Source organism: Sporosarcina koreensis, assembly GCF_001531445.1.
Lineage (GTDB): Bacteria > Bacillota > Bacilli > Bacillales_A > Planococcaceae > Sporosarcina > Sporosarcina koreensis_C.
This window is the reverse complement of record NZ_LQYA01000007.1, coordinates 32730-90400: the sequence shown is the minus strand read 5'-3', so window position 1 is coordinate 90400 and position 57671 is coordinate 32730. Positions and strand designations below refer to the sequence as shown.

Below are 57671 nucleotides of genomic sequence, written 5' to 3'. Positions count from 1 at the left end.
ATCGTTCTCCACTCTTCCGGCGACAACGGTTCATTATTAAAATCAATGTTCATATAACCATTCACCTGTAAATCAACTAACCCCGGTGTAATATAGGACAGCGAACTATCATACTCAATAGCTACAATTTCTTTTATTAGCCCATCGGCAACGGTTATCTCTACCGAACGATTACCGCCACCCAATAGGTTTCCTTGAATTACCCTCATTGGAAGTCTCCATAGGCACCCTTATCCATTACTAAGTAAGCATTGCCATGGGTCCGTAAAATTGTAGCTGGGCAATCTGTTGATATTGGGTCATTTAATACTTTCTTGATTGCCGAACGCTTGGTGGCTCCCGGGACGGTACATACCATCATGTCTCCTCTCAGTAGAGTAGGAATCGTAAGTGTGAGTGCATGTGTCGGCACTTTCTCCAAAGTTTCGAAGCAACCGTCATTAACTTGCTGTTGTCGGCTGAATTGGTCCAGTTCCACTTTCTTTATTGGAAAGGGATCGTCAAAGTCCGCTACTGGTGGATCATTGAATGCGATATGTCCATTCTCTCCAACACCCAAACAGACAAGATCAATCGGATTTTCAGCTAATAATAATCCATACTCTTCTATCATCGCTTCGGGATCTTTTGTCCCGTCGATGAAATGAAACATTTTCATAGACACTTTAGCGAACAAATGTGATTCAATGTAATTTTTGAACCACTGATCGGAATCCTCCGGAAGGCCGATGTATTCGTCCATATGGAAGCCTACGACTCGAGACCAATCTATTTCTTCTACAGCAGTCAAATGTTTCATAAACTCATTTTGAGAAGGGGCAGAAGCAAATATGATCCGCACCTCTTCCTTTTCCTTCAATACATCTAGGATTTTCTTTGCTGCGACGGATGCGGAATAAGCACCCATTCCCTCTCTGTTATTAAATACTTTATACTCTAGTTGATCTGTTCTTCCTTCAAATATCGCTTTCATTGTGCACCTCTTCCATAATCTTTTTCAGTTGTATCTTGATCAACACTTCGCTTCCAGCCCTAAGTTTTCCCTTCAAATTAAAATAGTTGATAAACTGTTCAGCCTCATAACCACCATTCCGTAATTGGCAATCATTCGCGACATAACCGATCATCCCGTTGCTATAGCCGACGGGCAATACAAACTGACCGTATTGCTTGGCGAATAATCCGTAGGACTGTACCATTTCAGCGTTACAAAACAAAAAGACTAATTGATCATTAAGCATGAACTTTTGGAGTTTTAAACTCCGCCATTCATCGAGCATTTCAGAAGCAGGATGTCCATCATGGGACTCGTCAAAATACAATGGCAACGAATCCATCGAACTCGTCAACGTAAAATTTGTGAATCTTTGTGAGGGATTAGCCATGATTCGAATGACATCCTCCGCCAATCGTTCGCCCAGTTCTTCCATATGGAGTGCGGTTCCCCTGAAGAAATCGCCATTTGCCACGAGATTTGGCCGGATATCTCCTGTGAAACCTTGTAAGAAAGCAACAGGCACTCCATTGAAACGGTTACTTACTTTTCGGCAACATGCCCCTATGAACTCGCTCGAAATTTCATTTATGTCGGTACTTGTAGGATGGCATGCGAAGTGAATCAAACCTCCCTTCATCGATTCATCCATACCGATAAAAGCGATGAATGTAAGCTCAGAATCGTTAGGTATATCTTCATTTGGCTTCATCAAGATTTGACCTTCGTGCTTCTTCCTTCGATAAATACCTATGTCAGAGTAACCCTTGTATACTTTGACCGTTACTAGCTCGCCGATTTTCATTAGCAATTCATGCGTATTTCTCAGGATTGTGTTATATAAATACTTTATATACCCTTCATCCAAAATCCCGAGCTCCTTACTAAACTTGTTCGAGGTTTGGGGTCCTGAATGATTGTGAGTCGCATGGAAACAAATATTATTTGCATCGATACCAATATCCTTGCTTATCTTGACACTCATATCTTCAACAAATTGATCATCCCACCAAATCAAGTCCGCAACGAACAATAGAAACTGATTTTTATCATCCGTAAAATAAAACATTTTCAAAAGAATGGGAGCATATACAGTTTCCGTATAGGTATCTCGATGTGCGAAACCGGCCAAGCTGATTGGTGTAGAAGGGGTAATATCGATTTCCTTAACGGTCAACCGCATTACTGTACTCCTTCAACCAAGTCGATGATCTTAATGAAGTTACGCATAATATGAAATGGATCTTTTACAGGCAATGCAACCGTCTTTCGAACCGGTTCGCCCGCACGGCTGCGTATTTGAATCCATTCAAGCCCATCCGGGGAAGGGAAAATTTCAAAACAATATTTTTCTATTTTCTCATACCATCGTTCTAACTCTTCATCGTCAGATTGGATACTGTAAAGTAATACAGTATAAAGAGCTTCAGAATGCGGCCACCATAGCTTTGTATCCCATGTATCCAAGATTAATTGCTCAAAACGGTCATCAATACATCTTCCTTTTGGAATCCCCCCCGTTTCATCGACGAAACGAAACAATCCACCGAATTGCTGATCCCAGCCAATTTCCACTGTATCTTTTATCAACCGTATAAATTCATGTGAAAGTGCCTTTTTTTCCTCATTCGGAAAATGCTGTAGAGCTTCGTTTAAAAACCAAAGACACTCCAATGTGTGACCCGGATTGATATGCCGATAGAGCAACGTGTCCTCATCTTCGGAATGATTCGGCATCATTTCAACAATCCTTTTTTCTTTAATGTGCTTCTGGGTGATTTGCAGAAACAGCAATTTAACATGCTCCCTGATCTGTTCGCTTTCAGGATCGTTGAATTGCACCGATGAGCTATAGAGCTCATCGGTGACATTAATCAATATCATTGGAATAGAGTGGGATTGAAATCCTTTAGGAATAGGATAAGGTTCTGATTGAAATGTATCTTCCTCTATTCTTCTCTTAATCTGCTTATATACACTTTTTGCATGTTCATAGATTGCACTATCCTTTGTAAACTGCGCATATGCATTACAGCCAAGGACATAAAAACAATCTGCGAAAATACTATTGTCCATCTCGTCTTCCAAATGCGTTCCATCTTTCGCTACTGCATTGACGATGTGACCGTTTGTCATTACAGCATTTTTCCGTAAAAAGGTATAAGTCTTTTCTGCGGCATCTTCCCATTTGCCGTTCAATACATACCGTTCTTTTTTCTCTAATAGCTTACTTGCAATCCATAAAAATCTTCCTTGAGACCATATATATTTGTCTTGACTTACAATCTCATCGGCATCATTTTGGATACAAGAGAAAACACCACCGTACTGGAAATCTATTTTCGTTTCCCAATAAGGGATGAAGCTCGTGTTTAATTGTGTAGTGTAAAATTGCTTTATCTCCTCGTACCCCATGGTGTAAACATCTCCTTACGCTTTTTGTTCGTCAGTGCTTACTGCAGCAATCAAAGCCTCTACTTCAGGCGCAACTGGAGTTTTTCGATTTAAAAGCCCCATGCCGATGTAAACGATTCCAGAAACAAGCACAGGAAGACCGACGGATAATGACAAAGGCACTGTCACAAAGTATTTAGTAATAACAATTGTAGCTAAACCAGCAAGTATAGAGGAAATCGCCGCTTTGGAATCAGAATGCTTGAATTGTGGAAATAGCCCCAACAACATCGGAATGGAAATCGGACCGATTAATGCACCAAACCAGGAGATGATCAACCCCAACACGCCTCCAAAACTTTCAGCTTGAATTCCGATAATTAATGTAACGAATGTAAAAGTGAACGTCGTTATGCGAGCAATTCTAAGTGATTCTTTTTGTGACATCCCCTTATATTTAGCAGACATCACTGGCAGAATATCACGGGTAATAACTGCTGATATCGTATTTGCATCTGAGGACGTCATCGACATAGTTGCCGCAAACAATCCTGCTAGCACCAAACCGACTAAGCCTGCCGGCAACAATTCTTGAGCCATTAATCCGTAAGATTGTGTCGGGTCACTTAAACCTGGCATGATGATAGGCGCTGCCCACATAGGGAAGAACAAAAACAATGGCCAGATGAGATACAGAGCACCCGATAAAATACCACTCTTCTTTGCATCCTTACCCGAAGGTGAAGAAATATAGCGCGTAGCCAAATTCCAAGTACCTCCGTTATAGCTCAAAAACACAACAAAGAAGTAGAAGAATACATACCAGACCGTATAAGGATCTCTGAATAGATCGGAATTTTCCTTTGGCAGTTGCTCCCAAATGCCCGTTAGCGAGCTCGGCCCGCCTAATAGATTCATAACTACGAAAAACATGACAAGCCCCGCCACAATCTGGACGATAAACTGTGCGAAGTCTGTCCACACATCCGCCCATAGCCCACCAATCGTAATGTAGATTAAAGAAACAACCCCTGAAGCGATAATCCCATAAATAATTGGCATTCCCGTAAAGATGTTAAGTAAAATGCCAATGGCGGCCCACTTCGCTCCTACGTCAAACAATTTCAATAGCACTCCACACCAAGCCATTAACTGCTGAGTCGGCACATTATAACGAGTTGACAAGTATTCAGTAGGAGACTCGATATTATAATTGATCCGTAGCCTGGCCCATCTAGGCGCCAAAGTAAATGCGCCTACAATTACTGCAATGGTGATTGTAACTGCCCACCAAATATAGATGCTAAAACCATGCGTGTAGGCCAGTCCTGCATATGCTACAAATACTGCCCCACTGTAACCTGAAACGTGATGTGAAATCCCCGACAACCACCAAGGAAGCTTCCCCCCAGCCACAAAAAAGTCTTCTGAACCACTGACTTTTTTGTAAGACCATAAACCAATCGCTACCATGACAACAAAGAATAAAGCAACTGCACCCCAATCAAGAAACGCCATTTTCCCTTTCCTCCTTTTAATCATAGTCTATGACTAAATAAAAAGTATCATACATTTCAAATAATGTAAAGATTATTTCAAATCTAACTCTACAGTATTATACGAGATTACTTCAGATGGTATGACTGTATGGTTGGTTGTTAGATAATGAGCTTAGTTAGAGTGTTATTCGCAACAAAAAACCAACCAGAGATAATCTGATTGGCTCCTTTCTATTATGATTTTATAGTTGCTCGACAACCCTTTTATTTACAAACCAAGGTTTTCTCTCATTAATTTCCCAATTCCTGAGATTGTGTTGTCTTCACTACGCAACAAAGCTTTTGCTATTCTTTCTTGCTCTTGTGTTGATTTATCCTGATTGAGCTTAAAGGCACCTTCAATTTTTGTGACGTGTATTCCAAACCCAACTAGTTCCTTCACTAATTTACTTTTATGCTCCATCGGGATTTGGTTATATGCATGTTCAAAGCTTGGCTCGTAATTCACAATGGTCTTTTTCAATAAATCAAACGTTGAACTATCCTCCGTCACGATATACGGAGTTCCATACACATGAACAGAAGCGTAGTTCCAAGTAGGGACGCTTTTGTTGCTATCATAAAATTTTGGGGATATATAGCTATGAGGCCCCTGAAATATAATAAGAACTTCTTCAGTTTCGTTAAAGCTTTTCCATTGTTCATTGGCTCTCGCCATATGGCTTGTAATCTCTACCATGTCACCTTTTTGTTCTATAAGAAATGGCAAGTGAGTCGCAATGGGCTTTTGATCAACACTACTGATTATCGTAGCAAAATCAAATTCCTTCATAAACGCCACCAATCTATTTAAATCCATTTCCTTGTAGTATTCTGGAATATAAATAGGTATCACTACTTTCCTATCTCATTAGCTTTTCATTACTGATGAATAAAAAATTTCTCGTAGCTCCATAACCGTTTTATCCAACGCAATTTGACTTTGATCCACTTCACCCGAATAGTTAAAAAAGCTATGAACCATTCCTGGGTAGCATTTTTTTCTTACCGGAACACCAGAAGAAGCCAACCGATCGGCATACTCTTCTCCTTCATCTCGAAGGGGATCAAATTCTGCTGTGATGACTAGTGCCGGAGGAAGGCCTTCCAAGTTTTCAGCAAGCAGCGGTGAAGCGAATATGTTTGTCATTTGGCTCTTATCTGAGAAATAATGATCACCAAACCATTTCATTTCACTGACGGTTAAATTATATTTTTCGCCACACTCAATCATTGACTTTGTTTCCATCCCAAATTGTACACATGGATAAATAAGTAATTGGAATTTTAAAGCTGGGGTTTTATTCTCCCTAGCCATTATCGATACAACCGCTGCTAAATTACCCCCTGCACTTTCCCCGCCTACAGCAATTCGTGACGGGTCACCCATAAAAGTATAAGCATTCTCCTCGACCCACTGTGTTGCAAAGTATGCATCTTCAACAGCTGCAGGGAACTTATGCTCAGGTGCTAATCTATAATCGACAGATACAACGATACATTCAGCACCATTCGCTAGGTAATTGCAAATATTATGTGTCGTATTTAAATCGCCAAGAACAAAACCGCCACCATGAAAGAAGACTAGTACAGGAAATGGCCCATTGCCCTCAGGTGTATATATTCGAATCGGTATCTTGCCGTTAGGACTATCTAGCACTACATCTGTAACTGACGCAACTTCTTTCACTATTTCCTTAAAGTTAGTTCGAGATTCCGAAAACATTCTTCTCGCTTCAGCAACAGACGTTGTTTCCGTTGAATCATTTCCTGAATTAGCTTGCCTGCTCAAAACCTCTTCTACCTGTGGATCCACCATGTTTCTACCTCCTTCAAGTCAATGTATATTCCTGCCGAATTAAGATGAAAGGCCTGACGCATTTTCACATGCATCAAGGCCTTCATTGACATTCCAACAGAGAGTCGCTTTCCTTTAACAATTTCCGATAGCGAAATCTTATTTAGTGACTTTATTTTTTTGAAAATGATCTGCCAAGATCAGGCCGCATTCCAATTGGATTGCTACAAGCTTTTGAATAGGCACGACTTGATAATTAATCTCTTTTTCCAGCCTATCGCTAAGTTCTTTCAAATGTGCCAAGGCAGTTTCATAAGTTCTTTCCAATTCTGCCTTTTTCTCTGCATCTACTTCAGGATTCGCTTTCAGCTTTGTTAATTCCGATTCGCTCAATCGTACCAGCATCCCGTAAGACAACATCTTATAAAACTTAGATACGAGCAAGTTGTCGAACTCCTCGGCGACAGTCGCTTTTCTAGCAAATGTAGGGTCTGCAAGCACCATTTCTCTTGTGGCAGCATTTCCTTCTTTATTGTCAGTGAATGCTTCCAATGCTAAACGGAAAGGGTTATCCTTGCTTGTACATTCTTTTATGTCTTCCAATGTTTGTAGAATGAATGCATCGGATTCCTCTGAGAACGCCAGGCTTTTAAGAACAGCCTCTTGCCTGCTGATAGCAGATTCTGATAAATCTTTTATTCTTTCATCATAGAAATAGGGCAGCTCTGTCAGTAAAGTGAAACTGTCATACTTCTCCATGGCATAATCCGCACTGCATGTCCCTACATTGATATGTTCCTGCGGGTTTTCCACGCCGTATTTTTCGAGGTAATCATAGTTTTGACGAATCCCTAAACTTTGATAAATCGCCGGAGAATACGCCTCGCAAAAAGGCGCTTCAGGCTCCCCTAAACTAAGGGGGACACCGTGTTTTATTGCTGTTTGGCGCAATTCATCATAGACCTCGCTTGTTTCATGGGTGATATACCAATAAGCACCGCCGAACCCCGCGTTATGCAATGAGTAAATGAATTCAGGTTTAATTCTGTCGATCAATTCCATCATCGCCGTTGTTTCCGGTATGGAATCATTGAAATTCAGTTTTTTGTATTCAATCGGAAACGTCCAATCTACTTGCTGATGTCCGGCAGGTCTGAAAAAGTTTCTTGCGTAATTGTATAAAGTAAATGGACCTTTGAACCAGCCTTCATTCAACTTTGTTCCATCTGCATCCCACGCCTTGATGATATACCACGTATAATCAAGCTCATTTCTCAATGTTTCATTCGAGGCCAGCTCCCGAGAAAAGTATTCCAGCATCATGGCGCCAATTGGTTCATTGGGATGCGGGAGGCCAAACATAAGTGCATTTTTTGACCCTTCCCCGATTTTCAAGCAATACAACGGATGGTTCTCTCGTGTACGGCCGATTTCAAATAAATCTACAGCGTTAGGATACTCCTCAGCTAGTTTACGGCTGCTTGCATCCATTTCGTCCACAGTCAAAAACTCCGTGTAATTGGGGATATTTTGTACAACCTCTTCAAAGATTTTATTCATAGTTTCCTCCCGTTAATCTGTATTTTTATCGTCAGTCCACTTTTATTTACGTTCTGTAAACGTATACTCTGCCCATCCCCATTTACCAGCTCCATCAATTGGCAAGTTGACGAACGAGCTATTATTCGCATCGTATCCTGCAAATGTAACGATCGGGATGAATGGCAAGTCTTCAGCTAAGATCGCCTGAGCTTCTTTATAGTATTGAGCTCTTAATTCTTGGTCACCCGTGGAAGCCGCTTTTTTCGTCAATTCATCAAATTTAGAATTGCTATATGCTCCATAGTTGCTGCCTACTCCAGTGCCATATCTTTTTGCCAAAGCAGCAGGGTCTGGCCCCATAAATCCGCCTTGCAATTCCAGTACAAAGTTTTTATCCACAGTTATCTTTTGGTTCCATGCATTAAATTCGCTCACTTTAATATCTATGCCGATTCCCGCCTTTGCCAATGTCGCTTTCATAAGATTAGCCATGTCGGGATAACCGCTGCCTTCGAATACTTCCAATGGAATTCCTGAAACGTAAAATCCGTTTGCATCCTTTTCATAACCTGCATCTATAAGGATTTGCTCCGCCTTTTCAATATTGAATTCAGGTGAGGTATCTTCCGTATTCGCCGCCCAGTCAATCAAAGAAGGGTACATGCTATATTCAGGCTTCTGAATGCCGCTATACACTTTTTTCGATATTTCTTCCTTATCGATAGCTGTTGCAATTGCTTGTCTGACGTTGACATCCGCCACTTCTTCTTTTGTCAGGTTGAAAATAATTCTTGCAGGTGATGGGTATTCATTAAGCTCCAGTCGAACATTATCTCTGCTCTTTAATTGCTCTACGCTGGATGAAGGGACATTTTCAAACACATCGATTTCTCCATTGATCAATGCTTGAATAGCTGTTTGCTCATCTGGAATAATGGAGAACACTAATTTATCAATCTTCGGTTTCCCTTCATGATAATCTTCGTTCGGCACCAAAGTTACGTTCACACCTTGCTTAAACTCTCCAAACTTGAATGGCCCCGACCCAATCGGTTCCTTCGATGCAGCATTATCTTCCCATGACACATCCGTGTTAAAAACATGTTCAGGCAGGATAAACGTTGCATACCAACCGAGATCCGCTATGAATGACACATCCGGGGACTTCATATGAAAGACAACCGTATGATCATCCGGCGTTTCAATCGAATCAACAATTTCTAATCTAGAGCTGAAGTAATACGTTTTGTTCGCTTGGATCGTTTCGAATGTATATTTTACATCTTCACTCGTGACCGGCTCACCGTCATGCCATTTGGCGTTTTCATTTAAATAGAAGGTAATTGCCAATCCATCCTCACTAACCTCCCAATCCTTCGCAAGATCCGGGATAACTTGTTTAGAAGCGTCTAGCTTCACAAGCCGGTTAAACAAGTTCTGCACAATCGCATATGCATTATCATCAGCTGTTGTATCCGGGTTAAAGGACATCGGATCACCTGTTGCCCTTACAATAAGAACATTCTCACCATCCCCTCCTGAGCTTGAGGCACCGGAATCCGAACAGCCCGCAACAAAAATAGCTACCAATAGACTGAAAAAAATCGAAGCAAACATTCTCTTTTTCATACTACCAACACCCCTATTTTGAATTTTTAGTCAATAAAAACTAGAATTAGATTAAATCTCTGAACAGCTGACGAAATGCCCCGATTCGAACTCGACTGTTTCCGGATACTGTTTAAAACAATTTTCCGTCGCTTTAAAGCACCGCGGTGCAAAATAGCAACCAGGCCCCGGATTCACAGGGGTTGGTGGCTCCCCCTCCACTTTAATGATTTCTCTTTCTTCATCGGGATCGATTGAAGCCGTATTCGAAATCAATGCTTGCGTATAAGGATGTTGAGGACGATTAATAATCGTTTCACAATCTCCATATTCAATCACTTTTCCTAAGTACATGACAGCAATTTTATCTGAAATATATCTTGTGAGAGCTATGTCATGGCTAATGAAAACGACAGTTGCATCATTTTCCCGGCTTAATGTTAATAGCATATTAATGATTTCCGCCCTTACCGAAACATCCAACATCGAAACAGGTTCATCCGCTATTATAAATTGAGGATTAAATAGCATGGAACGTAAGATGGAAATCCTCTGCAATTGCCCTCCAGATAGTTCATGAGGATATCTTTTCATAATTTCCTCTGCTGGTTTCAGCCCTCCCGACTCCAATAGGTCAATGCACTTTTTCCTCCTTTCCTCATCGTTTTTTTCAATCCCATGCAGTTTAAGCGGTCTCATTAATATTTTTTCAATCGTGTCCCGTGGAGTGAATGTATCAAAGGGATTTTGAAATACAATCTGGACGGTTCTTCTGAACTTCCTTTGATCCTCTTTGATTAGGTTTTGTGTTGAAATATCGTTGATAAACACATCGCCTTGCGTGGGATTTTCCAATCTCGCTAACGCTCTTCCCAAAGTCGATTTGCCGCAGCCACTTTCGCCGATTACGCCTAAAATCTCTCCCTTGGCCAATTCAAGTGATACGTTATCCACTGCCTTCACCCATTGCTGTTCTTTTTTGAACACTTGCGACAATGTTTTATTTTTTTGTGGATACCACATGGAAATATTATTGATTTTCACAAACGACTTTTTCGCTTCCACCTATCTGTTCACCTCCACTAGATCTTCTCTGCTCTCCAGCTGTTCATCTCTATCAAGATGTGAATATAGATGACACCAAACACGATTTTCAGCCGACAACTGCACTTCGGAAGGCTTACTTTTTTCACATTGCTCCATAGCGAACTTGCATCTTGGTGCGAAAATGCATCCCTCGTATTTTTGGGAGAGATCAGGCAAATGACCTGGTATGCCAGTCAGCGTTTCCTTTTCTCCGCTTAAAGATGGGATAGATGCTAGTAAGCCCTTTGTATAGGGGTGTTTCGGATCTTTTAAAATATCCTTGACATACCCGACCTCCATCAGCTCCCCGGCATATAAAACTGCGATTTTATTGCAAGTCGTTGCAACGACAGAAATATCATGGGTTATCATAATTCGCGTAACATCCAATGTTTGTTCCATCTTCACGATTTCCGCAAGAATTTGCCCTTGTGTAACGACATCCAGCGCAGTAGTTGCTTCATCCATTATTAAGAGCTTCGGGTCATGTATCAAACTGATTGCGATGGCAACCCTTTGCAGCATTCCACCTGATAATTCATGCGGGTACATCTTAATGACCCTATCTGAGAGATTGACTAATTTCAGTAAAGCTTTGATCCGGTCAAGTATTTCATCCTTCCGTGCATTTGGTTTATGCACCCTATAAATATCTTCTATTTGTTCTCCAATCCGGTGAACTGGACTTAGCGCATTCATCGATTTTTGAAAAACAACGGATAATTCCTTCCACCGGATTTCTTTTAATTCTTTTTCACTCGCCTGGACTAAATCCATATTGGCAAAATTCGAGCTTCCGTTAATGTCAGTATTCTTTTCAGGCAATAGCCGCAATAACGCCATCGCTAAAGTCGATTTTCCGGAACCAGATTCCCCAACGATTCCTAGCGAATCACCTTTGTTAATGACTAAATTTATGTCTTTCACTGCATACACTTTTTTGCTTTTATTTTTATACGTGACATTGAAATCTTTAAGTTCCAGAACTTTGTCCAATTTAAGCACCCTTTCTGGATTTATGCTTAGGATCTAACACATGATTCAGCCCATCCCCCAACAAGTAGAAGACCGTTACCGTGAAGACAATTGCGACTCCCGCAAATGTTGAAATCCACCAAGCCGAAGTCAAATACTGTTTCCCCATAAAAATCATTTGACCCCAGCTAATGACATTCGGATCGCCTAAACCTAAAAAGCTTAAGCTCGCTTCCGTCAAAATGGCATTGGACATACCAATTGTCGTATTTGCCAAAACAGGAAAGATGCCGTTCGGAATAATGTATTTGAATAGAATCTGTAAATTCGTCTCTCCCATGGCAACTGCACTTTTTACATATGTCCGTTCCCGAATGGAAAGAGCTTGGGCCCTTATCAATTTCGCATTGCTCGGCCAAGTCGTTAAACCGATGACAATCATGACATTTGTGATGCTGCTGTCAAAAAGAGCAATGATTAAAAGGATGAGGAAGAATGTCGGCACCATCATGAAAGCATTGATGCATTCCGTAATGACTAAATCTATCTTCCCACCAAAATATCCGGCAATCCCACCTATCAATATACCGATAACCGCTGATATCAAGGCAGAACCGACAGCAACCATGAGAGACGTTCGCACCCCGTAAATAATCATGCTGAATATATCTTGGCCAAGGTGGTTCGTGCCTAAAATATGCTGATTCTCACCGAGTTTATTTAAAATATCAGGACCGAAAAAATAAGGATCGAACGGAACAAGCAATGAAGCAAATACAGCGACAAATACTAAAATGGTTAACCCGGTTAATCCAAACTTCAATTCCGTATCGCTTTTTATTTTCAATAAAGTCCTATTGAATTTCTTGTTTTCATTTCTTCCTACATACAAACCCTTCTTTGACGTCACCATGATTACATCCCCCCTTTAAAATCTGATTCGCGGATCCAATGTAGCGTAGATAATATCAACGACCACCATCACGAGAGCGACAGAAACTGACATGATCAAATAAATCCCCATCAAAGTCGGATAATCTCTTTGGTTAATGGCGGTCAGCATAAGATCTCCCGTCCCCGGCCACGCAAATACAATTTCAATCAAGGCAACCCCTGTGATCAAATACCCCATTGAGATACCAAAAATTGTGATGGTAGGTAAAATCGCATTTCGAAGTACATATTTATTGAAAATCTTTCTTTCACTCATACCAGTAGCTTTCAACGTTACGATGAAATCTTCGTTCAACGTTTGGACGATTGAAGATTTGGCAATGCGGAAATAAATTGGAATTTCGACAAGCACCAATGTACTTACCGGAAGAATCATATGTCGTATGACATCGAGGTAATAGTCCACACCGGTTAACGATGTTCGAGAATTAATCATCCCGTAGGAGGGCAACAAGCCTAATACGGAAGAAAAGATGATAATCAATATGAGTCCTAACCAAAAGGCCGGCATTGAGTTGAACATATACGAAATGCCGGAAAAGAACACATCCACTCTCGAACCTTCGTGCTTTGCTGCATACATGCCCATAAAAGTTCCGATCACAACAGCTAGTAAGGCTGCTGTCAAAACTAATAAGAGCGTTGGCAGAAGTCTTTCCGAAATGATGGACAAAACCTCTTTATTGTAAATAATGGACAACCCTAAATCGCCAGAGAACGCGTTTTTTAGATAAATGAAATACTGTAATATTAGCGGTTGATCAAAACCGTATTTTGCTTCCAAGGCAGCTCGTAATAGTGGATCGTCGTTGTCTTTCCCCATTATTGTAGAGATCGGGCTTCCTGGGGCTAATCGTATGATGAGAAAATTTATCGTGAAGACTACGAAAATTGTCAGCACACCCATAAGCACTCGTTTTGTAACGTACTTTTTCATCTTACCCCCACCTTTTACAATATTTTTCTTTCAATGTGAACCTGTTCATATTATAATTTGAATCATATCAAGCACAAATTTTCATGTCAATAACTATTTTTAGAATCTTTGATATAATATTTTATATCAGTCATTTCGGAGGGAAAATATGCCTAAGCAAACGTATTACAATTTGTCAGATGAAAAAAAGGAGAGGATTCGTAAAGCGACCTATGAAATATTTATCAATATGGACTATGAAGAGGTACATATTAGAGAAATAGCAAGAAAATCTGATATTTCTATCGGAAGTTTTTATCAATATTTTTATGATAAAGAGGATTTATATTTACATTTTTTTACCGAAGTAGAGATGAAGTACATGATGAAACAAAAAGAACTCGATCAAGATATTTTATTTAGTGATAGAATCATTCCGATAGAGGATGTGTGCACCGAGGAAGAAGTAGAATTTAATGAAACTTGGTACAACGTTCCGATGCTTGTTATGCAGAAATTTTACTTTGGCGAGTATAGTAAAAAGCTACATTCCTTTTTAGGTGAAGAACTAATGGAGTATAAAAATGCCAATAAGCTGAAAGAGGATTTGAATTTAGATTTTGTCTTTTATTTATTTACCACTTCAATGTTTACGATCCACAATTACTTTCGTGAGCATAATATTACTGACTTTGAAGAGAGGCAAAAAATTAAAGATCATTATTTTAGAGATATATTTTTAAATGGTATATTAAAGAAGTAATAATACGTGAAGATTCATATCAGAAACTAACTTTTAAAATAATGAAGAAGCCAACAATCAAATTAATTGTTGGCTTCTTCGGACTTCAACAGCTCGACTAAAAAGCTACATTCGAAAATGGCATTCTAAATACAATTCCACATGGAAATTGCTACTAGTAAAATTTATAGATCATAATAACACGTCTCATCAAGTATCCAAATAGTAGTAACCGACAAGTCTGATCAGACAAATGAAAGAGTTGCTAGTCGTTTTTGATTGTATGAATAGCCAAAAGAAAGTAGCTTTCGCAGATCGAAAAATAGAGGAGAATGCTGAGCTTTATAGAAACTAGTACGTAGCAGATTGGAAGAAAGGTGAGGAAAGATGATGCAGTCGGTTTTGCTGCGTTCAAAAATAACTGTGCCTACCGTGTCGAAGGAGGCGATTGAAAGAAGACCGTTAATGGATTTGCTAAAGCAACGTGAACGGTCAAAGTTGACGATTGTGCGTGCCCCAGCTGGATATGGCAAGACAACTTTGCTAAGCCAGTGGGCCAATCTATCAGAGGATTGGATTGCATGGCTGTCATTGGATGAAGCGGATAGTGATCCGATTCGATTTTGGAAGTATGTAATAAGAGCCGTGTCAGACAGTCTTCAAGGGGATATGGATAGAAAGTTATCGTCATTATTGCAGTCCCAGCCCCAGCTTCCTTTGGACATGCTCGTCGACTCCTTTTTGAATGAACTAATGGCAGTGCAAGTAACAATCCGTATTGTCCTGGATGACTATCACTTGATCAACAATGAGCGAATCCATGAAATGATGACACGATTCATCGATTACCTGCCAGGACATGTACATGTGTACATAGCGAGCCGCGCTGATTCATCTCTTCCCATATACAAATGGGCAGTCAAGGGGTGGCTTACCGAAATCAATATGGAGGAACTTCTCTTCACCATCGAAGAGACTGCACGCTACTATGAAATGAGAAAACTTGTCATCAAGGACGATGAGCAGCTTCAACGAATCCTTGCAAAAACAGAGGGCTGGGCAGCTGGTATTCAATTGGCCGGCCTTTCTATGGAAGCTTCTTCTAAGGATAATTGGAAGATGAATTCATTTACTGAAAGCCATGCATTCATCTCCGATATCTTCTTAAAAGAAATCCTCTCACGGCTTCCGCAGTCCACACAAGACTTCCTGATCACCACGTCAATTTTGCATCAGCTTGAGCCCGCAGTTTGTGACGCGCTTACCCATCGTTCGGATAGCGAGGAAATGCTGCTGGAACTTGAAAAGAACGGGCTATTTATAATTCGGCTGCATACAGCTACGTCCGTATTCCGCTATCATCATTTGTTTACCGATATCTTGCAGGCAGAGCTCAGAAAACGGTACTCTCAAGAAATGATTACTTCCATATACAAAAAAGCCGCCACGATTTTGTATGAATTAGGAGATATTCATTCCGCAATTGAACTTGCGTTGAACGGACATTCCTATGCAGACGCGGAAGCTTGGATTCATATACATATTGTGGAACTTTTCTTCTCGGGCCAAACATCAACTTTCATCCGATGGATACGGACGTTGCAGCGGGCTGATTGTCCCCTACATCCCGAAACACTCGTGATGTATGCATTTACATTGGCGTTATCAGGAAAATGGGAATCTGCAAGTCAAGTGATTGAGAGCTTGGCAAATAGGCATGAAACCGATCAGTGGATGGACCAGCCTGTGTATAAAATCGTTTCGCGCGGCTGGGTGACGGTGAAAGTGTATGTGCTGTTTGCGGGCGGCGGAAATCTTGAAGAAGCGATTGAGCTGATGCGCGAGAAACTGAAAGGCGGACTTGTCAACTCCAAATGGGATGGAATTCCCGTACAATATAATCGCGTCGAGCCCAAGCTTCTCCGGACAAGCATCGGCTCCTTGGGGAAGCTGTGGCCCGATGAAAAGGTGCTTCCTTTTTATGAGCTGTTCCGGACATCCGCCTATAAAGATCAAAACATGACGGGTTTCAGCTACGGACTGCGAGCAGAAACACTCTATGAAAAAAACCAGATAGATGACGCATTGCCTGAGTTGGAAGAAGCGCTTCGATACGGTCATCGCTTCCAAAATCCGGGTTTATTCGTCCCGATGTATATAATGAAAAGCCGTATCTATGTAACAAGAAGACAGTTTGTCCAAGCGCATGCCCTGCTTGATTATACAATCGATATGGTGAAGGATTGGCATTGGTCTACTAATGTATATGCTGTCAAAGCGCAGTATCTTTTATTGGAAGGAAGTGCAAGAGAAGCCGAGCAGGCACTCTACAAGATGACGAATGAAAGTGTCCAGTCTGGAAATCCGTTATGGCTGCTTGTGCATACGCGGATCTTGATAGCAAAAGGATTACTGGAAGATGCGATAAGGATTGTAATCCAAGTAAAAGAGAAAGCACTCTCGGAAGGTCAAATTTCAACAATTGTGGAAGCTGCAGTACTTGAGGCGATCTGTCAAATGAAACTGCTAAATGCGGATACTGCACTACCGGCACTGCACGAAGCGTTAGAGCATGGATCCCTATACGGCTATGTACGCACGTTTCTTGATGAACCCGAAGTACCTTCATTACTAAGGAAATATGTAAAAAAACGTAAAAGGGAGCATCGGGATGTATGGGATACGGTCCCCCTAGCTTACGTAGAGCATTTGTTAGAGAGTGTTCCAGAGGAAGAGGAGCAGGATCCCGCCCTAAAGATGCTAACACTAAGCGAACGGAAAGTCCTTATACTACTATCTAGCGGTGCTTCTAATATTGAAATTGCCAGCGAGTTGGGGCTGACAGAAGGTACCGTGCGTGTATATTTAACAAATATCTATCAAAAACTTGGTGTAAATTCACGAACACAGGCCGTTCTATTCGCGAGAGAACGGGAGTTATGAGCAAATGCAATCAGATCATCCTCAATAACTATTAACATTCCTCAATATAGTATATAACCACATCTCCCTTTACAGTAAGGGTAGGTGTGGTTTTCTGAACCTACTACCACAAGAATTAGAGTCTATCGACAAAAGGAGGAAGCTAAATTGAGCAATAAAAAGAATTTCATGTTTTTCGCAACTTCGGCTTTACTTTTGCCATACGTTGCAGCAGCTCCGGCAGAGGGAGCGGGGTTTTCAGATACGATTGATGATTCACAAGAGGAGGCCATCCATGCACTTTTACAAACAGGCATTATCAAAGACTATTCCGATGGTACCTTCAGACCGGACCAACCATTAACACGAGCAGATGTAATCATGATAATGGGAAAATGGCTTGAAACACTCGATTTCCAAATACCCCATGACTACAAATCAAAGCCAAGATTTTCAGACCTGACATTTTCGTCCCATGACGAGCTGTTACAATATGCCGCCATGCTGAAAGATTACGGAATCATTATAGGTTCACCAGATGGCAATTTGAATCCTCAAGAAAGGATGACCCGAGAAAATACGGCAATTGTTTTAGGACGAGCCTACCATGCTATACACAACATAGATTTCACCTCCTACATCCGCGACCAAGATTTTAAGAGTACCGTAGCTGATCACGGTCAAGCAAAGGCAGAGGCCCGCCCTTTCATTGATATCCTTGACTACTTCAACATTATCGACCCATCCGCGCCCTACTTCCAACCCAAAGAAGTAATAACACAGGGACAGCTTGCATCATTTCTCGCGAAAAGTGCAGCCGTGACAATTCAAGATAAAGAAATATTGATAGACAAAATCCTGTTTGCGGGTAACAGCTATTTTGCGTATGCAGATGGCAGGGCAATAAGCGCCTCGTTCCGTGCCCCTGCCGGAATGGCGATTTCACAAGATGGTTCATTGTTAATTGTAGACAGCGAAAATCATTTAATTAGGAAAGTCCAAAATGAGGAAGTGACTACTTTTGCAGGCATGACATTGGAAATCGATGATTCTGGTTTGCCACTTGGGGGTCTTTACGATGGTGACAAAGAAAGGTCATTTTTTCAAAGTCCTACTGGAATTGCAGTTGACGCCGAAGGGAATGTATTCATTGCAGACACGCTCAATCATGCAATCCGAAAAATTGGCATCGACGGGCAAGTAAGTACGATTGCAGGTAATGGTTTAGTTGGAAATGAAGATGGCACAGGCGAAGACGCACGGTTCCATTCCCCGCAATCAATCGTAATAGACAAAAACGGAACACTATTCGTTGCGGACACATTGAATCACGTCATCCGCAAAATCACAGTGGATGGCAATGTAACTACACTGAATACCCCATCCGATCGGATCGTGCAAATAACTCCAGGTGTTGTTGAATGGGCGGGCGACTTTCAGGATGGTTTGCTGGAAGATGCAAAATTCAACGAACCATCAGGGCTGGCCATCGACTCAAAAGGAAACTTATTTGTAAGTGACTCTGGCAATCAATTGATCCGGTATATCGACTTCGCAGAAAATACAGTTTCCACAATCGCCGGAAAGTATGCAGCACCAAAACCGGGGCTCCTTTATACAACTGGAAATCTTATGGACGGACCTGCTGACAATGCAGCATTCAACTTTCCGAAAGGATTATCCTATTCTGAAACACATGGGTTATTAATTGCAGACAGTGTCAATAAATCGGTCCGTTCTTTCAAGGATGGAAAAGTTAGGACAATTTCAAACGGGTTTAAAAATCCAGTCAGTATAACTACAGATTCTAACGGAAATGTATTTATAGCGGATAACGAAGACAATCGCATCTATCAACTTACATTTGAAAGAGGGACAGAAAAATGAAAACAAACTGTTTCACAAAATGGTTTGCTAGCTTATTAGCAGTCATCCTTTTACTGTCGGGAGTAGGACAACCTGTCAAAGCTGCAACTAATCGGTCTGCAACAATTGGCGATGTGAGGGGCACCGTTTGGATAACAAAAGCAGGCGGACATTTGTCGGTGCGGGCTTATCCAGAGATGACATTGCAGGAAGGCGACCTTGTGGCGACTGATGCTTTTGCCAGCATCAGCCTACGGATAGAGGATACGCAAGACGAATTGACCATCGCTGAGAATGCAAGACTCGTCCTGGCCGATCTGCGCAAAGAGTCCGGAAATGCGGTCACGAGACTTACTGTTTGGTCAGGCCTCGTGCTGGCCAGTGCCAATCCGGACAGAAAAACGGGGGATATTTTCGAAGTCAATACGCCTGGACAGCATATTGCTGCGAAAGGGACGAATTTTTTCGTCCAAGTTGACCCTGCCAACTCAAACACATCTATTTTTGTCGCATCGGGCATTGTGAATGCGTCAAATAATGAAGGAACAAATAATTTGCCCGTTCCGATCTTACCAGCGCAACAACTTCATATGCAACCTGGCATTCCAAATCTAGATGACTATATAGAACCGGCCAATTTAAACGGATCGGATGCCATCCGAAACTCACATATTATGGAACAGTTGCTTAAGAATAAAGAGAAGATCGATCGGGAAAATGAGCGACTCGTCGAAGAATTGAAACAAAATATGGAAAGCAATGTACCCTCTCCCGATTCAGCAGCTACGGCCGACGAGTTGCGTGAAATGGAAAAAAGGTTGAAAGGTTTGCTTTCGCTCATTGCAAGTAAAGCGGTGGAATCAGGTAGCCCCATTCCCGAAGAATTGCTTAGGCTGAATGAAATTGTTGAGGAATGGCAATTAAGCACGGCTGAGATAGAAATGCGTAATCGCTTGGAACAATTGCGCAAGCAGCAAGCGGAAGAAATGCAAAAAAAGAGAGAGGAACAGCAAAATAGAGAACAGCAGCTTCTGCAAAGATTGCAGGAGAAACGAGAACTACAAATTGAACAGCAGAGAAAAGCGGCAGAAGAAGCCAAGCGTCGTGCAGAGGAAGCATTTAGTGCTCAAATCAGCGAGAGTGAACGTAACGCATTCACTGAAGCTTTACGGAAACAAGAGGCGGAAAGACAACGACAGGACGAAGCAGCAAAAAGAGCGGAAGGGCAATCTAAACCAACCCCTGTCCCAACACCTGAGCCTGATTCGAGTCCAGTCACAAGGCCGGAACCAACTCCGACACCAGACCCGGAGCCAGGTCCAAAGCCAGATCCGGAACCAGAACCGGAGCCAAATCCGGAGCCACCTAGCCAGACCATTGACGAAAAACTAGCCGCCGCATTCGATAGCATACCGCCAGACTACTGGTACTTCTACACAATGGATAGCCAGGAGGCACTTTATGAAGCGATGGAGATGCCAGAAGAAACAGATGCAGAGAAAATCGAGAAAACAGCTGCCATCTTAATGGCTATCCAGAATCTCGAAAAACTACCTTTAGTTAACATCACAGTCGAAGTATCAGGCACAACGGTCATTTTATCATGGGAAAACCCTGAAGAATATGATGATATCCGTGTTTTTGCAAATTACGAACCAGTTTGGCAAACATCCGAAGACATTGATTTCGAAAACACAAGCGCAACCTTAACGACACTGCAAGCGAATACGGAGTATGAACTATTTGTCGAATTCAGAAGAAAGGGTGACGACAATCCAGCTGCAATCAGCAATCTAATCAACATTACAATACCGGAGTCTGAATCCTTATCCGACATAATCCCAACAACTACAGACAGCTTACTATTTCAATAAATCATTTCTCCACTACTACCATTCAAAACAGCTGTCTCAATGAAGACAATAAAACAGGAGATCGGGTTTATTTTCCGTATCTCCTGTTTTTTATGTTATTTAGTTTCCTGATACTTGTTCAAAAATTCTTTTGCTTTTGCTGGATCAGCCACAAGTTCATTACCTGTTTTGACGATTGGGCTTAAAGTTGAGAACGCTTTGGTTTTATTTCCTTTGTAAAAGCTGATGAAGTCGTCTTGATTAATTGTGTATAGAATTGCTTTTCGGAGATCTTCACTTTCTGAGACTTCTCGGTTCTTCGTATTGAAGAGCAAATAGCTGACTGCATTACTCTCAATGCTTTGTAATGACAGTTTACTATCGCTTTCTACCACATCGTATTTAGTTTCGGGTACAGCGTAAAATAAATGGATTTCATTATTTCTAAGTGCTGCAAGTGTGCTGTCCGGGTCTTTTATAAAACGCATTGTCACATTTGAAATCTTCGGCTCGTGTTTCGTTCCTGTCATATACCCCGGGTTCTTTTGGAACTCCGCTTCGTAGTCATTTTTAGAAATCAAAATGTAAGGGCCGCTCGTGTATAACGTATTATTGTACTGGCTGCCTTCTGTTACAGTATTTTGATCGCCATAAGGAATGTCTTTATTGACATCAAATGATGCGACATCGAATGTATTGATGCTTTCCACTTGCTTCTTTGAAACGATACCCGCAGATTGGTGCGCCAAATAATTTAACACTTGTGGGAACGGCTCTGTTGTTGTTATTTTTACGACTTGGTACATTCCTTCTTCACTATTTGCTTTCGTTTTATCATCCACGAGAGAATTGATTGTATTGCCAAGCCCTTTTTCCAGTGCCGCTTTAACCGTTTCGTCACTTCCGGATTGCTTGATCGTTTCAAGTGAACCTAAATCTGTAATGACTTCAATATCTTTAATATGTTCATGAAGAGTGTATGTGCGGTGATCAGGTACAGAGTCTTTGTCTTTAGCGCGATTTAACGTAAAGATAACGTCATCTGCCCCTACCCGTTCGCCAGAGTCGACAGCTTTTTTACTGTCTACTTTGGCAAAATTGATATCATCCCTCAGCAAGAAGTAATACTCTGAATTACCTTCTGCGATACTATGGTTAAGCGATAGGGAGCCTTCAGAGGTGATTTGATCATCATCTGTCAGATTCACTAAACGTACATGCATATTTGTATTAATGATATTAATCGATCCGTCATTCCCTTTAATGGGATCAAGTGACGTTAATGTAGACATCGATTGTGACAAAACCAAAGGATCCGTTGCATTTTTGGATGCATCATTGAATTCGATTTCTTCCCATGGAAGGGAACGCGATTTAGAGAGTCGAACTGAATCTAAATTCAAGATATCCTTGTTCACTGCTTGTGTTTTATACGAAGTATAAAGCGGAACAATATATGCTTTGTCAAATACTAGACGTTCCTCAAATTTCTTATAAGTAGCTTGGTATTCATCAGGCGTCTCAGTACCTGCTTGGTCAATAAGACTGTCGATTTCGGAATCGGACATGATGCTGTAATCTCCGCCTGTTTTAAAGAGTGAACGAACTGCATAATCAGGGTTCCCTGTAACAGTCGTCCATCCCGACAATGCGATATCATAGTTGCCAGCATCTTGTTGTGCTTTGAAACTACCATAATCCGGTTGCAAATTAAGTTTCACATCAAATCCGTTTTTCACTAGTTGGTCACGGACAATGTTTAAATCGGACTCTCCACTACTCATCCCAAGAAGTTCCACTTGCACTTTGGATAGATCTTTTTTCCCGTCGTTCCCGGGCTTCGCACCTTCTTCAACATCTGATTTTGTTTTGACACATCCCGACATAACAAGAACAACTACTAATACAATCGGCACCAAAAACCTTTTCAACATAAAATCCCTCCTAAAATTGATTCGTTTAATCCAGCTTTGGATCCATTGCATCACGAAGCCCGTCACCTAAGAAGTTGAAGGACAACACGAGTGCTATAATGGCAAGCCCGGGATAAATCGCTAAATAAGAATGCGTTTCAAGATACGTACTTCCTAACTTCAATATATTCCCCCATTCTGGAATATGGGGTTCTACACCAAGTCCAAGATAGCTTAAACTGCTTGTGGCTATGACCGCGCCGCCAATTGTTAACGTAGCCTTTACGATCATCGGGGCTAGGGAATTCGGTATAACCTGCCTGAAGATAATTGAAAGGTCGCTTGAACCGAGCGCACGGGCAGATTCAACAAACTGGTAATTTGAAACCATAAGGACGTTCGCCCTCATCGTTCTGGCGTAGGTTGGAATGGAACCAACACTTAATGCGATGATCAAGTTCGTAATATTCGCTCCAAAAGCAGCGATGATGGCAATCGCTAACAATATTCCTGGTACCGCATATAGCACATCGAGTAAACGCATGACGATATTATCTGTGCGATGGCCATAATAACCTGCAATTGCACCAAGTGCTCCACCAACAACTGCTGGAATGATCGTCGAAATGAAACCGACGACTAAGGATATTCTTGCTCCAAAAATAATTCTGGTGAATAAATCCCTTCCGAAATCATCTGTTCCAAGCGGATAGCTGATGCTTGGCGGTTGAAGAAGCGCACTATAGTTGTTTTCGACCGCCATACTGTAATCGAAAGTGAAGTTGCTGCAAACTGATATGGAGAACATAAATATGATAAAGAACAACCCTAATGTCGCCGTAGTATTTCTTGTTATTTTCCCCCACATCGTATCCCATTTATCGATCCTCGATAAATCATTACTTCTTCCCTTCATTAGCAAGCCGTATCCTAGTATGAGCGCAAACAGGTTTCCGGTTGCCGCTGTTAGAATGAGCGGAATCGCAATCCATGTCATCCAACGCTTAGTGCTTTGATTCGTTACGTGCTTGGCGACTAATAACGTTGCCGCTAGCTGGAACACTAAAATAGCTACTAATAGGGTCATGGCTAGTAAAAATGTATTCGAAACATACGGTTTAAACAAATTCAAAGAGGATATTGCAATAATAAAAAATTGGGTCATCACCATATAGACCGCAAACATATACTCCGGAGTCTTTTTCTCTTTAATTACATTGAATGCAAACGAAACAACAAAGACATTCCCTGTGAAGACGCCTAATAGTTGTATGAAACCTAGTTTTCTAGTCGTTTTTCTTATGGTTCCGCTCGTTAGAATATCTTTTCGTATGGCTACTGTAAGCCCGATCTGAATCAAAGTGAAAAGGCTGTATGCCAGAAATGCACTAAATGCGAATGGCTTAATGGTCTTTGTTGAAAAATCGAAGCAGTTGAGCAAAAAAACAATCGTAAGTGCTAGAGACGTTATCCAAGCAAAACTGGATTGTGTATATTCAGGCGACAGCTTCAATATTTTCTTATGATCAGACTTCATTTGTGACTTCGGCTTTAAAGCCTGCTTATTCTCCATTTCTATTTGTGTCATCATTGCACCTACTTTAGTATTGTTTAATCTTCGAACGAATTCTCGGATCAAGGTATGCATACAAAATGTCAATAATTACATTGATTAGTGAAATGGTGATAGCCACGTAGACAACCCCGCCCAAAATACTTGGAATATCAGGAATAAACTGCTTATCTACAATATAGCTGCCGATACCACTAATATTGAAAACCTTCTCTGTTACAGCAGCACCACCGAGCATCCCACCGAATAGCAGGCCGATGACAGTAATGACAGGAATCATTGCATTACCAACGGCATGCTTCCACAGCACTTGCCGTTTATTTAAACCTTTCGCTTTTGCCGTGATGATATAGTCTTCATTAATAATCTCCAGCATGGATGAGCGAGTCATTCTACTGACGGATGCTGTTAATGCTGTTCCGAGGACTATAATCGGCATGATCACGGATAACCAATTTTGTGGATTGTAAGTAGCAGGCAACCACTGTAATTTAATCGAAAAGTTCAAAATGAATATTAACCCTTGCCAAAAGTTGGGGATCGACAAACCGAGTAAGGCAATAAACATAAATGTATAATCAAAAAAAGAATTTGGTTTTGTGGACGAAATAATTCCGATAGGTACTGCGATCAGTACAGCCATGACTAACGATAACAATGAGATGATCAACGTAATCGGGAACTTTTTCGCAATGCTCGTAATGACATCTTCATTGCCTGCGTAGGATGCACCCAAATCAAACGTGACAATCCCTTTGATCGCCTCCCATAATTGCGCAAGGTAAGGTAAATCAAGGCCATGTAATCGGTTGAAAGCTGAAATTTGTTCTGGCGTCGCCGTTTCACCAATTATATTGGCGGCAGGTTCAAATGGTGATATATACAAAATAGAAAACACAAGGATTACAACACCAATGACGACGAAAACACTGATTACCAGTCGTTCGAATACATACTTAACAAATGGATTACTATACATGAAGATAAATAGATACATCAGCAAGCCTGGAAGTAATGTCAAGAAAAAGAAAAGCGGTTGTGAAAGTAACGAACGGAAGAAATTCGAGTAACTCGATTTCGTTTTCCCTTCTTTTAGCAACCTTTTATCCGTCTTCTCCCGTGCTATTTTTAGAAATCGTTCTTCCGCTAAATTTTCCACCTGTTTTTCCAGTTCTGATTCGTTGACATGCTGTCCAAAAAATTCACATTTTCGAATCAACTGGTTCCTAAATTCAAGCCGTAATTTCTCTTTAAAACCTTCATCCGCAAGAGACCTTTTACTATCCTCAAGTAAAGAAGAGTATGTATTGTCCCTCTTTCTCCATACATAAAACATAAACAGGAATAAGTGAACCGGAAGTCCTAAAATCATTATTATACAATTATAGGAATTTCTTTGATGCATCTTGTCGTAAGAATTCTGCATTATGCATAACAACCGATTACCATCTCTGGTAGATGCTTTTACCTCCATGTCTCTCCCTCTTTCTCATTGATTAATAATACACATAATAGTATAATCTGAAGTTAGTGACAAGTTATATTTTTAAAAACACTATTAAGATTAAAATAAATGGCGGTGGAATCGAATTGGAAATAATATTAACAGTGAAGGATCTGCACGTCTCTTTTCAGACCAGAGATGAGGAATTCGACGCAGTTCGAGGCGTTAGTTTTGAAGTTAAAAAGGGTGAAACATTAGGAATCGTAGGAGAGTCGGGAAGCGGTAAAAGTGTCACGGCTCGAAGTATAATGCGGATATTACCCTCACCGCCTTCACATATGAAAAACGGGGACATTAATTTTCTTGGTGAAAATTTGGGTGCTAAAACAGAGAAGGAAATGGAAAGCATACGCGGCCGCGATATAAGTATGATCTTCCAAGACCCGATGACCTCACTGAACCCAACAATAAGAATAGGAAAACAAATTGCTGAAAGTTTAATTAAACATCAGAAACTGTCAAAGAAAGAAGCTAAAGTGCAAGTGCTCGAAATCTTGAAACTTGTGGGAATCCGGGATGTGGAGACTCGATATAATCAATTCCCTCATGAGTTTTCAGGTGGCATGCTGCAACGCGTCATGATTGCAATTGCACTTGCTTGCCGTCCGACTTTGTTAATCGCGGATGAACCTACAACAGCATTGGACGTAACAATACAAGCACAAATTTTAAATTTGATGAAGGATATGCAAAAGCGTTTCGGCACATCCATTATTCTGATCACCCATGATTTGGGTGTAGTCGCTGGAATGTGCGACCGTGTTGTTGTCATGAAGAGCGGAGAAATTGTTGAGACTGGAACAACTGAGGAGATTTTCGAGAGTCCGAAGCACCCGTATACACTGAAACTACTAAATTCACTTCCAAAATTACATGAGAAGAAGAAGCCTAAACGCACGCCATTGATCATGACAGATACCAGCAATACGCCTCTTATTGAAGTAAAGTCACTTAAACAACATTTTGATTTAGGAAAGGGAAAGTTGTTGAAGGCCGTTGACAATATTAGTTTCCATATTCAACCTGGCGAGACACTTGGCCTTGTGGGAGAGTCAGGGTCTGGAAAGTCAACGACAGGTAGAGCGATCTTACGATTGAATGAACCGACGGATGGCGATGTACTCTACCAAGGGATGGCGATCAATCGTTTGTCTAAAAGTGAAATGAAAACAATGAGACGCCATATGCAACTCATTTTCCAAGATCCTTATTCATCACTGAATCCGCGGTTTAAAGTGTTGGATATTATCGGTCAGGCCCTCGATATACACGGGCTGAGCGGCAGTAAAGCACAACGTAGGAAAAGAGTTGAAGAGCTTTTAGATATGGTAGGACTCTTGCCATCGCATGCAATGCGATATCCTCACGAATTCTCGGGTGGTCAGCGGCAACGGATAGGTATTGCACGCGCACTCGCAGTGGAACCTAAGTTCATTGTGTGTGATGAGCCTTTATCTGCGCTTGACGTTTCCATCCAGTCGCAAGTTGTAGACTTGTTAGAAGATCTTCAACACCGATTGGGCTTGACTTATTTGTTTATCGCCCATGATTTGTCCATGGTAAAGCATATTAGTGACCGAGTGGCGGTTATGTATGCCGGCAAAATAGTTGAACTGGCGGAAAGCGAAGAGCTTTATTCAAATCCACAGCACCCATATACTAAGTCGCTGTTAGCTGCAATCCCGATTCCTGATCCAAAGGTTGAGGCAAAGAAAAAGCGAGTCATGATGGATGAGCAACATGAAACAGATAAATACCGATTACAACAATCGGAGTTTGTGGAGATTTCAAAAGGACATTGGGTAGCAATGCCCGTCAACTAATAAGCAATTACATAGACTTGGGAGGATGCGGGATGGGGACTACTAATAAAGTTACATTAATGGAAGCGTATATGATTGAAACACTACGCAGCAATGGCATATCAAATGAGGAGCTGCTAACTCAGCTCGAGCAAGGGGACAGCAGCTCTTGGGTACGCATCAATCCGAATTATAGTTATGGTGATTTGATTTCACTTTATCAGCAAGATAAAAATGCATTTACATCCATTCTAACGGAAGGATATCAAGTGAAGTTCATTACCATAAGAGGGCTTCAAGGGCTTTTGGAATTGAAATTCAAAAAAACCGCCGGGAAAGATTACTCGTTGACAGATGAGGGCATGAAACAGTTGAAAGTGAGTGAGAGTGAGTTAGAAACGCTGAAGCAGTTCCTCTCACAAAACTGGACAATTACGGAATTACCGCTAGAAACAGAAGATGAAACAAAAAAAATTACCATACTGAACGGCAGATGATTTGAGCTGCTGATATGAATAGAACCAGGAATAGCCTCTTGTATACGTCAGTCGCATGACACAAGTATACAAGAGGCTTTTTGTGCTCATTATCGCGCGTGGAATGTTCATGAAACAAACAGAATTTATGAATATTAACATTCCTCAGTATTCAACATTCAAAGACGTCCCTATACTAAATGTAAGGATTGCGAATACTTAGATGGAATGTATTGAAAAGTTTCACATTTCTCTGGGATTGGGGCGTAAGGCGGCGACTCCAGCGGGACCAGCACGAGCAGAAGACCCCGGAACGAAGCGTAGCGAAGTGAGGAGGCTGAAGCCGTGCCCTCGGAAAGCGTCCGCCTGAAGTGGAATCCCTTTTCAATGCAATATCAACCTATAAGAAAAATACGTACATAGGAGACGATGAACTATATCCTTTATGTGGGCACCTTGGATATAGGGAGTCAGTGGTGCAACCGCCCCTGTTTCATCGTGGCATTTTTAATGTTCCTATGTTTTAAGGGAGGGGGCTTTTATCGATGAAAATTGTATTGGCTAATGATCAACTGCTCATTCGCAAAGGGCTCGTCCTGACCCTGTCATTGCCAAGCGGGTTCGACGTGGTTGGAGAAGCAAAAAATAAGCAAGAATCGCTTCAGTTACTTAGAAAAGAACAACCCGATTTGCTGATTATCGATTTCAAGTTAGGGCACGAAAGCGGATTGGAAGTAATCGCTGAAGCGAAGCGGCTCAATGTTGCCTGCAAATTTGCAATCTTGACCGATTTACAGGACCTTCTCCTGTTTAATCATGCAAGGAAAATGGGTGTCGATGGCTTCATTTCGTTACAAGCAGATCCCGACGAACTTATTTACGCCCTTCATCTGATTCAGCGGGGAAGGAAGTATTATGATCCCGATATGATTGATTTGCTGATCCAGTCACAGAGGGAGCCGCTAGTAGACAACCATCCACTCGAACAATTGACCGTGAAGGAAAAGGAAGTATTGGAAAAGTTAGGGATGGGATTCTCCAATAAACAAATTGCCAGCAGCCTGTTCATTACGGAGCACACAGTAAAGAAACATGTCAGCCAAATCTTGGCCAAGCTTTGTCTTGGCGACCGCACACGGGCCGCACTTTATGCAAACGAGACTGGATTAGTGCAATACCAGTTTGATCTGCCTGTTTGATAGCGTGATAGGTAGATGACAACAGAGAGCCGATCCACGGGCTCTTTTTTCCGTTTTTTGAGACAGACCTTCAAGAATAGCATGTAGACAACAAATTGATGGAAGTGTAAAGTAAGGAATAGCAGGTAATTATAGCCTACTATTATATAATTATACAAGGAGGGAAAAAATGACGACGGTTCTTCTTGCTGCAAAAACAACGTTACCACAACCCCTTTCGGATAGCGTTAACAGGACGAGATTGCATAACAAATTTCATAATGGCATATTCAAAAAAGTGACCATTCTACGGGCTCCTGCAGGCTATGGGAAAACAACGCTGCTTAGTCAATGGCTAAAAACCTTGCAACACGATCAGATCGCCTATCTAGCCATCGACCCTTCTGACAACGATTCATCCCGCTTTTGGGCATATGTTTTTCACGCTGTTTCGAAAGCGTGCCAATTGGATATCGATCAGGCATTAGCCCCACTTTTGCATGCCTCCGACAATGCGGGGAATGACTTTCTGATTGAATCCTTTATTCATGAAATGATGGGTACAGACAAGCTATTACATATCGTGTTTGACGATTACCACCTTATTGAAAACGCAGTTATTCACCAAATGATGACGAAATTGATCGAACAGTCACCGGAGCATGTACATCTTTATATATCCACTCGGACAGAGTTACACTTGCCCATCGCGAAATGGCATGCTAAGCAATGGGTATATGAACTTGATGCCTCACAACTACGATTTACACGCCAAGAGCTGCAGCAGTTTTACTCCATGAAAAACTTACCTTTGCCAGATCAAGCCCAGTTAGGTCTTATGTTAAAAAAGACGGAAGGTTGGATTGCCGGACTCCAGTTGGCATGTCTGACGCCCAACCACGGATTTCCGGAGGATTGGGCCGACACTTCGCGTTCAACTATATTCGACTTTTTACTGCAGGAAATCATGGTCCCGCTCCCAACATCCACCCAAGAATTCCTCTTACGTACATCTTTGATTCGTGAATTGGAGCCCTCCCTCTGCAATGAACTTACAAACAGGACAGACAGCTATCAGTTGCTTGAATCATTAGTAGAAAAAGGATTATTCATCATCCGTCTCCAATCAAATACCCCTGTCTTCCGCTATCATCATTTATTTGCGGAAGCTTTACGATCAGAAATCAAAAGGCGCTTAATGGCTGATGAAGTTTCTATTTTAATAGAAGAAACTGCATTCGTGCTGTATAAACGAGGGGATATCACCGCAGCAATCGAACTCTCCTTGCAATACAGTCTTTATGACGTAGCGGTGTCTTGGATTTCCGAGCATCTAGTTTCGTTCTTTACTTCAGGACGAATCTCAACCTTCTTGAGATGGTTGCATCAATTGCGCGCTCACCACGACGCGGTCCCTTATGAATTTCTTGTCATTGGCGTCATTGCGTCGATGTCATCATTAGATACCGATACTGCAAATTCACTAATGCAGGAACTCGAAACCCGGGAAATCACTGATCAGTGGATGCAGAAGGAAGAACATGCAGCATTGGTGTTCCTTTACGAGCATGCGAAAGCAATGGCGATCGTCTCCGCCGGCGGAGACTTGCAAACAGCAAAAGCTATCGTTGAAAAACAGCTCAACAATGGAGATATACCATCTCGATGGGATAAGGTTCATATGCGTTTCAATATTTTCGAATATAAATTATTGAGGACAAGCATTGGCTCAAAAGGCAAAATGCCATCTATGGAAGATGGCATCGCAATCGCAGAAATTTTTCGCAAGCCGTTTTATCAAACAAGAGGGATTGCGGCCTATTCCTATGGAACTTCCGCTGAATCCTTATATGAGCGCAATCTATTGGATTACGCAAAAGGAGAGCTTGCCGTTGCGATGCAACAGGGACACGAACTCCAAGACCCCGGCATATTCATCCCGATGTATGTATTGCAGTCGAAAATCTATGTAGCCGAAAAAAAAATCACATCCGCGCTCGCCTTACTTACGCAGGCGAAAGAATTGGTCACCGAAAAGCATTGGCTTACAACATTGAGCATCATGCAAGCCGCTTGTCATATAGCAGATGGCGACATTGTAAATGCAGAAAAAGAATTACAAGCAGAAAAGTCTAGCCACCCTTTCTGGATGCTCGTCCGTGCTCGGCTTCTGCTGACGAAACAACAACCCGACAGCGCCTTAGGCATTTTGATTCAAACAAAAACGAAAGCCTTGCAAGAGATGCAAATCGCAACAATTATCGAAGCAACCGTTTTAGAAGCAATTTGCCATGAAAGACTAGGCGATACGGAAATGGCGCTCAATACATTACAGGAAGCATTGAAAGCAGCCGCCCCCTATTACTATATTCGTACATTTTTAGATGAGGAGGAAATCTATCCGTTACTGAATAAAATCCGCCAACTGCATAAAAAGGATGAAAGATTACGAAGCTCCATTTCCACGCATTATCTAGATCACTTTCAAATCATTGAAAGCACACTCGAAGAAAACCAAGTACATCACTTGCTCACACCAAGGGAAAAAGAAGTCTACAACCTATTAGCAGACGGCATCACCAATCGGGAAATTGCAGAACAGCTTTTCTTATCGGAAGGAACAGTACGCGTCTATCTGACCTCCATTTACAGTAAAATAGGGGTGGATTCACGCTCTAAGGCGATTCTTCTAAAATATAAATGATGGTGGCGGGGATGGTTCCTTGCCGCTTGATCCAAGAACCCGTAAAGAATGCCAATGATTAAGATGATTAAGACGACTGATATGAATAGCGCCCTATAGAAAAGTGTAATTCCCATAATGACACTATAATCGAGGACAAGAATCGATAAAGTAAATTGCTCCCCAGGCCCTGGCACGGAGAATATTCTACCAATTGCTGTTGTTTGTCGATAATGGCAGGCAGTATGAAATGAATTTTCGATCAGGAAAATAATTGAAATAAAAGAAAGCGTCAAGCCACATTCACCCATTTACGGATTGAATGTGATTTTGGCGCTTTGTTTGTTTATTCAAAAGCCTCCTACACACTTTCAAAGTTTATTTTCGACCTTATAATTCAAATAAGCGGAAAATTCTAATTGACTTACTACAACCATGGTAGTAATATTAATCCAGGTGATAAAAATGAATATTGACAAAACAAACTCAACTCTAAAAAGATATGGATTTACGGAATATGAAGCTAAAATCTATGTTGCTTTATTACAATCTAATCCATTAAACGGAAATGAAATCGCTATTAAATCGGGCGTTCCTAGTCCGAAAGTGTACGAAAATCTAAATCGAATGTGTGAAAAAGAAGTAGTCTTTCCGGTTTTAGACGGCAATTATACAACTAAAAAATTATATTCTCCCCTTCCTTATAAGGAGCTATTACGAAAGATAGAATTGGACTTCCAAAACGATACCGCTTTTATGGAAAGCCAATTTAAAGTGATCTCCAATCAGATGAAACCAGATTGGTCGGAACTTTATCATTTGGATGGATATGTATCTTCCATTGATTCTTTAAGGAATATGATCCAATCTACAGAACAAACAATTTACCTTAGTTGCTGGAACAGTGAATTGGAGCTTTTATGGGATGACTTACTTGAAGCGTTTAAGAAGGGGGTTCGAGTAATCTCCATTCTATTCGATGGCACTGAAAAGAAGATTCCATGGTTACATTTCACCCATCACCAAGGTGAATTCTCCGACCGCAGGCATACGGGAGAACTTTCATGTGTATTAGATGAAAAAAGTGTCTTTATACTTCATTCTGCTGAAGGAAATGCACATGCCATTATATCCAGTCATACAGCGTTAACGCGTACTACGCTCAACTATATTCGACACGATATTTATATCAATCAAGTTGTGAACCACTTCCATGATGAATTAGCAGCTAAATATGGTGAAAATTTTGGAGGGCTTTTAGATATTTTTTGAGAAGGTATCACCGATTTATCGTTAATTATAAAAAAGGGGGAGAAAGGAGGATCGTTGGCCGTTTTTATATTAGTCCAATTTCGAAAGGGGTTTTGAGAGTGGGAGCTCAAATTATCGATTTAAGTGTACCGATGGACAGTAATGCGAAAGAACCTTTTCCACCAACAATTGAATATGAGACACATGAAAAGGGAGCTGAACAAGCTGCAGCTATTTTAGGTTTGGAGAAAGAGAACTTCCCTGACAGCAAAGCATGGGCTGTCGAAACCGTAACTTTAACGACCCATACTGGTACCCATGTAGATGCGCCTTGGCATTATGCCGATATGACAGCAGGTAAGAAATCCAGGACGATTGATGAACTGCCAGTTGAATGGTTTTACGGAAATGGCGTAGTCTTTGATTTCAGTGATAAAGCGGCGGGATATGAACTGCAGGTCGAAGACTTCAAAGAAAAGCTAGTTGAAATGAATTATGAACTACAACCTTTCGACATCGTACTCGTTCGCACTGATGCCGATAAGAAGTATTACGATGATGAATATGCATTTTGCCATGCCGGAGTGTCAGCGAATGCAACTAGATGGCTTATTGATAAAGGTATTAAAGTCATGGGCATCGATGCATGGGGTTGGGACATTCCGCTTCCTCTCCAAGCACAGCATTTTCGAGAAAATCCACGGGAAGACATTTTATGGGCTGCCCATTATGTCGGCAAAGAGGCGGAGTATTGCCAAATTGAGAAACTTGCAAACTTAGATCAGTTACCTAGAAAACACGGATTCAAAGTTGCTGCATTTCCTATCAAGGTCAAAGACGGAAGTGCCGGCTGGGCAAGACCAGTCGCCATTTTCGAATAAAGGGGAGGATGACCATGGGCTTCAATGGTGTTTTCTTAATCTTTTTCGCAGCATTTGTAGTAGTTCTTTTATTAGGGGGATGGGTAACTAGAAAATGGGTTACCGGTTCAAATGACTATTTTATCGCTGGTCGAGAAATTGGATTGCTTGTGAATATTTTCGGGGTCGCCGCAATCGGTTTTGCCGGAACTATTATTACACTAGGACCAGGTCTCGCAATTTTAACTGGTTTCTGGGGCTCTTTCGGCTTCGGCGTCATATACGGAATAGGCGGCCTTGCGCTCTATGGACTTTTTTTCGCTCCATATATTCGCCGATCCGGAGCACATACTTTATCCGAATGGCTAGAAATGCGTTTCGACAAGAGAACTAGAACGCTAGTGACGATTGCGACAATACTGGGCTTGCTGGGCATTATGGCAAATAACGTTATGTCCATGGCAATTGTAACAACAAGCTTTACAGGATGGTCGCTGATCGGCACATTGTCTGTCATTTTTGCGATGTTCCTTCTATTTACGTATATCGGCGGATTTTGGGCAGTTACACTGACAGATTTCATTCAAATGTGTATTGGCCTAATCGCTTTACCCGTTATGCTCATTACGATTATCTCCAAGTTTGGCGGGTTTGATTTCATAGGAAGTAATTGGCCTGGGAATGGAAGCTACTGGACGAGTGGAATAGCAGGTGGACAGTTGCCGTTACTCTCTTTTCAATATCCAAGTGGTTTGACTTTCATCATCTTATTCGCCTGTTTCCTTGTGTGGGGCAACAATTACTACTGGCTACGCGTTTCATCGACTCGAAGTGAGCGGACTGCTAAGCTTTCATTCGTTTTTGGCGCACTGCTCCTAGTATTCGTTCCTATCTTGATTTTAGCGTTAACAGGCTTGTATGCAGGATCTGCCATGGGAGATCAGTTCCTTCCATACGGAACCGTTGACCCAATGGCGGCATTTGGAGTTGTTTTGAAGGCGCTGCCAATCGTCGTCGCCGCTTTTGCTCTACTTGGTGCATTGGCTGCATCAATATCAACTTCAACCACAGCTCTTATTGGAGCTTCCAGTACGGCGGTACGTGATCTTTACCAACGTTACTATCGGCCGAATGCAACTTCTAAAGAATTAACGTTACCTTCAAAAGTCATCACATTAGGGCTAGGGCTGATTGTTTGGGCATTATGCTTCTACCCTGGCGGACCGCTCTATCTATTCGCCTTCTCCACGGCTTGGCTCGGTGCACCATCCATTCTCGTCTTCTTAGGCATGTGGTGGAAAGGTACAACGAAAAAGGGCGCTTTTTATGGCGCGGTTTTCGGAATCTCGGCGACAGCCCTCTTTACAATTCTTGACTTGACCAAACTGATCCCCCTAGGTCAATACACTCATGTTGGTGTTGTCGGTCTAGCAGTTACGGTTATTACGACTGTAGTTGTGAGTTTGATGAGTGAGTCGGATTATTATACAAAGAAGAATTGGAATGAAGATCTCCGTCTTCCGACTTCGTTATCAGATGATGAGAAAGAAGTATTGACACTCATTCATTACGGTTACAATACGATGGCGGAAATTAGTGACATGCTAGGTGTAGATTCTTCTATAAGCAACAAAATTATCGAAGATCTAGACAAGCAACATGTAATCCGTAGACGCAAATATTCAGGTCCAGGATTTTACACATTCTATATTCCATCAAACGTTTCTCCTCATCTCTATTTAAAGGAAATGGGAGGCAAGTTTGCCAGCGATCAACTGACAGAAGAAGATTATTTATTCCTTGAGAAGTTAGAGAGCGGTTTTGTCCTGTTGAATAAACATCTCCAGGAAAACAACTTTGACTCGTTAAAAGCATCTGCTATTCTTTCAAAGCTCATTAAGCAAGGGTTTCTAGTCGAATCCGGTTTATGGAGAAGAAAAGTAAGCCTTAGCACGTCTGGAAAAGATATTTTAAAGAAATACACCAGTTCTCCAACTGTGGCTGAAGAGCTGCATGCAGTACATTAATTCTCGAAAGGAATGACAAGTATGAAACTCGTCACGTTTAAAGCGCCGCACCAACAAGCGCAAGCTGGCTGGATTGAAGGACAAACAGTCTATTCGATAGCAGAATGCAGCGGTGGAAACCTTCCAGATACAATGTCTGCGCTTATCAAATTAAGTGTAGACAATATGCGTGAATTACAACAGTTAGCCGGCAAACAGCAAAATGGGTTTTCGATTAATGAAGTGGAACTCTTGGCACCACTGGAGGATCCTTCAAGTATTCGAGATTTTATGGCTTTCGAAGACCACTTGCTGAACGCTTCCAAAAAGAGCGGTCTTACCATTCACCCTGAATGGTATAAGATTCCGGTTTTCTATTTTACCAACCACCAATCCATTCACGGGCCAAATCAAACAATCGAGATACCTCCGAATTGCAAAATGTTCGATTACGAACTCGAAATTGCAGCAGTCATCGGCAAACAGGGAAAGAATATCAAAGCCGCTGAAGCAGATGACTATATTTTCGGATACACAATCTTTAACGATTGGTCTGCCCGAGACTTACAGATGCAGGAAATGCAAGTCGGACTTGGTCCAGCCAAAGGTAAGGATGCCGCTACTTCCATCGGACCGTATATTGTGACGAAAGATGAGTTGGAAAGCTACCGCTTACACGACCGATACGACTTAAAAATGACTGCCAAAGTAAACGGCAAATTACTTTCAACAGGCAACTTCAAAGATATCCATTACACATTCGGCGAAATGATTGAGCGCGCATCTGCAGGAGTTACATTATATCCCGGAGATGTAATCGGTTCAGGAACGGTTGGAACCGGATGTTTACTAGAGTTGGGGCAAGACATTCATCCGTGGTTACAACCTGGTGATGAAGTGGAATTGGAGATTACGGAGTTGGGGGTATTACGGAACCTCATTGGAGAATAACGTGATTACGGATAATGAATTGTAGTACCTATGACTTCTAGATGATAATGAATGCACCAGTGAAAACAGACGTTTACCATTCCAGCCTTTGTATATTGAATGAGCACCTAGTCATTCATACAAAGGTTTTTTTATGCAATCAATTACCGTAAATACTTGAATAACACGAAAAACAAGCAGAAATCTAGATACGAAGCTGTTCCTTCTACATCCCGATAAAGGTAAACCATCAATATCATCCAAAATCTAGTCACCTAAAAGGAGGCGGATAAGAAATATAAACTAAAGGGACATCGAACAAACCAATCTCATCCTCTCATTAACCTCCCTCCCAAAGATAGTTTAAATTGCGCATCATTTACCCTTTTTAGACTCTTTCAAAAAATATTATTGTTTTTTCTTGTATCATGGTTTATCATTCTATATATCATATATGATATATGATTATAATTTAAATAAGGGGTGATTTTGATGAAACATGATCCGAATCAAAAACTGGAAACCGAATTTACAGTGAACACGAATGACTTGGGCTGGGAAGCGAAATCGTTAGAAGGTCTATATGACAAAATGCTATTTAGAAATGAGGAAACAGGTGCCACAATTGCGTTGATTAAATTTGAAAAAGGAGCAGGAATACCGACTTTACATGAACATGCTTCGAATCAATTTATGTTTATGCTATCTGGCAAATATCAATACACTACATCTGGAATCACATTAGAAAAAGGAGACTTTTACGCAAATGCAATGGGACATTTTCATGGCCCTGCAATAGCATTGGAAGAAACAATCTTTTTAGAAGTTTATGACGGTCCGCATTATCCTTCCCGACCTGACTTTTATGACAATGACGAGGATGCAAAATAATTTAGGAGGTATTTATAATTGAAAATAAATGAATTGGTAAGTACTCAATTGAGCGAGCCATTAGGGGTTTATTCCCAAGCCATCGAGGTAATTCATCCTGAAAAAATGGTGTTTGTATCGGGTATTACATCTAGAGATAAAGAAGGAAACGTTGTTGGAGAAAATGATATAAAGCTTCAAACCGAAACAGTTTTGTTAAGCATAAAAGCAATTTTGGAAGAAGCAAATTTAACGCTAAATGACATTGTAAAGATGACCCTTTATATACGTGATATGGAGATGTTTAGCGAAATACATGAGGTCCGTGCACGTTACTTTTCCAAGCCATATCCAGCTTGCGCAATGCTAGAAGTTTCTAGAATGGTTAGTAAGGAACATTTGATTGAAATTGATGCTATCGCCATTGGTAAAGCATGAAATTTCATTAATACCCTAATCGATCCAGCCGATTTAGCGGCTTATTCAGCCATACAAGTAACCTACGGCATACGGAATTCCCCTACTGTATCAAGGGAGTAAATATGAATTCAATACGGGAAGTCAGACAAAAGAACGGAAAAAAAGCAACAGAAAAATCGCACTTCTGACTTCCCTATTAAATCAGGGACTCCAAAGAAAAAATTGCAAATACTAATTTGTAGTGGAGGTTGATAACACATGAAAAAAATTACTAATTTTTTCAACTCACTTGTTCAACGATATTTTCCAGACCCCTTGATATTAGGAGTGTTCATGCTAGTAGCCGTATTGTTAAGCGGGTTTTTATTTACACCGAGTTCACCAGCGGATTTACTATCATCTTTCGGCACTGGTTTTTGGAGCATGCTCGCATTCACTATGCAGCTATCCTTAGTGTTATTGGCGAGTTCTGCAATAGCAAATACCAAAGGCATAAAGAAAGCATTAGTTAAACTGGCTTCTATTCCGAAAACACCGTCTCAAGCAGTATTTTTTGTTGCAATTACGACCTCTTTAGTCGGCGTAATAAACTGGGGAATTGCTTTAGTTGCGGGAATTATTTTTGCTAAAGAAGTGGCAAAACAAGTTAAAGGAACTCATTATCCTTTGCTAATCGCAGCATCCTATATAGGATTTACACTATGGAGTTCGGGGCTATCCTCTTCAATTCCGTTAACCTTAAACACTCCGGGTCATCCTATTGGCGGTGTAGATGGGACAATCCCTTTAACTGAAACGATTTTTACGGGTTATAATCTAATTATCACCTTAGCTTTGCTGCTTACGTATGCCCTAGTAAGTAGATTTATGACTCCGGCTAAAGAATATGCTATTGCAATAGATCCTGAAATTTTGGCACACGAAAATGAAAGCGCAAACACTGAGGAAGTATCTGGGGAAACATTTGCTGCTAAATTGGATCATAACAGGATTATTACAATAATACTTGGTGCTATCTGTTTACTATCATTTGGCTATAGTTTTTACATCGGCGGGATAAATTCTATTAACTTGAACACAATCAACATGTTGGTGATCGGGGTTGGGTTACTCTTATATAAGGGCGTACGACCATACTTGGAGGAAATCGGAAAATCAGTCCAGTCTGTTGTTCCTTTATTAATCGGTTACCCTATCTATGGTGCAATTTCAAATTTAATCGTTGAGTCTGGAATGGGAACAACTTTAACAGAATTCTTCGCCTCAATGGCTACAGCTGAAACTCTACCTTTACTAACATATATCTCAGCTGGGTTACTAAATTTATTTATACCGGCAGCAGGAGGACAAATCATCATTCAGGGACCAATTTTCCTGCCAATTGCGGAACAATTAGGGGTTTCACAAGGGTTAGTTGCAATGGCCGTTACTTATGGAGATACATGGACAAACCTTTTACAACCTTTTTGGGCTTTACCGGCATTGGCATTAGCAGGATTAGGAATTCGTCATATTATGGGGTTCTGCATTGTTGCGATGATTGTTAGCGGGATCATAACAGGGAGTTTATTATATTTATTGCCGTTCATATTGTAAAATATGTACATGATTTAATAGGATGTATTTAAGGAGAGAATGTCTTGAAGCATTATCAAACTAAAAAAGAAATGATTTACCAGTCGATTAAGGAAAAAATTTACGATGGACATTATAGACCGGGAGAGAAAATTGTGATTGCTCGAATTGCAAAAGAGTATGATTGTAGTGATATTCCTGTTCGAGAAGCACTTAGTCTACTTGAATCCGACAAGCTTATTGCATTTAAGCCACATGTCGGGGCTATCGTAAGTCATTTATCTCTAGATGAAATTGAAAACATCTTTAATGTCAGGAAGGTTTTGGAAGGGTATGCTACCGCTTTAGCTACAGATCATTTAAAAGATGAAGACATACACAAACTAGAGAAAATTTTGTCAACTGCAGATGAGGCTTACAATGAACATGACTACACTAATTTCAATAAATTGAACAATGAATTCCATATGACTATATACAACAAGAGCCATAATGATATATTAGTTCAGCTAATTGAAGATTTATGGAAAAATGCGAACCGTTATGATTCTGTGTTTGAAAAGAACGATACGTATATACAACAATCTATTGAAGAGCATTATGCTATTTTGAAATTGCTAAAAGAGAAAAATAGTACAAGTGCTCAGGAAAAGATGCTAAAACATATGGAACGTGTAGGTTCAGAGATTAAAAAGATTTCCAAAAAGTCATTCGATCAACTAACAAGTTTGAGGGAGATGTAAATTTGAAATATATATCTTTTTTTCACAAACAAGACGATATTCGCAATATAAAAGTAGGAATTTTAGATGATAAACAAAATGTTTATGATTTATCACCTATCTTTCCCGATATTTTAGCTATCATAAACACGCCTGACAGCATTGATATTATCCAATCTTATCTCGAGAAAAATAAGGATTTCATCCATCTATCGGATGTCAGCCTAACAGCTCCGATTACTAAACCTATACGCAATATCTTCTGTGTGGGCTGGAACTACCTAGAACATTTCGAAGAACGCCATAACAAAGATATTGATTTACCAAAAAAGCCAACTTTCTTCACAAAAGGAACTAATACTATCGCTGGACCTTACGAAGACATTCCAACCATAGCATCATTTACAAGTAAATTAGATTATGAAGCAGAATTAGCTGTAGTTATCGGAAAAGAAGGTATCAATATAAAGCCGGAAAATGCATTAGAATACGTTTTTGGCTATATGTGTGCGAACGATATCACTGCAAGAGACGTTCAATTTGATCATGGAGGACAATGGTTTAAAGGAAAAAGCATGGATAAATCTTGTCCTGTCGGGCCATATATTCTTTCAAAAAACGAGATATCCAATCCACATAATTTATCAATTACATGTACAGTAAACAATACAATTGTTCAATCTAGCAATACGGGGTTAATGAATTTTTCCATTGAACAAATTATTTCGGAGCTATCGTGTGGGATGACCCTATTACCTGGTGATATCATTTTGACAGGGACTCCAAGCGGAATAGGTTCAAAGAGAACTCCTCCATTATTTTTAAAGAAAAATGATATAGTCGTTGTAACTATTTCTGAACTCGGTGAAATCAGAAATCTAATTTGTTGACTGGCCCCCCGTGACAAGGAGCATTTTCATTATGAAGTATAGTAATAGAGAGACATTTCAAGTGTTGTTTTTAAAAGGCAAACACTTCGAAAGGTCTCTTTTTATCGTTTAATGAACTCTCCAAAGATGAATGAGTTTTCACCGGGTTACGCACCTGTCCTTTTAGGAGTGTCGATTTCTATTTATAAGTAAATGTCCTTTATGGGCAAATCTGAGTAACCTCCCAATCCACAATCACCTGAAATCTTTTCTATTTATTTTTTTCATGATTCAAGAGACAATAGATTAAGTGGATAACTTACTGAAAATAACAAATGATACCATCGGGTTACTGTGCTTATCATATTTTACGAACGTAATCTAAGCCGTTAACCGTCAAAATAGAGGAGGTCACTCATGCAAAAGCAAGATTGTCTGATGCTTATTTCTGTATATGAAGAAAAAAATCTCACGAAAGCCGCTGAAAAATTATTTACATCCCAACCAGCCATCACTTATCGCTTGCAAAAGCTGGAGGAAGAACATCAGATCAAACTGTACACTCGGGAAGGGAATAAATTATTTTTCACTCCGGAAGGGGAATACTTAGTTGATTTCGCTAAAAAAATGCTTCTCGATTTGGATAAATTAGAAGAAAACTTGAAGACATTAAAAAAAGACGCAACCGGAACAATCCGCATTGGCGTCTCAAGTAACTTTGCATTATATAAATTGCCAACTCTCATTAAGCAGTTTGTAGACCACTCTCACTCCATACAAGTCAATGTAACGACCGGATGGAGTTCTGAAATTATCCAGTTGCTGAATAAAAATGAAATTCAAATTGGAATTATCACTGGGAACTACAATTGGTTTGACGAAAAAATATTATTGGCAGAAGATCCGTTAACGATCATTGCCAAAACCCCAATCATTCTAGAGGACATTCCTTTTCTGCCTCTCATTTCGTACCAGCCCAATAAAAAGAAAGGCCCTGGGGAGAAAGCTACGAACCCTCTTGCACAAATGATTGAAAACTGGTGGCAAGACCGCTTTTCCGCTCCTCCTTTAGTGCGCATGGAACTGGATAAGGTCGAGACCTGTAAAGAGATGGTGAATAAAAACCTGGGTTACTCAATCATCCCAAAATCCTGTTTGACCGAGAGGGATTCTTTTTTCACACATGATCTCATTAATGATAAAGGAAAGCCTCTAAATCGTAAAACATGGCTCTTCTACAGGAAATCGAATGTAGAACTTTTGACAGTCAGCCAATTCATCAACTTCATCCAAGAGCAACTTAATGAAAATCAGTCCTGATGCAGCGGGAAATGGCACGCAACAAAGCGACCTTCTTCTTTCTCTTCAAACTCAGGAACGACCAATTTACATTTCTCTTGTGCGAACGGACAACGAGTGTGGAATTTGCAGCCGCTAGGAGGATTTACAGGGCTTGGCATATCCCCTTCCAGGATTACTTCATCCTTATCCGCCCTTCGCAAACGCGGATCGGAAATAGGCAACGATGCTAGTAATCCATTGGTATACGGATGCATTGGCTTTTTAAAGAGCGCTTCCTTCGTTGCCAACTCCACCATATTTCCTAAATACATGACGCCAATCCGGTCGCTAATATGGCGTAAAGCAGGCAAACCATGAGAGATGAAGATATACGTTAAATCATATTTCTTCTGTAGCTCATCCAGTAAATTTAATATTTGCGCCTGGATGGATACATCCAATGCTGAAACTGGCTCATCACAAATAATGAGTTTTGGTTTTAATGCAAGAGCACGTGCAATCCCGATACGTTGTCGTTGTCCTCCACTGAACTCATGTGGATAACGATGCGTATAGGAAGGGTCAAGCCCGACATCAATCATCAATCGGTGCACCTCATCCTCTAATTCTTTCTTAGTGAGTTTCCGGTGTGTAAGTAATGGCTCCGCTATTAAATCAAAAACACGCATTCTAGGATTTAAAGAGGAAAAAGGATCTTGGAAAATCATTTGATAGTCTACCCGATATTTCTTCAGTTCCCGCTCTTTCATATTCGAAATTTCTACTCCATTAAAGTAAACTTCTCCCTCAGTCGGCTGCAGCAGTCCCATGATTAAATTTCCTAATGTAGACTTTCCACAGCCCGACTCACCAACTATCCCTACTGTCTCCCCTTTGTATACAGTTAAATCGACACCATCAACCGCTTTTAAGTATTCTTTTTCCTTTTTAAAGAGCTGTAGGTTTACAGGAAAGTGCTTTTTCAAGTTCTTTACAGTAAGGATTTCTTCCGTTTGAACCGGTACACTATTAACCATCACCACTCACCCTTCCTGATGGCTTTCATGTAGCCAACACCTTACTTTATTGCCATTCTGTTCATTCGTCTTTAACTCCGGCATTTGGCTTTTGCATATGTCCATCGCGAATGGGCATCTCGGATGAAAGTAGCAGCCGGACGGTTTATTGCTTGGGGTCGGGACGTTTCCTTGAATGGAATTTAACGTATCCACTTCCGAGTCAATTTTAGGGGTGCTTTGAATTAATCCCTGTGTATATGGATGCTTTGGTTCAGCGTATAAAGACATGACATCCGCTTCTTCCACAACCTGTCCTGCATACATCACGATGACCTTATCTGCCAGCTCTGCAACAACTCCCAAGTCATGGGTTATTAATAAAATGGAAGTCTCGAATTCTTTTTTCAGATTCTTCATCAACCTTAAAATTTGAGCTTGTATTGTAACGTCCAACGCCGTAGTTGGTTCATCTGCAATCAGTAAACTCGGATTGCACGACAATGCCATAGCAATCATAACCCGCTGTCTCATTCCGCCACTCAGTTCATGCGGATGCATGTCATACACGTGCTCAGCGCGTGGAATCCCTACTTTTTTAAGCATTTCAACGCTCTTATTTTTCGCTTCTTTTTTTGATAGAGTTTGATGCAACAAAAGGATTTCGTCTAATTGGTCCCCGATTTTCAATATGGGGTTTAAAGATGTAAGTGGCTCCTGAAAAATCATGGATATCTCATTGCCTCTAATTTTTCGCATCTCCCGATCACTTAACTCTGTCAAGTCCTTGCCTTTAAAAAGGATTTCTCCACCGACAATTTTCCCTGGAGCGTTTACCAGTTGCATAATAGAAAATGATGTAACACTTTTTCCGCAGCCGGATTCTCCAACTAACGCTGTCGTTTGCCCTGATTCCAGGGAGAATGAGACTCCATCAACGGACGGAACAATTCCGCTAGTCGTATAAAAATAGGTTTTCAAATCATTTACTTCTAATAATGTCGACATACAGAAGCCTCCTCTCGTTACGAATTGGTTCCTTGAGAACGCGGATCAAGCAAATCGCGCAACCATTCTCCGAAGAAAATGATTCCTAAAACGGTAACTGTAATGGCAACTCCAGGAAACGTAGCCAACCACCAGCTAGTAGCCACGTATTCCTTACCTTCGCTTAACATGATTCCCCACGAAACAATAGGCGGCTGGATTCCTAAACCTAAAAAGCTTAGGGATGATTCGGTAATGATCGTGCTTGCCACACTTAAGGTGGAAATAACAATAATCGAAGAGGTGACATTGGGAAGGATGTGACGTTTCATAATTTGGAAATCGGACACGCCCATTGTTCTTGCTGCCTTCACATACTCTCGTTCCCTCAGACTTAGTGTTTCGCCTCGGATCATCCTCGCATATAGCACCCAGCTTGTCACACCGATAACAATAATTAATGTCGGGATTCCTGGGTCAAGAACTGTCAGAAACACGATACAGAAGAGAATCGTCGGGACGGATAAAAACGCATCGACAAGACGCATGATCATATTATCAACCAATCCACCGTAATACCCTGAAATCAAACCAAAAACAACGCCAATTGCCCCGGCAACAAGCACAGACAGTATTCCGACAATTAATGATATACGTGAACCGTAAATAATACGGCTTAATATATCCCGCCCCAAATTATCGGTCCCTAAAATATGGGCCACGCTCCCTCCATCCGACCAAAATGGAGGCACTAACATATTTGTTGTATCTATTTTCCCTGGATTGTAGGGTGCGATCCAGGGCGCAAATACAGCCATTACACATAACGCTAAAACAATTACTAAGCCAACGGAACCTGTCTTGCTTCTTGAGAGCTTTGTAAGAAAGATTTTGAATTTATTTTTCGTTTTTATACTTCTATCATTCTTATCTACAGGAAGTGCAGCGACCTCAGCATGGCTGCTTGATTTCATATAGTCAAATCCTTTCTTAGCTATATTTGATTCGCGGATCTAAGAAACGATAGAGGACATCCGTCGCTAGATTCATCAACAGAATCATGACGGCGGTTACAAATACAGCCGCTTGTATAATGGGCAAATCCTTATCGTAGACTGCCTGTATGATCAATTGTCCAAGACCCGGCCAAGAGAAAATCATTTCCGTGATCAAGGAACCGCCTACTAAACTCGCCATTTGTAAGATTGTAATTGTTATTACAGGCACCAGAGAATTTCGGAATGCATGACGGAAGATAATGATACTTTTTTTCTGCCCTTTGCTTCTTGCCGTCCGAATATAATCTTGCTGAAGTATTTCCAACATATTGGACCGAACAAGTCTAGTAATCTCAGCTGAAACAGCAGTCCCCAATGTAATCGCAGGCAAAATAAGATGTTTCCAGCTTCCCGTTCCGGAAACTGGCATCAGCTTTAAGTTAACTGCAAAAACTAAAATCAGCATTATACCGAGCCAGAAGTTCGGGATCGCTTTTCCAAGTGCAGATAAACCTGTCGCGAACAAATCAATAATGCCATTCGGTCTAATAGCTGAAATAATTCCAAGCGGCACCGCAATAATGATTGCCATAATCATAGAAGCCGTAGCCAATTCCAATGTAGCAGGCAGTCTTTCCAATACTAAACCTAAAGCGGAAACTCCATATTTATAGGACTCTCCAAAATCACCTTGTACCAAGTCGACGATGTAGTTCCAAAATTGTATGTAAAATGGTTGGTCAAACCCTAAAGCAATCCGTAAATTCTGGATCTCTTGTTGTGTCGCTTCTGCAGGCAGCATCATGGCCACTGGATCTCCGGCTACATAAACGAGAACGAAGATCATAAGGGAAATGATAAGAAGTACAATTGGAATCTGCAAAAACCGACTAATAAAGTATCTCCACATAGTAATCCTCCCTTGTAGAAGGCGGCAGAGTCTGCTACAAAGCAGTCCACTGCCGTTTCTCCTCATCCCTTATTTTTTATGAACATCCGGAATATAGATTAACTCATCTAACCGGGGAGCGTATTCAATTCCATCGGTTACACCGAAGAACTGGTCAATCTGGAATAATGGAATGATTGGCATTTCAACACTGGCAATCTTCTGCACTTCCTGGTACTTTGCCGTTCTCACCGCTGGATCTAATGATGTATTGGCCTCCTGCAACAACTCATCAATTTCCTTATTGCTATATCCGTTAATGGAGGAAGAACGTTCAGTACCGTAGTAATCTAATGCCTGGCCAGCATCAAAGAAGGAAGATCCAAGTGCTATCAAGTAACCTTCTTTGAATTTCTCCTGATCTCTTAGCTCCGTAAAGCTGCTCCATTGCAACAAATTCATTTCTGTATGAATGCCTGCTTCTTCAAGCATTCCTGCGATCAATTGCATGACTTCACGGTCTTTAATATATCTACCTGTTGGACCGGCCAACTCAATTGTCAAGCCATCCTTATATCCCGCTTCTTCCAACAATTTTTTCGCTTTATCAACATCATAATTGTATTTATCATACAAGCTTTCTTCAAAGCCGATATTACCAGGATTCACCCTCGTCAAAGTCGGTGTTCCTCCGCCGTCTAATAAACTTTCGACTAACGCTTTGTCGTCAATTGCATAGTCGATCGCTTGACGCACCTTCACGTCTGACGTCGGCCAGCCTTCTTGTGTACGAAGGAAAAGCATATACGTACGGTTGGACGGTCCGTTAGCTATTTGACTATTTTCAGAGTCATTGATCCGTTTCCAATCACTTGGCGGAACATTGGCAATAATATTGACACTATCTGTCAATAGTTCAGCTACACGTGTCGAATCCTCCGGGATAGCTCTAAATACAACTTCATCCCATTCGCCTTTCTTCCCAAAATAGTCATCGTTTTTCACTAAAGTGATTTGGTTGTCCTTTTTCCACTCTTTAAATTTATATGGACCTGAACCAATCGGCGACTTCAGAAATTCATCCATCCCTTTTTCTTCAATATAATTTTTCGGAAGGATACCTGACGCTTGTCGGGAAATACGACTGATCAGCATCGGATCCGGCTCATATGTGATGATTTGGAAAGTTAGCGGATCGAGCACTTTTACCTCTTTAATCGTGTCGAAATCACCGTGGCTTTTTAATGTATTGTCATTCGCAACGCGCTCTAACGTGAATTTAACATCTTCCGCTGTCAGATCATCTCCGTTGTGGAATTTAACGCCTTCAGTCAATGTAAATTCATACGTCGTGTCATCCACTTGCTTCCACTCTTTTGCAAGATGCGGTTTAATTTCACCCTCAGTGTCTCTCATTAACAGATAGTCAAATACGTTAACGTGAATGGTCTCTGTAGCCGTAGTCGTATGGTTATGAATATCCCAAGTCAACATATCTGGTCCTAATGAAATCGTTAATGTACTCGTATCTTTACCGCCTAATGCTGAATCATTGCTTTGATTGGAAGGCTTGCTCGTCGTCGTACACGCAGATAGCACTACCATTAAAGCCGCCATCATCAAATATAAAATCTTCTTGGCCATAATTCTTCCCCCTCTTATTGTAAAACCAAGTTTTCTTGTATCTCTTTTTCTGCAATAAATTGTGCCTTAATAGCGTTCAGCAACTCCGGAGACGAAAGTACGTCTACGCAAGTGGCTCCCATTGTCTTGGCCGCTGTAATGATCGCTTCGTTCCCATCTTTGCTATTAGAAGCCGCTACCCATTCTTTTGTATGATTCGGCGTGCCTTGCGGAACAAACGCAACGCGGATGCAAGCACCTGGAACCCTATGTGTAACGATACTAAAATCCGTGGACCCTGTTTGCTCGCGAGGCGGTGTAATATTTTTCGCTCCCACCAATTTGGCATTCTCTAAAAGTACATCATTCAACGCTTGAACGTTCAACTTACTCTCCAACGATTTCTTCGGATGGATATGAACCTTCGTTCCTGTAGCTAGTGCAGCACCCCTGGCAACATTCAATGCCCGTTCCACTACTGTATCCAAGTATGGACGATTGATAGCGCGAATTGAGAACCTTGCAGCAGCCCTCTCTGGCACGATATTCGCCGCTATTCCGCCGTCTGTAATGATGCCATGGATTCGAACATCTGAACGTACATGCTCCCGCAAATACTCCATCCCATTAAAGGTCATTAGAACGCCATCCAAAGCACTGACCCCTTTTTCAGGAGCTACAGCAGCGTGGGAAGCCTTGCCTTCAAATACAAATTCAAAATTATCAACGGCTAGGGAGCGTCCATCCACAGTCGTCCGATCTCCCCCATGCATCATCAACGCAATATCCAAGTGATCAAAGTATCCTTGCTGAGCCATAGGGATCTTTCCACTTGTTGTTTCTTCAGCTGGTGTTCCTAACACTTCAATTGTACAAGGTGGCAGATCTTCTAATTGGGACAAAGCTATTGCTGCCCCTAGTACAGATGGAGACTGTAAGTTATGACCGCAGCCATGACCCAAATCCTTTAGCGCATCATATTCGCATAACAGGCCTAACACAGGTCCTCCAGATCCAACCTTGTATGTAGCACGGAAAGCCGTATCCAAGCCAGCCAAACCTTTCTCAACCAAAAAGCCAACACGCTCTAAAATCCCTGTAATGCGATCCACTGCCTGAAACTCTTCATTACCCAATTCAGGATTCGCATGCAAAAATTCACCTAACTCCAATAATTCTTGTGACATTTCCTCAACCTTATGAAACAAAGCTTCCTTATTCATCACTAATCGCTCTCCTGCCCTTCTTTGTTGTAATCGCTTTCACACGAGGAGCGAATACTCTGTAAACAAATCGTACAAGAGATTTTTAGAAAAAGGAAATTGAAAAAATTTAAACAGACGATAAAAAAATTTTATACCAGCTGATTTTACTACATTCATTATGTATAAGGTCAGCACGTAAATGGCTAAATGAGAAAGGAGATTTTGGTGGGTTGAGAAGATTTAGAACTTGTAATGCATAAAAAAAGCCTTGTAACCAGGTTCGGAAGTTTTCTCCAAAGCCTAATTATAAGGATCTATCACATGAACTAGAATAACATAAGAAACAGCTTTATTGCACTCCAAAAACAGCTGGACTGGAAGGAGACTCTTCCCTCCATTATTGTCCGGAGTATCGGTGTGTGTTCTACGGATTGTGTGTGCAATTTATGAGCGAGCGAGAAACAAGTAAGTATGTACACAGCTACGGATTTTATGAGCGTTCATCAAGAAAATAAGCATACATTTTCGATGTCGTTTCAGCCCGAAATAAGCAGTCGAAATTCCCCGGTTAAATAATTCTTAATCCTATAGGGAAATCTATATACAAGTTGTATAATAGGAGTTAGATTATTCTAGCAACAAACCTCTTTTTACAACCACACACGGAAAGGGAGACTTATCTCGAAACTGTGGGGAAATGGATGTGCAAGCCTATCCGGATACTAACCGAAAGACTACTATTCCAACAAATGCGCCCGTTGCTGGCACTATAGACACAAAAGTTAGAGATAGGAATAGTAGATTGGGGGAAAGCATGCATAGCGGTAGGCTTTACTTACTTTACATACAGAGATAGGACTGTTAAAAAGAAGGGATGGATGAATCATGATTTCTTTAAATGATGTTAAAGCTGCCAGAGAACGAATTAGCGATATCGCACATATAACACCGATTTTACAATCAGAGCAACTCTCTACCCTATGCGGGAACCAGTTATTATTAAAATCAGAACACCTACAAAAAACGGGCTCCTTTAAAATACGAGGAGCCAGCAATAAAGTCATTCATGCGATGGAAATTGGCGCGAAGTATGTGACAGCAGCGTCATCAGGCAACCACGGGCAAGCCGTAGCCTACGTTGCCAATAAATATGGGATTCCGGCTACAATTGTCGTACCCGAAAATGTCAGTAAGTGTAAGGTGAACGCAATCCAGGCTTATAATGGCAAAATCGAAATGTGCGGGACAACTTCCGCAGAGCGGTTGCCAAGAGCACAGGCGATTGCCGATCAGGAAAGCGGCGTATTCATTCCCCCTTATGACGATCCATTCATCATGGCTGGGCAAGGAACGGTTGGCCTAGAAATTTTGGATCAAGTGGACCATATCGATGCAATCATTGTCCCGATTGGCGGTGGTGGCCTCATTTCTGGTATCCTAACAGCCATTAAAGAAACGAATCCGAAAATAAAAGTGATTGGTGTAGAGCCCGAGATTGCTAATGATACTTATCTATCTTTGCAAAACAAGAAAATCACCGCAATCGACTCCACCACTACCATTGCGGATGGATTAAGAACCAATCAGCCGGGCGACCTTACCTTCCCTGTCCTTATGAAATATGTAGACGATCTCGTCCTTGTCAGCGAAGATGAAATCCGTCAGGCCTTCAGCTTCGTCATGGAACGCACAAAACAACTGATTGAACCATCAAGCGCCACGACGGTAGCCGCAGCTATGTTCAATAAGCTTAACATCCAAGGAAAAAACATCGTAACCGTCATCTCCGGCGGTAATGTAGACTTAGATAAAATTCATCAATTACTAGTAGATATTACGGAGTAAAGTAAAAAGATAGACCTTTAAAAGAACGTCCAGTGTAGACGTTCTTATCATACATCTGACAAAACGAGAAAGAAATGCTTTTTGCCAAACCTAATACGTAATGTTTTAACAAAAATCTACCCTTCCATCCGAACGTTTATTCGTGTATATTGAATACATACCGATGAAAGGAGAATGAATGATGAACTCAATTGATTTGATTCTTTTAAATTTCAACGAAGCACGAAGAAGAAGCATTAAAGTATGGACATCGATTCCCCAAGAAAAACTAAATTGGAAGCCCGATGATGAGGCAATGACTTGTATAGAGATGATTAGGCATGTGCTAGAAAGTGAGCATTATTACCATTTAGCCATCCAAAATCGAGGCAGTTTAGCGGTATTTGACTCTCCATTTGAAAATAGACCTTTTTCTACTGTAGATGCGGAATTGAAATTTGCAGAACCATTTAGAAATCAGTTCTTAGAAACGATTACATCATTTTCAGAAGAAGATTTATCAACTATTACTATTGATCGTTCTGATTCAGGTTACATAAGAAGTTTGGGTGATATGTTGCTAAGAGTCGCCTATCATGAATCAGTCCATACCGGTCAATTACTGGATTATTTAAGAACGGCAGGGGTTCCAAGAGTACGTGTTTGGGATTAATTTATGTTACTTTAGTTACAATTCATTTTGATTGTACGATGCATCAAAAGATAATTAAATTACTAATGAATTCGGGGGTTCGTATAATGGCTTCAGTTGTACTGGTTGAGTATACCGATTCATACGAGGAACACCTATCGAACTACTATTTACCGAAAGAACAACTCCAATTTACAAGTATGCCTTTGGATACTATTAACAGTCCTAATATTTCCAATAGCGCTAAGCATATACTAATTCTGAAAAACAATATCCCAGTTGGTTATTTCGCATTAGAAGGTGGCGAAAAACTTTTAAAGTATAGTGAAAATCCTAATGCTCGTTTACTTATAGCTTTCTCAATTGATTCAAGAAATCAAGGACAGGGATTAGCAAAAATCGGACTTCAGCTATTACCTGAGTTTGTTAGAAATCAACTTCCTGGAATTGACGAAATTGTCCTTGGTGTTAATCAGAGAAATACTCCTGCTTATAATCTTTATTTAAAAACTGGATTTCTAGACGAAAACGAATTTTATGAAGGCCCATATGGTCCTCAACATATTTTGCATTTGAGAGTCTAATCAAAAGAGCTTTAAAGCTCTTTTTTAGTTACGAAGACGCACTATGGTCGAACTGTTCATCGAAATGATATACTATTCAGGAAGTTATAATTATTAAGGAGATGAATAATGTATGATTGATGCTAAGACCATATTGTTAGATCAACTTCTTGCAAATGCTAATGATCGTAGTTGGTATGTCTCTTTCTATGAAGCAGTTGATGGACTATCTGAATCAGAAGCATTTTGGAAACCCGATGATTCAAGTTATAGTATCGGTGAAATTGTTCAACATCTAATATATTGGAATGAAACTTGGCAATTACGGTACAAAGAAAATCATGTTAATGCAGGTTCACGAACGACTAATAATGCTGATACTTTTCTGATTAGAGATGAGGTTACTTTCTTTGAATTAAAAGAAAAGTTGTTAAACATACTACTTCAATGGCAAGAGCTCATCGAGGAAGAGCAACTTCTATCTGTTGTAAATGGATACCCTGTGAAGGCTGAATGGTGGGCGATAATATCGAATGCCACAACTCATAATGCATACCATATTGGACAAATAGCATATATTCGTAAAATGGAAAGATAGTAAATTATCTATACGCCTCTGGAAGCGGCAGAGGCTTTTTCAGTACGCATTATAGTGACTGATCTAGAGCACCTAATGGTCGAACTGCAAAATTTTCAGCTCACATCATCTATACAATACAGGCACCCATTTCTTCTCTTTCAATATGATGTTATATAATGCTCTGAAGGAGAGATGACTATGCCATGGTATTTTAAAATTAGATATCTGATCGGTCAACCTGTTGGCGTTTCATTTACAAATGGTCAAGGGACGTCAGGTGTTTTGTGCGGTACCTCTGATGGTAAACTTCTTGTTATTGAATACTTGTACCAAACACAATTTGCTTTAAAGCAATATGATTTTTTTATGATTCAGGATATTAATAGGTTTCCGGCTTGTCAGAACCAACAACCTCTATAGTAATGAAACGTTCCCTCTCTTATAGGGGGCTTTTTTACTTTGCAATTAGGGGCGAACTGTGCAGTCAGATTTGACAAACAGATAATTCATTTGTTACAATCTCCCCATTAAAAAGGAATAGGATGAGGACGATGGTTCGTCGTTTGAAACGGTTTAAGAATGTTGCTACTGTATTAAGCTTCTAAGTAAAAAAGATTTATATTACTTAGGAGCGAGGGAAAAAAATGAAACAAAACCGATTTAACCACTGGTCTGAAATTAAGTATTTAAAAGATATTGTCACAAACCCAATGATTGAAGTAGGGGAGTACTCCTACTTTTCTGGTTACTACGATAATCAAAATTTTGAAGATGGGTGCGTTAGATACCTATGGGGAGATGAAAAATCAAGAAAGTTATTTAACCCCATCGAAGACTATGGTTGGCATTTAGATAAGTTGATTATTGGAAATTACGTATGCATTGCAAGTGGTGTCATTATTTTAATGGGCGGAAATAACAATCATCATCCTGAATGGATTACCGTGTATCCGTTTGTGGAGAAAATTGAAACTTCTTACGAACCAAAAGGGGATACAATCATTGAAAGTGATGCCTGGATTGGCATGAATGCGATGATTATGCCTGGTGTGACCATTGGTGAAGGTGCCATTGTTGCGGCTGGATCGGTCGTTGCAAAAGATGTCCCACCATATACGATAGTAGGTGGCAACCCTGCTAAAGAAATAAAGAAACGCTTTACAGACAAAGAAATCGAAAAGTTGAAGGAAATGCGTTGGTTCGATTGGGAACGTGAGCTAATAGAACGTGCCAATCATATCTTGTCCAGTACTTCTATTAACCAATTATATGACTTTTACAAAAGGGAAATTAAACCATAATGTTTGATTTTTGTTATTTCATTAAATAAAAACGAATAACTTTAATACGTGTCATAGTCTCTTCTTAATCACTAATTAAGAAGGGACTATTTATTTTAGTAAAAACTCCTTACTTGGCAGTTTGGTCGAACTGTATAATAACAACTCCTATTATCCTTACAAAATCATGCTACAATTATCGGTAATAAAAGAGACAGGAGTGTTTACGTTGAAGGTGCTTCACAATTACATTAAAGCTACAAATACTCATAAATTTGATGAGGTTAGAAAATTACTTCATCCTCATGCTGTTTATTTCTTTTCAGATCAAACTTGTACAACTCATGAAGAAATACAAACATACTTTGAAAACGCTTGGTCTATTGTTCAAGAAGAAAACTATCAAGCGCAAGATGTGAAGTGGATATATGCCGGAAGTGACTCAGCAACATGTACTTATACATATTTTTATGAAGGCTACATCAATGGAAAGTATGCTAGTGGTCGTGGAAGAGCCACAAATATCTTCGTCAAAGAATCCGATGAATGGCTTCTTATCCACGAACATTTAAGTCCATTACCCAAATGATCTTGGGGGAGACGTCCTATACTAGTGGACGTCTTTTTAAGGCATATTGCTTTCCGGGCATTCTTCGTTCTTTCATTCAATTTAGTCTGCTTCCACAATAATATTTAGAAAACCCCTGCTTAAATGACTTCCAGCCACTTCGTTATTACTTCTCTAAGTTTTTCTTCTTTAGATTCGACGTCATTTTCATCGGTGAATTCCATTATCGCTCTGTCAGCTGCTTTCCATCAGTCTACTTGGATTCCTGATAAGAGACCTAAGGTTAAAAAAGTACGTTCAGGACGAACACAAAATGCTAAGTTATTACCAGCTGCTCCTCCAATCGAATCAATAGCTGCATCAGCTCCAACTCCACCAGTCAAATCCATAACTGTTTCGTGCAATGGATATAGAGAGGCATTAATCACATAAGAAGCACCGAACTTTTGTAGATCCTTTGAGTATTTATCATTCCTGGTTATCGCAATTAATCGGAAGTCGAGAACTTTTGATAATTGAGCAAAAATATGCCCGATAGCTGAACCGCTAGCATTGACCAAGAGGACATCATCTGGTTTCAACTTTAATTCTTGCGTACAGATAACCCATGCTGTAATTGGATTTATGTACATTTGCGCAGCTGTAATGTCATCAATAGAATCTGGAATTACTACTGTATATTCTGCCGATATTTTAACAAACTCTTGCCAAGTGCCTTCTCCTCTCAAAGGAAAGACACGCTTGCCAATAAGACTTTGAGATGCCGAGGAACCTACGTTTTTAACAATTCCGACTCCTTCATAACCCGGAATATTTGGTAATGAAATTCTATGAGAGTAGGCACCTCTTATCGGTATTAAATCAGATGGGTTAATTGGTCTGGCTACCATGCGCACAAGTACCTCGTCTTCTTTTTGGGGTTGAATATCTTTATATTTAACCTTAAGCACTTCTTGTGAGTTGCCAAATTTATTGAATATGAGGCATTTCGCTTTCAAGAAACACACTCCTTTAGTCGATTCTATGTTCATAACAATCTATCCCGTTTACGGAAGATGACCTTATTGAAAATCAGACAATTTTGCATAATAAGTATAACACCTCGTTTCTAAAGTATGAGTCCTTTTCTTTGTTTTGAGGAACTCAAAAAGCACCTAAGGATAAAATAATGCTAGTAAATAAACGTTAAAAAACGCTCAAATTGAGCGTTTTTACTATTTTCATACTGGAAAAACTATAATCTACTTCCAAAAAAAGTTTGCAGATAATTATTAATAGTCCTTGCAACTAAAAAATGATTATGCTATATTCATAACTATTACACATATACTTCAATTCTGAAAGGATATTCGTAATGGATGAAATTCATATTAAGATCAAAGCTTTACGACAGGAGCGCAACCTAACGCTTAAGGATTTGAGTGAGGTAACGGGATTATCACTCAGTTTTTTATCTCAAATCGAAAGAGGTGCATCGTCGCTATCCATCACTTCACTCAAAAAGATTTCTGATGCACTCGGGATCCATATTAATTATTTCTTTTTGGAAGAAAACACACAAGAGCAATACGTTGTTCGTGCGAACGAGCACCATAGTTTTACGACAGGCTCCGGCAGCCAAGTGTATACAAGACTGACCGGTACATTTAACAATCGGAAACTGGAGCCTCTAAAAGTTGTACTGCCTCCACATATGCATGAGCAGCATCCGTATAGCCACAATGGAGAGGAATTCTATTATGTGTTGAAAGGTGAAGTTATTTTCTATTTGAATGAAAAGAAGTTTCATTTATTCGAAGGAGATACGATCCATTATCCTTCCAGTTTAATTCACCAATGGGAAAATCCCCTTTCAACGGAAAGTATCGTTTTAAGCATCGTGACACCAATCATTTTCTAATATAGGAGTGTGAACAGCATGAGAGTAGCTACGGATATCGGAGGAACTTTCACCGATCTAGTGTACGTTGACGAGAATGGAACTATTGGGATTGATAAAAGCAGTACGACCCCACCGAACTTTGAAAAGGGTGTGCTGGATGTCATTAAGAAAAGCGGCGTAGATCAGTCGTCCATCTCAATGTTCATTCACGGGACAACGGTTATTATTAACGCATTGACGGAAAGGAAAGGGGCCAAAACAGCTCTTATTACAACGAAGGGGTTCCGTGATGTATTGGAAATCGCCCGAGGAAACCGTCCGGATCTCTTTAATGTGAACTATGAAAAACCGACACCCTTCGTCGAACGCTATTTACGCCGTGAAGTAAATGAACGCGTAAATTATAAAGGTGAAGTGTTACGTGAATTAAGTACGGATGAAGTGAAAGAATGCATCGAACATTTCAAGAATGAAGGCGTAGAGGCAATCGCTGTTTCATTCCT

General features: G+C 40.7%; 49 protein-coding genes, 1 pseudogene and 1 riboswitch (1 of these 51 only partly in view). Of the genes and pseudogenes, 27 read left to right on the top strand and 23 right to left on the bottom strand.

Features of this window, described 5'->3' with window-relative positions:
* The 13 genes from AWV70_RS02605 to AWV70_RS02545 form a co-directional block, all read right to left on the bottom strand.
* Positions 1-209, bottom strand: the start of a protein-coding gene (locus AWV70_RS02605) for an N-acetylglucosamine-6-phosphate deacetylase (protein ID WP_060204060.1). It extends 946 nt beyond the left edge of the window; the window shows 209 of its 1155 coding nt (coding positions 1-209); the start codon lies at positions 207-209; its stop codon lies off the left edge, out of view.
* Positions 206-973, bottom strand: a complete 768-nt coding sequence (locus AWV70_RS02600; RefSeq protein WP_060204058.1) for a glucosamine-6-phosphate deaminase — start codon at positions 971-973, stop codon at positions 206-208. Before AWV70_RS02600 ends, AWV70_RS02605 begins: the two co-directional genes overlap by 4 nt.
* Positions 957-2177, bottom strand: coding sequence for a hypothetical protein (locus tag AWV70_RS02595; protein WP_060204056.1), 1221 nt, complete (start codon positions 2175-2177; stop codon positions 957-959). Before AWV70_RS02595 ends, AWV70_RS02600 begins: the two co-directional genes overlap by 17 nt.
* Positions 2177-3409, bottom strand: a complete 1233-nt coding sequence (locus AWV70_RS02590; RefSeq protein ID WP_060204053.1) for an AGE family epimerase/isomerase — start codon at positions 3407-3409, stop codon at positions 2177-2179. Before AWV70_RS02590 ends, AWV70_RS02595 begins: the two co-directional genes overlap by 1 nt.
* 15 nt (positions 3410-3424) lie before the next feature.
* Positions 3425-4906 carry a sodium:solute symporter family protein gene (locus AWV70_RS02585; RefSeq protein ID WP_060204051.1) on the bottom strand — a complete coding sequence of 494 codons (1482 nt, stop codon included), beginning with the start codon at positions 4904-4906 and terminating at the stop codon, positions 3425-3427.
* A gap of 249 nt (positions 4907-5155) precedes the next feature.
* The gene (locus tag AWV70_RS02580; RefSeq protein ID WP_082713437.1) at positions 5156-5782 is read right to left on the bottom strand and encodes an FMN-binding negative transcriptional regulator; all 627 of its coding nucleotides are present in this window, start codon (positions 5780-5782) and stop codon (positions 5156-5158) included.
* Between the two features lie 15 nt (positions 5783-5797).
* On the bottom strand, positions 5798-6745 hold the full coding sequence (locus AWV70_RS02575; RefSeq protein WP_060204047.1) for an alpha/beta hydrolase: 948 nt from the start codon (positions 6743-6745) through the stop codon (positions 5798-5800).
* 138 nt (positions 6746-6883) lie between these two features.
* Positions 6884-8284: a M14 family zinc carboxypeptidase gene (locus tag AWV70_RS02570; RefSeq protein ID WP_060204045.1), complete on the bottom strand. Its 1401-nt coding sequence runs from the start codon at positions 8282-8284 to the stop codon at positions 6884-6886.
* A 42-nt stretch (positions 8285-8326) separates the two neighbouring features.
* Positions 8327-9895 carry an ABC transporter substrate-binding protein gene (locus AWV70_RS02565; protein WP_060204043.1) on the bottom strand — a complete coding sequence of 523 codons (1569 nt, stop codon included), beginning with the start codon at positions 9893-9895 and terminating at the stop codon, positions 8327-8329.
* Positions 9896-9946: 51 nt separating this feature from the next.
* A complete protein-coding gene (locus tag AWV70_RS02560) occupies positions 9947-10939 on the bottom strand; it encodes an oligopeptide/dipeptide ABC transporter ATP-binding protein (protein ID WP_201024301.1) in 993 nt (330 codons plus the stop codon).
* Positions 10940-11956 (bottom strand): ABC transporter ATP-binding protein, encoded by a 1017-nt coding sequence (locus tag AWV70_RS02555; protein ID WP_082713436.1) that lies wholly within the window; start codon positions 11954-11956, stop codon positions 10940-10942. It abuts the gene before it with no gap.
* A 1-nt stretch (position 11957) separates the two neighbouring features.
* Positions 11958-12848, bottom strand: a complete 891-nt coding sequence (locus AWV70_RS02550; RefSeq protein WP_082713435.1) for an ABC transporter permease — start codon at positions 12846-12848, stop codon at positions 11958-11960.
* Positions 12849-12863: 15 nt separating this feature from the next.
* Positions 12864-13826, bottom strand: coding sequence for an ABC transporter permease (locus tag AWV70_RS02545; RefSeq protein WP_060204041.1), 963 nt, complete (start codon positions 13824-13826; stop codon positions 12864-12866).
* Positions 13827-13974: 148 nt separating this feature from the next.
* Here AWV70_RS02545 and AWV70_RS02540 point away from each other — a divergent pair, with 148 nt between their 5' ends.
* The 4 genes from AWV70_RS02540 (at position 13975) to AWV70_RS02525 (ending at position 21209) form a co-directional block, all read left to right on the top strand.
* Positions 13975-14568 carry a TetR/AcrR family transcriptional regulator gene (locus AWV70_RS02540; protein WP_060204039.1) on the top strand — a complete coding sequence of 198 codons (594 nt, stop codon included), beginning with the start codon at positions 13975-13977 and terminating at the stop codon, positions 14566-14568.
* A gap of 366 nt (positions 14569-14934) precedes the next feature.
* Entirely contained in the window at positions 14935-17490 is a 2556-nt protein-coding gene (locus AWV70_RS02535) for a LuxR C-terminal-related transcriptional regulator (protein ID WP_060204037.1), read from the top strand.
* A 147-nt stretch (positions 17491-17637) separates the two neighbouring features.
* Positions 17638-19356 (top strand): S-layer homology domain-containing protein, encoded by a 1719-nt coding sequence (locus AWV70_RS02530; protein WP_060204035.1) that lies wholly within the window; start codon positions 17638-17640, stop codon positions 19354-19356.
* Entirely contained in the window at positions 19353-21209 is a 1857-nt protein-coding gene (locus tag AWV70_RS02525) for a FecR domain-containing protein (RefSeq protein ID WP_060204033.1), read from the top strand. The genes AWV70_RS02530 and AWV70_RS02525 overlap by 4 nt, the downstream gene beginning before the upstream one ends.
* 95 nt (positions 21210-21304) lie before the next feature.
* Here AWV70_RS02525 and AWV70_RS02520 read toward each other — a convergent pair whose 3' ends face one another.
* The 3 genes from AWV70_RS02520 to AWV70_RS02510 all read right to left on the bottom strand — a co-directional run bounded on the left by AWV70_RS02520 (position 21305) and on the right by AWV70_RS02510 (position 26148).
* Positions 21305-23122, bottom strand: coding sequence for an ABC transporter substrate-binding protein (locus AWV70_RS02520; protein WP_060204030.1), 1818 nt, complete (start codon positions 23120-23122; stop codon positions 21305-21307).
* 25 nt (positions 23123-23147) lie between these two features.
* On the bottom strand, positions 23148-24638 hold the full coding sequence (locus AWV70_RS02515) for an ABC transporter permease (protein ID WP_060204115.1): 1491 nt from the start codon (positions 24636-24638) through the stop codon (positions 23148-23150).
* Between the two features lie 64 nt (positions 24639-24702).
* Positions 24703-26148, bottom strand: a complete 1446-nt coding sequence (locus AWV70_RS02510) for an ABC transporter permease (RefSeq protein WP_060204028.1) — start codon at positions 26146-26148, stop codon at positions 24703-24705.
* A gap of 116 nt (positions 26149-26264) precedes the next feature.
* Between AWV70_RS02510 and AWV70_RS02505 the strand changes: the two genes are divergently transcribed.
* The 14 genes from AWV70_RS02505 (at position 26265) to AWV70_RS02440 (ending at position 43140) form a co-directional block, all read left to right on the top strand.
* The gene (locus AWV70_RS02505; RefSeq protein ID WP_060204026.1) at positions 26265-28001 is read left to right on the top strand and encodes an ABC transporter ATP-binding protein; all 1737 of its coding nucleotides are present in this window, start codon (positions 26265-26267) and stop codon (positions 27999-28001) included.
* Positions 28002-28033: 32 nt separating this feature from the next.
* Positions 28034-28477 carry a hypothetical protein gene (locus AWV70_RS02500; RefSeq protein ID WP_060204024.1) on the top strand — a complete coding sequence of 148 codons (444 nt, stop codon included), beginning with the start codon at positions 28034-28036 and terminating at the stop codon, positions 28475-28477.
* 392 nt (positions 28478-28869) lie between these two features.
* Positions 28870-28953, top strand: a riboswitch (cyclic di-GMP riboswitch).
* A 48-nt stretch (positions 28954-29001) separates the two neighbouring features.
* Positions 29002-29655: a LuxR C-terminal-related transcriptional regulator gene (locus tag AWV70_RS02495; protein ID WP_060204022.1), complete on the top strand. Its 654-nt coding sequence runs from the start codon at positions 29002-29004 to the stop codon at positions 29653-29655.
* Between the two features lie 169 nt (positions 29656-29824).
* Positions 29825-32338, top strand: a complete 2514-nt coding sequence (locus AWV70_RS02490; protein ID WP_060204020.1) for a LuxR C-terminal-related transcriptional regulator — start codon at positions 29825-29827, stop codon at positions 32336-32338.
* Between the two features lie 444 nt (positions 32339-32782).
* On the top strand, positions 32783-33589 hold the full coding sequence (locus AWV70_RS02485) for a TrmB family transcriptional regulator (RefSeq protein ID WP_060204018.1): 807 nt from the start codon (positions 32783-32785) through the stop codon (positions 33587-33589).
* A 92-nt stretch (positions 33590-33681) separates the two neighbouring features.
* A complete protein-coding gene (locus AWV70_RS02480; RefSeq protein WP_414714811.1) occupies positions 33682-34449 on the top strand; it encodes a cyclase family protein in 768 nt (255 codons plus the stop codon).
* Between the two features lie 14 nt (positions 34450-34463).
* Positions 34464-36455, top strand: a complete 1992-nt coding sequence (locus tag AWV70_RS02475; protein ID WP_060204016.1) for a sodium:solute symporter family protein — start codon at positions 34464-34466, stop codon at positions 36453-36455.
* Positions 36456-36476: 21 nt separating this feature from the next.
* Positions 36477-37385 (top strand): fumarylacetoacetate hydrolase family protein, encoded by a 909-nt coding sequence (locus AWV70_RS02470; RefSeq protein ID WP_060204014.1) that lies wholly within the window; start codon positions 36477-36479, stop codon positions 37383-37385.
* 471 nt (positions 37386-37856) lie between these two features.
* Positions 37857-38255, top strand: coding sequence for a cupin domain-containing protein (locus AWV70_RS02465; protein ID WP_060204012.1), 399 nt, complete (start codon positions 37857-37859; stop codon positions 38253-38255).
* An 18-nt stretch (positions 38256-38273) separates the two neighbouring features.
* Positions 38274-38672 carry a RidA family protein gene (locus tag AWV70_RS02460; RefSeq protein WP_060204010.1) on the top strand — a complete coding sequence of 133 codons (399 nt, stop codon included), beginning with the start codon at positions 38274-38276 and terminating at the stop codon, positions 38670-38672.
* A 240-nt stretch (positions 38673-38912) separates the two neighbouring features.
* Complete coding sequence (locus AWV70_RS02455) at positions 38913-40250, top strand: short-chain fatty acid transporter (RefSeq protein WP_060204008.1); 1338 nt, start codon at positions 38913-38915, stop codon at positions 40248-40250.
* Positions 40251-40294: 44 nt separating this feature from the next.
* Entirely contained in the window at positions 40295-40972 is a 678-nt protein-coding gene (locus tag AWV70_RS02450; protein WP_060204006.1) for a GntR family transcriptional regulator, read from the top strand.
* 2 nt (positions 40973-40974) lie between these two features.
* On the top strand, positions 40975-41841 hold the full coding sequence (locus AWV70_RS02445; RefSeq protein WP_060204004.1) for a fumarylacetoacetate hydrolase family protein: 867 nt from the start codon (positions 40975-40977) through the stop codon (positions 41839-41841).
* A gap of 396 nt (positions 41842-42237) precedes the next feature.
* Positions 42238-43140, top strand: coding sequence for a LysR family transcriptional regulator (locus tag AWV70_RS02440; protein WP_060204002.1), 903 nt, complete (start codon positions 42238-42240; stop codon positions 43138-43140).
* On the opposite strand, the gene AWV70_RS02435 is transcribed toward AWV70_RS02440, so the two are convergent.
* The 6 genes from AWV70_RS02435 to AWV70_RS02410 all read right to left on the bottom strand — a co-directional run bounded on the left by AWV70_RS02435 (position 43131) and on the right by AWV70_RS02410 (position 49837).
* Positions 43131-44138: an ABC transporter ATP-binding protein gene (locus tag AWV70_RS02435; RefSeq protein WP_060204000.1), complete on the bottom strand. Its 1008-nt coding sequence runs from the start codon at positions 44136-44138 to the stop codon at positions 43131-43133. The genes AWV70_RS02440 and AWV70_RS02435 overlap by 10 nt on opposite strands.
* Before the next feature lie 6 nt (positions 44139-44144).
* Complete coding sequence (locus AWV70_RS02430) at positions 44145-45125, bottom strand: ABC transporter ATP-binding protein (RefSeq protein ID WP_060203998.1); 981 nt, start codon at positions 45123-45125, stop codon at positions 44145-44147.
* Between the two features lie 17 nt (positions 45126-45142).
* Positions 45143-46078, bottom strand: a complete 936-nt coding sequence (locus AWV70_RS02425; protein ID WP_060203996.1) for an ABC transporter permease — start codon at positions 46076-46078, stop codon at positions 45143-45145.
* Between the two features lie 16 nt (positions 46079-46094).
* Positions 46095-47012 carry an ABC transporter permease gene (locus tag AWV70_RS02420; protein ID WP_060203994.1) on the bottom strand — a complete coding sequence of 306 codons (918 nt, stop codon included), beginning with the start codon at positions 47010-47012 and terminating at the stop codon, positions 46095-46097.
* Between the two features lie 69 nt (positions 47013-47081).
* Positions 47082-48635, bottom strand: a complete 1554-nt coding sequence (locus AWV70_RS02415; protein ID WP_060203992.1) for an ABC transporter substrate-binding protein — start codon at positions 48633-48635, stop codon at positions 47082-47084.
* A 14-nt stretch (positions 48636-48649) separates the two neighbouring features.
* Positions 48650-49837, bottom strand: a complete 1188-nt coding sequence (locus AWV70_RS02410) for a M20 family metallopeptidase (RefSeq protein WP_153009880.1) — start codon at positions 49835-49837, stop codon at positions 48650-48652.
* An 867-nt stretch (positions 49838-50704) separates the two neighbouring features.
* Between AWV70_RS02410 and AWV70_RS02405 the strand changes: the two genes are divergently transcribed.
* From AWV70_RS02405 to AWV70_RS02375, 7 genes are all read left to right on the top strand, one after another.
* A complete protein-coding gene (locus AWV70_RS02405) occupies positions 50705-51664 on the top strand; it encodes a threonine ammonia-lyase (RefSeq protein WP_060203988.1) in 960 nt (319 codons plus the stop codon).
* 181 nt (positions 51665-51845) lie between these two features.
* Positions 51846-52316, top strand: coding sequence for a DinB family protein (locus AWV70_RS02400; protein WP_060203985.1), 471 nt, complete (start codon positions 51846-51848; stop codon positions 52314-52316).
* An 86-nt stretch (positions 52317-52402) separates the two neighbouring features.
* Positions 52403-52879, top strand: coding sequence for a GNAT family N-acetyltransferase (locus tag AWV70_RS02395; RefSeq protein ID WP_060203983.1), 477 nt, complete (start codon positions 52403-52405; stop codon positions 52877-52879).
* 112 nt (positions 52880-52991) lie between these two features.
* A complete protein-coding gene (locus tag AWV70_RS02390) occupies positions 52992-53456 on the top strand; it encodes a DinB family protein (RefSeq protein ID WP_060203981.1) in 465 nt (154 codons plus the stop codon).
* A gap of 180 nt (positions 53457-53636) precedes the next feature.
* Complete coding sequence (locus tag AWV70_RS02385) at positions 53637-53858, top strand: hypothetical protein (protein WP_060203980.1); 222 nt, start codon at positions 53637-53639, stop codon at positions 53856-53858.
* Between the two features lie 224 nt (positions 53859-54082).
* Positions 54083-54739, top strand: coding sequence for a CatB-related O-acetyltransferase (locus AWV70_RS02380; protein ID WP_060203978.1), 657 nt, complete (start codon positions 54083-54085; stop codon positions 54737-54739).
* Positions 54740-54947: 208 nt separating this feature from the next.
* On the top strand, positions 54948-55307 hold the full coding sequence (locus AWV70_RS02375) for a YybH family protein (RefSeq protein ID WP_082713429.1): 360 nt from the start codon (positions 54948-54950) through the stop codon (positions 55305-55307).
* A gap of 230 nt (positions 55308-55537) precedes the next feature.
* On the opposite strand, the pseudogene AWV70_RS02370 reads toward AWV70_RS02375, so the two are convergent.
* A pseudogene (locus tag AWV70_RS02370) lies at positions 55538-56317 on the bottom strand (zinc-dependent alcohol dehydrogenase family protein); the annotation flags it as partial.
* Positions 56318-56640: 323 nt separating this feature from the next.
* On the opposite strand from AWV70_RS02370, the gene AWV70_RS02365 reads away from it, so the two are divergent.
* Together AWV70_RS02365 and AWV70_RS24305 are read left to right on the top strand one after the other, a co-directional pair.
* Positions 56641-57186 (top strand): helix-turn-helix domain-containing protein, encoded by a 546-nt coding sequence (locus tag AWV70_RS02365; RefSeq protein ID WP_060203976.1) that lies wholly within the window; start codon positions 56641-56643, stop codon positions 57184-57186.
* 18 nt (positions 57187-57204) lie between these two features.
* Positions 57205-57671: hydantoinase/oxoprolinase N-terminal domain-containing protein (locus AWV70_RS24305; protein ID WP_276525628.1), on the top strand; the 467-nt coding region annotated here is incomplete at its 3' end.

Bases quoted from the DNA above. Each gene is read 5' to 3' on its own strand.
- AWV70_RS02405 (WP_060203988.1), top strand. From the start codon at position 50,705: ATGATTTCTTTAAATGATGTTAAAGCTGCCAGAGAACGAATTAGCGAT.
- AWV70_RS02545 (WP_060204041.1), bottom strand. From the start codon at position 13,826: ATGAAAAAGTACGTTACAAAACGAGTGCTTATGGGTGTGCTGACAATT.
- AWV70_RS02535 (WP_060204037.1), top strand. From the start codon at position 14,935: ATGATGCAGTCGGTTTTGCTGCGTTCAAAAATAACTGTGCCTACCGTG.
- AWV70_RS02365 (WP_060203976.1), top strand. From the start codon at position 56,641: ATGGATGAAATTCATATTAAGATCAAAGCTTTACGACAGGAGCGCAAC.
- AWV70_RS02600 (WP_060204058.1), bottom strand. From the start codon at position 973: ATGAAAGCGATATTTGAAGGAAGAACAGATCAACTAGAGTATAAAGTA.
- AWV70_RS02490 (WP_060204020.1), top strand. From the start codon at position 29,825: ATGACGACGGTTCTTCTTGCTGCAAAAACAACGTTACCACAACCCCTT.
- AWV70_RS02415 (WP_060203992.1), bottom strand. From the start codon at position 48,635: ATGGCCAAGAAGATTTTATATTTGATGATGGCGGCTTTAATGGTAGTG.
- AWV70_RS02475 (WP_060204016.1), top strand. From the start codon at position 34,464: ATGGGCTTCAATGGTGTTTTCTTAATCTTTTTCGCAGCATTTGTAGTA.
- AWV70_RS02435 (WP_060204000.1), bottom strand. From the start codon at position 44,138: ATGGTTAATAGTGTACCGGTTCAAACGGAAGAAATCCTTACTGTAAAG.
- AWV70_RS02465 (WP_060204012.1), top strand. From the start codon at position 37,857: ATGAAACATGATCCGAATCAAAAACTGGAAACCGAATTTACAGTGAAC.
- AWV70_RS02520 (WP_060204030.1), bottom strand. From the start codon at position 23,122: ATGTTGAAAAGGTTTTTGGTGCCGATTGTATTAGTAGTTGTTCTTGTT.
- AWV70_RS02470 (WP_060204014.1), top strand. From the start codon at position 36,477: ATGAAACTCGTCACGTTTAAAGCGCCGCACCAACAAGCGCAAGCTGGC.
- AWV70_RS02525 (WP_060204033.1), top strand. From the start codon at position 19,353: ATGAAAACAAACTGTTTCACAAAATGGTTTGCTAGCTTATTAGCAGTC.
- AWV70_RS02540 (WP_060204039.1), top strand. From the start codon at position 13,975: ATGCCTAAGCAAACGTATTACAATTTGTCAGATGAAAAAAAGGAGAGG.
- AWV70_RS02590 (WP_060204053.1), bottom strand. From the start codon at position 3,409: ATGGGGTACGAGGAGATAAAGCAATTTTACACTACACAATTAAACACG.
- AWV70_RS02485 (WP_060204018.1), top strand. From the start codon at position 32,783: ATGAATATTGACAAAACAAACTCAACTCTAAAAAGATATGGATTTACG.
- AWV70_RS02395 (WP_060203983.1), top strand. From the start codon at position 52,403: ATGGCTTCAGTTGTACTGGTTGAGTATACCGATTCATACGAGGAACAC.
- AWV70_RS02510 (WP_060204028.1), bottom strand. From the start codon at position 26,148: ATGGAGGTAAAAGCATCTACCAGAGATGGTAATCGGTTGTTATGCATA.
- AWV70_RS02550 (WP_082713435.1), bottom strand. From the start codon at position 12,848: ATGGTGACGTCAAAGAAGGGTTTGTATGTAGGAAGAAATGAAAACAAG.
- AWV70_RS02380 (WP_060203978.1), top strand. From the start codon at position 54,083: ATGAAACAAAACCGATTTAACCACTGGTCTGAAATTAAGTATTTAAAA.
- AWV70_RS02515 (WP_060204115.1), bottom strand. From the start codon at position 24,638: ATGAAGTCTGATCATAAGAAAATATTGAAGCTGTCGCCTGAATATACA.
- AWV70_RS02410 (WP_153009880.1), bottom strand. From the start codon at position 49,837: ATGAATAAGGAAGCTTTGTTTCATAAGGTTGAGGAAATGTCACAAGAA.
- AWV70_RS02455 (WP_060204008.1), top strand. From the start codon at position 38,913: ATGAAAAAAATTACTAATTTTTTCAACTCACTTGTTCAACGATATTTT.
- AWV70_RS02595 (WP_060204056.1), bottom strand. From the start codon at position 2,177: ATGCGGTTGACCGTTAAGGAAATCGATATTACCCCTTCTACACCAATC.
- AWV70_RS02425 (WP_060203996.1), bottom strand. From the start codon at position 46,078: ATGAAATCAAGCAGCCATGCTGAGGTCGCTGCACTTCCTGTAGATAAG.
- AWV70_RS02565 (WP_060204043.1), bottom strand. From the start codon at position 9,895: ATGAAAAAGAGAATGTTTGCTTCGATTTTTTTCAGTCTATTGGTAGCT.
- AWV70_RS02400 (WP_060203985.1), top strand. From the start codon at position 51,846: ATGAACTCAATTGATTTGATTCTTTTAAATTTCAACGAAGCACGAAGA.
- AWV70_RS02390 (WP_060203981.1), top strand. From the start codon at position 52,992: ATGATTGATGCTAAGACCATATTGTTAGATCAACTTCTTGCAAATGCT.
- AWV70_RS02385 (WP_060203980.1), top strand. From the start codon at position 53,637: ATGCCATGGTATTTTAAAATTAGATATCTGATCGGTCAACCTGTTGGC.
- AWV70_RS02575 (WP_060204047.1), bottom strand. From the start codon at position 6,745: ATGGTGGATCCACAGGTAGAAGAGGTTTTGAGCAGGCAAGCTAATTCA.
- AWV70_RS02495 (WP_060204022.1), top strand. From the start codon at position 29,002: ATGAAAATTGTATTGGCTAATGATCAACTGCTCATTCGCAAAGGGCTC.
- AWV70_RS02585 (WP_060204051.1), bottom strand. From the start codon at position 4,906: ATGGCGTTTCTTGATTGGGGTGCAGTTGCTTTATTCTTTGTTGTCATG.
- AWV70_RS02430 (WP_060203998.1), bottom strand. From the start codon at position 45,125: ATGTCGACATTATTAGAAGTAAATGATTTGAAAACCTATTTTTATACG.
- AWV70_RS02440 (WP_060204002.1), top strand. From the start codon at position 42,238: ATGCAAAAGCAAGATTGTCTGATGCTTATTTCTGTATATGAAGAAAAA.
- AWV70_RS02570 (WP_060204045.1), bottom strand. From the start codon at position 8,284: ATGAATAAAATCTTTGAAGAGGTTGTACAAAATATCCCCAATTACACG.
- AWV70_RS02500 (WP_060204024.1), top strand. From the start codon at position 28,034: ATGGGGACTACTAATAAAGTTACATTAATGGAAGCGTATATGATTGAA.
- AWV70_RS02420 (WP_060203994.1), bottom strand. From the start codon at position 47,012: ATGTGGAGATACTTTATTAGTCGGTTTTTGCAGATTCCAATTGTACTT.